Below are 57,671 nucleotides of genomic sequence, written 5' to 3' on the forward strand. Positions count from 1 at the left end.
AGTTAACATTATAGATAAGTTAATAAACGTGACGGAGAAAAAGAAGAGATCCACATTTTATTGTTTCTATATTGTTATATAGAGGCATGTAGGCTGTGGGTCTTTTCTTTTTGAAAAAACGAATGGTCATTCATTTTCTCTCCTTCACATTGTAAACGTTTAATTTGATTGTGGAGGGATTTTATGTCAGCATTTTTAGGAGAGTTAATAGGGACAGCGTTATTAATCGTTCTTGGTGGCGGTGTTTGTGCTGGGGTAAGTTTAAAGAAGTCGTTTGCTAAGGATTCTGGCTGGATTGTCATTACAATGGGTTGGGGCTTAGCGGTTGCAGTAGCAGCATATGCTGTTGGATCTATTAGTGGGGCGCATTTGAACCCTGCATTAACAATAGGACTGGCATTTAAGGGAACGTTCCCATGGAGTGATGTTCCAGGATATATCGTAGCACAAATGATTGGGGCAATAATCGGTGCTGTTATCGTATATTTACATTACTTACCGCATTGGAAAGAAACGGAAGATCCAGGAGCAAAGTTAGGTGTATTTGCAACAGGACCAGCAATTCCAAACACATTTGCAAACCTTCTGAGTGAAATGATTGGTACATTCGTTTTAGTATTTGGTATATTAGCAATTGGTGCAAATAAATTTGCAGATGGTTTAAACCCATTTATCGTAGGGTTCTTAATTGTGAGTATTGGTTTATCATTAGGTGGAACAACGGGATATGCGATTAACCCAGCACGTGATTTGGGACCTCGTATTGCACACTTCTTCCTTCCGATTGCAGGAAAGGGCGGATCAAATTGGAAGTATGCATGGATTCCGGTTGTAGGACCGATTTTAGGCGGATCGCTTGCAGGTGTATTTCATCAAGTTGTATTTGACGGAAAACAAAATACAGCACTTATATATGTGGTGATTGCAACGGTTATTATACTAGCAATCTCTTATATAGCAGGTAAAAAGAACGGAAACGATACAAATAGTAGAAAAGTAGCATAATAGGGAGGAAACAAGGATGGAAACATATATTCTTTCATTAGATCAAGGCACAACAAGTTCACGTGCCATTCTGTTTAATAAAAAAGGAGAAATCGTTCATTCTGCTCAAAAAGAATTTACGCAATATTTTCCAAAGCCAGGTTGGGTAGAGCATAATGCACAAGAAATTTGGGGATCCATTCTAGCGGTTATCGCAACTTGCTTAAGTGAAGCGGATGTGAAACCAGAACAAATCGCTGGTATTGGGATTACAAACCAACGTGAAACAGCAGTTGTTTGGGAGAAGGCAACTGGGAAACCGGTTTATAACGCAATTGTATGGCAATCTCGTCAAACAGCTGAAATTTGTGAAGAGTTAAAAGAAAAAGGATATAGCGATATGGTTCGCGAAAAAACAGGTCTTTTAATTGATGCATATTTCTCAGGTACGAAAGTAAAATGGATTTTAGATAACGTTGAAGGTGCAAGAGAACAAGCAGAGCGCGGTGAATTATTATTCGGTACAATTGATACATGGCTTGTATGGAAATTGTCTGGTGGTAAAGCACATGTAACAGATTATTCAAATGCATCACGCACATTAATGTTCAATATTCATGATTTACAATGGGATGATGAATTATTAGAAATGTTAACGGTGCCAAAGAGCATGTTACCAGAAGTACGTCCGTCATCTGAAGTATACGGTCATACAGTTGATTATCACTTCTTCTCTCAAAGTGTACCGATTGCTGGTGTGGCAGGTGACCAACAAGCAGCGTTATTTGGGCAAGCGTGCTTCGGTGAAGGTATGGCGAAAAACACATACGGAACAGGTTGCTTCATGTTAATGAATACGGGTGAAAAAGCAGTTAACTCTAATCATGGCCTATTAACAACAATTGCATGGGGTTTAGATGGTAAAGTAAATTATGCGTTAGAAGGAAGTATTTTCGTAGCAGGTTCAGCAATTCAGTGGTTACGTGATGGCATGCGCATGGTTCATGATGCAAGTGAGAGTGAAGAGTATGCATCACGCGTTGAATCAACGGACGGTGTATATGTTGTACCAGCATTCGTAGGACTTGGAACACCATACTGGGATAGTGAAGTACGCGGAGCTGTATTTGGTGTAACACGCGGTACAACGAAAGAGCACTTCATTCGTGCAACGTTAGAATCATTAGCATATCAAACAAGAGATGTATTATGCGCAATGGAAGCAGATTCTGGCATTAAGCTGAAAACGTTACGCGTTGATGGCGGCGCAGTGAAAAATAACTTTTTAATGCAATTCCAAAGCGATGTGTTACAAGTTCCAGTAGAGCGTCCAATGATTAGTGAAACGACAGCGCTAGGTGCTGCATATTTAGCAGGGCTTGCAGTTGGATATTGGGAAAGTCAAGAAGAAATTAAAGCACAATGGGATATGGATCGAAGCTTTACACCAGAAATGGAGATGGAAAGAAGCGAAGAACTATATGCTGGATGGAAAAAAGCAATTGAAGCAACAAAAGCTTTTAAATAATCATAAACAGTGTTATAATGATGGTAAGTTAATAATTCGGTAGGAGATATGGAGAGACCATAACGCGCTATAGAGAGATTTCTATAGTGTTGTTTGTGGTCTCTTTTTTTCGTATCAAAGGGAGGAAATACCATGAAATTTTCAAGTAAACAACGTAAAGACGTATTAAAAGGTGTTCATAAACAAGAGTTAGATTTAATTGTAATTGGTGGCGGTATTACTGGTTCTGGTATCGCATTAGATGCTGTAACGCGCGGATTATCAACAGTTGTGTTCGAAATGCAAGACTTTGCAGCAGGAACATCAAGCCGCTCAACAAAACTTGTACATGGCGGTTTACGTTATTTAAAACAATTTGAAGTGAAGATGGTAGCAGAAGTAGGGAAAGAGCGTGCGATTGTATATGAGAACGGTCCCCATGTAACAACACCTGAGTGGATGTTACTTCCATTCCATAAGGGCGGTACATTTGGTGCATTTACAACATCAATCGGTCTTCGCGTATATGACTTCTTAGCAGGTGTAAAACGAAGCGAACGCAGAAAAATGTTTAGCCGTGAGGAAACAATGAAGAAAGAACCACTTGTAAAACAAGAAGGGTTAAAAGGCGGCGGTTACTACGTAGAGTATCGTACAGATGATGCTCGTTTAACAATCGAAGTTATGAAAGAAGCAATCGAGCACGGCGCAAAAGCTGTTAACTATGCAAAAGTAGACGGTTTCTTATATAAAGATGGAAAAGTATGCGGTGTACGTGTCATCGATTTATTAGATGGAAGCGTATATGAAGTTTACGGTAAGAAAATTGTAAACGCAGCAGGTCCTTGGGTAGATACACTTCGTGAAAAAGATAATTCGAAAAAAGGAAAAGTACTACAATTATCAAAAGGTGTTCACTTAGTTATCGACCAAAAACGTTTCCCACTTGGCCAAGCGATTTATTTCGATACACCAGATGGACGTATGGTCTTCGCGATTCCACGTGGTAACAAAACATACGTTGGTACAACTGATACATTCTATGATAAAGATGCAGCGGTACCAAAAATGACAACAGAAGATCGCGCATATATTATTAAAGCGATTAACTATATGTTCCCAACTGTGAAAATTACAGAAAAAGATATTGAATCAAGCTGGGCTGGTGTTCGTCCGTTAATTTATGAAGAAGGTAAGAGCGCATCTGAAATTTCTCGTAAAGATGAAATTTGGACTTCTGATTCAGGCCTAATTACAATCGCTGGTGGTAAGCTAACTGGATATCGTAAAATGGCAGAAATGGTTGTTGACTACGTTGCATCTTTAATGCAAAAAGAGGGTCACAGTGCATTACCAAAAACAAAAACGAAACATATGCCAATCTCTGGTGGACATGTAGGTGGTTCTGAAGGATTACCAGCATTCGTTTCGAAAAAAGCAGGAGAAGGTACGAAATACGGCTTAACAACTGAGCAAGCAGAAGCATTTGCGAAATTCTACGGCTCTAACGTTGATGTTCTCTTTAACTTAGCAAAAGATTTAAAAGAGGATGCAAAAGAATACAACATGCCATTAGACGTCCTTGTACCGCTTGTATACGCAATGGACTATGAAATGACAGCAAAACCTGTCGACTTCTTTGTACGCCGCAGAGGAGCTGTATTCTTCAACATTCAATGGGTATACGACTGGAAAGAGCCTGTGATTGCATACATGGCTGCAAAACTAGGCTGGACGAATGAAGAAACAGCAAAATATACAGCGGAATTAGAACAAGCATTAAAAGACGCTGCTGTGCCTGTAGACGAACAAAAATAAGCAGCATTATCTAAATAGCAAATTGTGATAAAAAGCGCTTAGAGGGAGGAAATAACTCCTTTAGGCGCTTTTTTTCTTGTTTATGCTGTTTTATGGAATTTTACATGTTAATCTCATTTTTTTAAAGAAGGAGCAATCATATAAACGATAGCAGGATGATGAGAGAAGGAAGTATATGAAAAGGAAGGCGAAAGTTGATGAAAGATAAAGTAATGTTATCTTGATCATTTCTTCCGCAGCGTCTCCGCACAAATGAAACATTTAGAGTGAGGATAAACGACAAAATCTATTATATTTCAAAAGAAATTAAAATTTTTTATACTTTTTTATCGTTTTTTTGTTATAATAGCATACGGGTTAGGGGAAGAGTTTGCATCTTCCCGTGTGTTTTTTATCTGCATCTAGCTTTTTGCTGGATGCTTTTTTTATAAGTGGATAAAGCGACTGTAGTATGAAAAAAACTGCCAGGCACACCTGGCAGTTTTTTTGTTATTTTTTCTCTTTATCAGCTTTTGGAGTTTCGAAGATATCTTTTAAGTCTTTATCTTCAATCTTCACATCCGCTTTTTTCACTTCTTTATTTTGGAATTCGTTTAAGAATTGTGGATCTTGTAATTTCTGCTGAGCGATTTCTTTCTTGAGTGATGCTTTTTCTTCTTTGAATGGTTTTGCATCTTTAATGTCTGTTACTTTAATAATGTGGTAACCGAAGCTAGATTTTACAGGCTCGCTTACTTCATCTTTTTTCAGTTTGAAAGCAGCATCTTCAAATTCTTTTACAAGAGTACCTGGTTTTAATTCACCTAGGTCGCCGCCTTTCTCTTTTGATCCTGGATCTTCAGAGTATTGTTTCGCTAAATCTTCAAAAGATTTACCTTGTCCAAGCTCTTCTTTCACTTTTTTCGCAGTTTCTTCATCTTTTACAAGAATATGTTTTGCGAATACACGTTTATCACGGTATTTCTTCTTTGCTTCCTCATCAGTGATAGATTTTTCAACCGCTTTTTCTTGAGCTAATTGAGCACGTACGCTTGTTTTTAATGTTTCTTCTTTAATACCTTGTTGTTTTAACAATGTATCAAATTGATCGCCGTATTGCTTTTTAAATTCGTCGTATTTTTTATCAACGTCTTTGTCATCAACTTTGTAGTTTTTAATAAATACCTTTTCAACAATCATGTTGCGTAAAACTTGTTTCCCACCTTGTTGCTTTAGTGATGCGTAAAGTTCATCTTTCGTTACGTCACCAGCTTTAGAGGTTGCGATTTTATCAGATGACCCACATGCTGATAAGGCAATTACACTTGTTGCTGCTAAGGCAAGCATAGCTTTCTTCATTCAATAAACACTCCTACTGTTATGTATTTTTCATTTATCCTGCACAAATGAACAACATGATGTTTGTTCAAAAGAGCCAAGGTTAAGCTTTGCTGATTTCCCGCCTTCTTTACGATGTAAAAAAGCATACTGAACAGCGCTTACTGAGGCTGAGGATAAAGATTGTCCGCAGGTAATCTTTTTATAGTATAGGCAATATGTACAAAATTTAATATATCATATTTTGAGGTCTTTTCCTATTGATAAAGAAAAATTGCTTATTTGTTTAAGGAAATTGTCAGATTCGCAAGCGGGTACCACTTTTGGGCACATGTGCATATAAAGAAAGGAGGAGGCGGATGAGGAATGAATTCTATGCTTATTTTATTGCTTGTACTGTTTATTTTATTAGTTATAGTAGGTATAATTTGTTTATAGAGGAAAAAAGTGAGGAAGGGGCTTTCCTTCCTCACTTTCAATGAAATATAATTTCTATATAACTAGAAATTAATAGAATCGTAATACATACATTCATAATCCGAAACACACCTGGTTGGCGGCTCTCGGATATTTGTTTTTGAACACAAAGTGTATGTGTCATGAAATTTGTATAGAATAGAACAATAAGTGCAAATGTGACAAAAACGATTTCTATAAGAGTCACGAGGAGATACCTCCTTTTGGCCAAAATACATATACTTTTATATATTGTATCATACGATATTTTGTTCGTGTTATAAAATTCAGAAATAGAAGACTTTGGTTGGAAAGTGAGGGAGAAAATGGACGTTGTAAAAAGACTAGAACAAGCTGAATATTATGTAGAACTTCTCTTTCGAATGATTGATGAAGATAAGTGTCCATTTTATTCTTTAATTATAAAGAAAAAAGCACGTAAAAAGGATGTTGAACGTATACTTAATCTTTGTGAAGGATTGAACAATCAATATGTAGAAGAGAAAAAAGAAGGTTTACTTTTGTTTGATGCTCTCTTAGATCAATTCGAAAAAGCGCTTCCACATCAGCTCGAAGTAACCGAAACTGCGGAAGCGCTTTTAAAACAAGGATTATTTCAGCCGCTTATGGAAGAATTTTTACGCATCATAGCGAAAAGATAATCCGGCTTATTTTTTCATTAATTTTTGTTCCTGCTCTGTAAAGTTTTCTTCAATATTTTCTAATGATTTCTCAAAAATATCAATAAAGTCTTGTCCGTAAATATTTCTTAAAATCGCAATTAATTCGATATTTTCCGGGAATTTCCCGTAAAAATTGCGAAGGGCGAGTGCGCCGTTAAAGACAGAATTATTTTCAGGGTTATACTCCTCCATTAACTTCAGTAGTAATTCTTCCCCTTTTTCTGTAATTTCAATATACGTATTTCGTTTATCATCTTCTTTTTTAGAAAATACGAGATAGCCGCGTTCTTCGAGCTTTTTAGAAAAGTTAAATGCGGTTGATACGTGCATAACTCCAAACTTAGCAATCTCTGAAATAGAAGCTCCTTTTAAATGATAAGCGATAGATAAAATATGATGCTCATTGATGTTTAAATCATAAGGTTTAATCCACTGTTGCCAATCTTTTTCTACAGATTTCCATAACGCCTTCGATAACTGAGCAATGCGCTGACTAAAGATCATTGCCTCTTTTATCGAATAGTCTTTTTCTCCACTTTTCATTTACTCACCCACTTTAACATTCTTCATTAGTATCTATTATGCCAGTAAAATAAAAATTAATAAAGTACTTTTGTGAGAATTATTAAAATTTTTCGGAAAAGTATGTGTATGTGCAAATCATGCATAAATGTAGAAGGGGTTTCAAGGGGAGAATTGCGGTATCATCTTATGTGGTACAGGCTAACAGATATTGTAAATGCATAAAAACACGACATATCTATTTGATATGTCGTGTGAGATTCAAACGATATACAAAATATTTGTTATATGCAAAAAACTACACATGTCATATGTTTTACGCTTTTTCTGGAACGGCTTGTTGTAATTTTTCAATCGATCTTTGAATATCTAAAATTTCTTGCTCGATATGACGTTTGTTATGTGAAATATCTTGTTTCCAAGAAGAAAGCGTATCTTGCATATCCTCTTTTAATTCTTGAAAGACTTCTTTTCCTTCTGAAGCTGTTTCAACAATTTGGCGTTTTAATAGCTTTGTATCAGCAGTAATATCAGCTAGCGTCTTTTTCATATCGCCGCCTTTTTCTTTTAGTTTGCTGCGCATATCTTTACCAGAAGAAGGAGTGGAAAAGAGAACAGCTAGTCCAGCGACAGCTCCGCCACAAATAACACCTGTTAGAAAGGATTTAGCTTTTGACATAAAAGGAGACCTCCTTATTTTTTGTTCTTATTCATGATGTACAAAAGTATGCATATGCTTAAGACAAGGGGGGAGAAAAGTGAAAATCATGACGACTCTTTGTTTTATCATAAGTCTTTTCTTTCTTGTGCGTGCTATGCATTTACTTTTATTTGTAAAGCAAAAAAGATCATATCCTCCAGCATTTTGGGTGAAAAAACAAGCCATGCAATATATGTCGTTTGGAGGAATTGGCTTGCTATGTACTTTTATGTTTTATGTCTTTTTCTAGCCTTAATTATTTTACACGATTTGCAATGGTACTTGCGATATTTTGTAATGTTTCCATTGTATATTCATTTTGATGTGATTTCCAAACAGCACCGAAACCATCGTTGTCACCGTAGCGTGGAATTAAATGAAGATGGAAGTGGAATACAGTTTGTCCAGCTTTTTCACCATTATTATTTAATAAATTGAAACCAACTGGATTAAATTCTTCCTTAATCGCATTTGCAATTTTAGGTACAGCAGCAAAAATGTGCGATGCGATTTCTGGTGTTAACGCAAAGATATCCTGCTTGTGTACTTTCGGAATAACAAGTGTATGTCCTTTTGTTACTTGGCTAATATCTAAAAATGCAAGTACATGTTCATCTTCATATACTTTTGAGCACGGAATTTGTCCGTCAATGATTTTGCAAAAAATGCAATGATCCGCTGTATGATTCATTTGTTTCATCCTTTCAAGTGGTCTTAGCCGTATTTTACCATAATTACATACGAGAACAAACACGAAAAACAGGAAGCTGACTCAGCTTCCTGTTTTCTGAAGAGGGATTGAAAAAGCATTGTTTATCATTTACCTTTCGCAGACACCTCATTTATTTAAGAAATGCACGGTAATTCGGCTAAAGTTTCTGCCGTAGACACCCCATTTACGAAGAAATGAAATTGCAATCTTAGCTTAAATGAAATTGTTTATTTTATAAAACAGTATCGACTCTCCTCGAGACACCCCGTTTCTAAAATAAAACGTACAATCTGGATCGTGTAAATTTTCGTTGTCCATGATGGACACCCCATTTCATGATGATTTTTATCTTCATCAATTGGTGGTTGCTTTTTCAATGTATTCCTTCTTCACTCATTATCATGTCCCGTTTTACAGAAGATATGTAAAGAAAAGAAAAATTTTTTTTGAAGAAATCGAAACTATGTAGGATGTTGTGATTTTTGGTAAGATGAATATAGAACAATTCTTAGGAAAGAGAATAACTATAACGAAGAAAGTGGTGTCGTATGAGCGAGTTATTACGTGTAGAAAATGTTACAGGAGGGTACACGAAACGACCTGTTTTAAAAGATGTTTCGTTCTCTGTTCAGAAAGGTGAATTAGTTGGTTTAATTGGTTTAAATGGGGCAGGGAAAAGTACGACGATTAAACATATTATCGGTTTAATGGAACCGAAAAAAGGAGCGGTTACCATTCATGGGAAAACGATTCAGGAAGATATGACGGCATATCGCTCTAGTTTTTCGTTTATTCCAGAAACACCTGTATTATATGATGAGTTAACGTTAGAGGAGCATTTAAAGTTAACGGCGATGGCGTATGGTGTAGAGGAAAAACAATATGAAGAGCGCATTAGAAAACTTTTAAAAGAATTTCGCATGAATAACCGTTTAAAATGGTTCCCATCTCACTTTTCAAAAGGGATGAAACAAAAGGTTATGATTATGAGCGCATTTCTTGTTGAGCCGTCACTGTATATTGTTGATGAACCATTTGTTGGACTCGATCCTTTAGCGATTCAATCGCTGCTTCAAATGATGGACAAGATGAAAAAGAGCGGTGCGGGTATTTTAATGAGTACGCATATTTTAGCGACAGCTGAGCGTTATTGTGATTCTTTTATTATTTTGCATCAAGGGGAAGTAAGAGCAAAAGGAACGTTATCAGAGCTTCAAACGCAATTCAATATGCCAGGGGCAACGCTAGATGATATTTATATTGCGCTAACAAAGGAAGAAGACTATGAATAGTACGGCATTATGGAAAGAGCGATTTAGACATTTTTTAAAGGAAGTTCGTACATATAGTAAGTATGTTTTTAATGATCATCTTAAGTTTATTTTTGTATTTATAATTGGGGCAGGTGCATTTTACTACCAGAAATGGCTAGAAACATTAACGCCGTCATTTGAGACAGCCATTGTGATGGGAATTGTGCTTGGATTTGTGCTAACAGTAGGATCGATTCAAACGCTGTTAAAAGAAGCGGATCTTGTGTATTTACTTCCGGTGGAGGAAAAACTAAAACCGTACTTTACGAAAGCCTTCTTCTTTACATTTATGATGCATCTTTATGTCATTGCAATTGTAGCAGCCGCTCTTGCACCGTTATATTTTCAACAAATGAAACAAACGGGCGGGACTTACATATGGATTGTAGTCATACTTCTGTTCGTGAAAGCATGGAATTTATTTGTCACATGGGAAAAGTCCTTTTTAACAGATCAAAATATGCAGCGCGCGGATTGGTTCATTCGTTTTCTATGTAACGGCTTGTTCGTGTATTTTCTTATTGAGCATACTTCACTCATTTCTGTCGGGATCGTTTTAGCTGTTATGGTGATTTACTTACTTATAATTCATCAAATGGTAAAGAGAAAACCGATGAATTGGGAATATTTAATTGCTGAAGAAGGAAAGAAAATGATGCTTCTGTATCGCATTGCGAATATGTTTGTCGATGTTCCGGCGCTGAAAGAACGAGTAGCGCGCCGCAAATGGCTTGATTTTGTTCTTTCTATTATCGGTGAAAAACGTACATATCTTTATTTATATACGCGTACCTTTTTAAGATCAGGCAACTATTTTGGCTTGTATATTCGTTTACTGGCAATTGGCGGAATTCTTCTTTACTTTATTCCGTTTTTATACGGACGTTTCATCGTAAGTATTGTGTTTTTATATTTAATCGGTTATCAGCTACTCAGTCTTTGGAAACATCATCGCTTAAAAATTTGGCTGGACTTATATCCGGTAGGGATAGAAGAGAAGAAAAAAGATTTTCTGAGCCTACTGCGCATGATTTTATGTAGCGGCAGCGTTCTATTTACGATTCTATTCGCCTTTGCCACAAAAGATATAATCATGACTTGCATTTTATTTGTCGTTAGCATCGCTTTTAGTATTGTGTTTGTCAATCAATACAGTGCAAAGCGCATTGAACGATTAAGCTGAAAGGAAGAAACGTATGACTGCATATGAAGATCAGGTCATAAAAGAATTGCAACAATGGAAACAGGCAATGTTGAAGGATTCGTCTATGATGGCGCGTTTTTCCAAAAAAGTACAGACAAAAGTTCAGCAGTTCATTCCTGAAAAAGTGCAACGCATATTAACAGAAACAATTAAAAAGATGGTACAGGGAATTAGTGCTGGATCAAACTTCATCAAACCGAAGTTAAAAGAAACAGATTGGTCTTTGCAAAGAAGAGACGAAGAAGTTTTAAAGAAACTGGATGAGTATAAAAAAATTGCTGCGGCAGAAGGAGCGGGCACAGGAGCAGGTGGTTTTTTCTTAGGGCTTGCTGATTTTCCGCTTCTACTTAGCATTAAAATTAAATTTTTATTTGATGCGGCGACGATTTATGGTTTTGATACGAACAAAGAAGAAGAGCGTCTCTTTATTCTCCATGTATTTCAGCTTGCTTTTTCAAGTGATGAGCATCGAAAAGATATATGGAAAGCAATTGAAACGTGGGATACGAAAAAAGAAAATCAGATGAACTGGGAGAAGTTTCAAACAGAATATCGCGATTATATCGACCTAGCAAAAATGCTTCAGCTTGTCCCAGTCATCGGCGCCCCAGTAGGAGCATACGCAAACTATCAACTGCTTGGGCGGCTCGGAGAAGTGACGATGAATTGTTATCGTTTCCGTCTTTTGCAGGAGATTTGAGGAACCCCCTTTGTGAAAAGGGGGTTTTCGTAGTACTGAGGTGGCGAAATTTGTCGACTGGTCGATAACTTGTGTCGAATCGCCGATAAAATGGAAGTAGCGCCGATAATTGAATGAGAATCGCCGATAACTTCGGAATAGCGTCGATAAATGAAGCGGAACCGCCGATACATTTTGTAAGGATAGAAAAAATCTCGAATTCGAGATTTTTTTCTTGCATTTCATTCACTTGAGGTGTAAAGTGATAGTAACGAAAGGAAGTGAGCCATATTGAGAAAGAGTACACTCAGTTCACTAATCTGGTTTCGTATTGCTCGATTTACACATCAAAGTAATTTATTATCGAATGAGTTTTTAAAACAGTTTCATATTACTGCTGCTCAGTTCGATGTATTGAATCAGGTTTCTATTTATCAGCCGCTCATGCAAAGTCAATTGGCTACGAAAGTAACGGTGTCAGAAGGCGGAATTTCACGTATGCTCACTCGACTTGAGCAAGAGGGATATATACAGCGTAAGCAGGATTGGAAGACGAAATGGATTACGCTTACTCCAAAAGGAGAAGAAAAAATACATGAAGTATTTGAACACCAACTTAACTTCCAAACGTCTATGCTCAATGAATGCTTAACAGAAGATGAACAAAAAACATTATATAAGATCATGACGAAGCTACAAAAACATACTGAACATAAATTAGAAAATTAAGGGATTACTTTTGATACACGTTATTTTTTCGTTATCACTTGATTAGTAAACCAAGAATGGAGGAACTATCGATGTATAAAATTAAAGGTCATCATCACATTTCCATGATTACAAAAAACGCAAGTGAAAATAATTATTTTTATAAACATGTGCTTGGTTTACGCCGCGTGAAAATGACGGTAAACCAAGATGATCCGTCAATGTATCATTTATTTTACGGAGATAAAACAGGGAGTCCAGGTACGGAGCTAACATTTTTTGAAATTCCACTAGTAGGGAAAACATACCGCGGTACAAACGCAATTACTCGAATCGGATTACTTGTCCCTTCAGAAGACAGTTTAAATTACTGGAAAGCACGATTTGAGGAATATGGTGTGCCTCATGAGGAAATCACAACATATGCGAATCGTTCTGCCTTGAAATTCGAGGATCCTGAAGGACTTCGTTTCGTGTTACTCGTTTCAAACGGGGAAAAAGTAGAACATTGGGAAACATGGGAAAAATCCGAAGTTCCGGCCCAGCACCAAATTCAAGGAATGGGTTCTGTGGAAATGACGGTGCGTCGACTTGATAAAATGGCGAGTACATTGACAAATATGTTTGGTTATACAGAGGTGAGCCGAAATGAGGAAGAAGCGATTTTTCAGTCTATCAAAGGAGAAGTCTTTGGAGAAATCGTTGTGAAATATTTGGATGGACCTTCTGAAAAACCGGGCCGAGGTAGTATTCACCATTTAGCAATTCGTGTGAAAAATGATGCAGAGCTCCTTTATTGGGAAGAACAAGTAAAACAAAGAGGTTTCCATTCTTCAGGAATTGTCGACCGTTTTTATTTTAAAAGTTTATATTTCCGTGAATCAAACGGGATTCTTTTTGAAATTGCGACAGATGGACCAGGATTTACAGTTGATGGAGATGTGGAACATTTAGGAGAAAAACTAGATTTACCGCCATTTTTAGAGGAACAAAGAGCGGAAATTGAAGCGAACTTATCTCCTATTGAAGAAAAATAATAAACTATTGGAGGAATATAAAATGAACCACTTAAAAGGAATACACCACGTTACAGCAATTACAAGTAGTGCAGAAAAGAACTATGAATTTTTCACTTATGTTTTAGGAATGCGTTTAGTGAAAAAAACAGTAAACCAAGATGACATTCAAACGTATCATTTATTTTTCGCAGATGATAAAGGTAGTGCAGGAACGGACATGACGTTCTTTGATTTCCCAGGCATTCCAAAAGGGGTACACGGTACAAATGAGATTTCAAAGACATCATTCCGAGTACCAAGTGATGTAGCATTGGAATATTGGGTAAAACGTTTTGATCGCTTAGAAGTGAAACATACTGGAATTAAAGAGCAATTTGGCAAGAAAACTCTTTCTTTCTCTGATTTTGATGATCAACAATATCAACTTATATCAGATGAGTTTGATAAAGGGGTGGAATCTGGTACACCTTGGCAAAAAGGGCCAATTCCATTAGAATATGCAATTACTGGTTTAGGACCTGTTTTCGTTCGGATTGCGAACTTTAGTTACTTCAAAGAAATGTTAGAAAAAGTTCTATTATTTAAAGAGATTGCTCAAGACGGAGCGTTCCATTTATTCGAAGTAGGAGAAGGAGGAAATGGTGCTTCTGTCATTGTAGAACATAATGTGATTCTTCCTGAAGCACGACAAGGTTATGGTACAGTGCACCATGCAGCATTCCGCGTAGAGGATCGCTCCGTATTAGAGGAATGGATTGAGCGAATGAGTGGTTTTGGATTCCCTACATCTGGCTATGTAAACCGTCATTTCTTTGAGTCATTATACGCAAGAGTTGCACCACAAATTTTATTTGAGTTTGCAACAGACGGCCCTGGTTTTATGGGAGACGAACCTTATGAAACGCTTGGAGAAAAATTATCATTACCTCCATTCTTAGAGCCAAAACGTGCAGAAATAGAAAAATTAGTTCGCCCAATTGATACAGTGAGAAGTACGAAGGAATTTATGAAAGAGTAATTTTAAGTTCTTTAGAAGATAGAAAGCCCCCTTTGGCTAAAGGGGGCTTTCTATTCGCGTTTTCTATTTCTTAAAATTTCTCACTCTTTTTTATTATACAGTATTTTATGTAATTATATAGTTTGTTTGGTTTTATATGTAATTTTTAAGGGAGTGTGGAAAGATGCGATGTTGTGAGAGATATTAGATAAAATAATATATTTACAAAAAATACTTGTTTTACCTTGTTTTGTTCGATTAGAACATATTACAATAATAAAATAATATATGTTTTATAGATTTCTAGAGTTGGAGTGATAAAATGCAGCCATTGGAAAATGAAATTCATCCTGATATGGTGAAAGTTTGGAAAATTCATGCTTTAATTGGAGCAGGTGTACTGACAGCAATTGTTCTTGCTTATCTCTTTTTTATGATTCAATTTCATTGGTGGGGCTGGCTTCTTGGTGTGCTATTTATTGGATCGTTAATCTATGCACCACTCGATTATTTTGTGTTCCCACAGCTACGTCAGCGGTATCATAGTTATCAATTAAATGAAGAAGAGATTGAAATTCAGCACGGTATGTTTATTGTAAAGCGTGTTTTAGTTCCAATGATACGCGTTCAGCATGTAACGATTGAACAAGGACCGATTATGAGAAAACATGGTTTGGCAGAACTGCAAATTTCAACTGCTGCTACGGCTCATAAAATACCTGGGTTAACGATGCGGGAAGCGGAGCGCTTAAAACGTCAAATTTCAGAACTGGTAAAGGTGAGTGATGAGGATGTATAAGAGGCAGCATCCGATCACGATTTTATTAGAATTAAAAATCTCACATCTACTGCCAGGAATCATTCCTTTAATCAGTTTGAGAGGAAAATTTGCCTTTTGGTATATGATCCCGATTGCCATTTTTGTTGGGACAATTATTTTTTCAGTTATACATTGGTATTACAAAGTGTACTGGGTGAAAGATAACGTACTACATATTAAACACGGAATGTTTGTTAAAAAAGAGAGTTATTTAAATAAAGATCGTGTACAAACCATTCATACAAGTTCACATGTTTTATATCAATTGTTCGGTTTAACAAAACTGAAAATTGAAGCAGCAGGCGGAGGGGATGAACCGGAAGTAAGTTTAGCTGGTATTACGATGCAGGAAGCAAAAGAACTCATTTCCCTTTTAAATGCGGAAGCATCCACAAAAAGAATGGATGTAGTCGTACAAGAAGAAAATTCATCTGAGTATAAGCTCACATGGAAGGAAATTATTTTCGCTTCTATCACTTCTGGTGAATTTGGCCTCGTATTTTCGATCCTATTGTTTATTTTTTCAAAGATACATGATTATGCTCCGGAATGGATGGTTGAAAAGGTAAAAAAATATGTGATGGGTTTTGATTTCTCCATTTCGATTTGGATATACGGTGCGCTAGTGCTATTTGTTTTATCGTGGATTTTATCAACAATTCGTTATGCCCTGAAGCATGCGAATTTTACAATTGTTCGAAATAGAAATGAAATACGAGTTTCACAAGGACTTCTTGAAAAAAAGGAAGTTGTTTTAAAGACGCATCGTATTCAAGGCATTACAGTAAAAGAAACATTGCTGCGCGAATTGTTAGGATATTGTTCCATTCATGCAGAAGTCATTCAAAATGTTGAAAAAGGGGAGACAAGTGTAACGCTTCATCCTCTTATGAAAAAGGCACATGTATCAGGTTTACTAGAACATTTAGAACTTCCTTATCGATTAGAAACAAATGTCATAAAGCTTCCAAAGGCTGCATTAAGAAGGTACTTGATTGGTTGGTGGATTGTTTTTCTCGCTATTACAATTCCGATTGCAGGTGCATCAATATATTTTGAGAAATATTTCGCCCTTCTCACATTAATTCCGTTATTTGCTCTTTTCACATGGCTAGGCTATAAATCGTTCACAGCTGGTGGATATGCATTGGATGATGAACAGTTGACGATTGTATCGAGAACGATTGGAAAACATACAGGATTAATACGCAGAAGACATATACAATCATTTTCTAAGACGCAAACGGTCTTTCAGCGAAAGGATCAATTATGCTCGATGACATTTGCGATTGCTTCATCAGTAGCTGGACATCATTATAAATTAGAACATACGACGATGAAAGATGCGGAAGCGATGCAAGATTGGTTTAAGAAAGCGAAAAAGATCACCCTCTCGTAAGGAAGGCACTGAAAAAGTGATTGCTTTGAAAAAATAACGTGCATTTTATCGATATATAGAAAACACAAAGGAGACCATCACCTGTATATAGTAGGTGGTGGTCTCCTTTTTCTTATTAGGTGGATTTTTTCAGTGGCCTCCTCGTAAGGAGGATGATCTTTTTTTCGTCTTTTTTTGTCGAAGAGTCGTTAACTCATGTCGAATCGCCGATATAATTTCATGTACTGCGCATCTCTTTGTCATATTGCAAGTGAACTAGATTGTTACCCTTGTACTTGAAATGTTGTTACAAAAGATGGTCTGGAAAAGATACTTTTTTGCGGCTCTGCATTTGTTTGTGCCGGACGTTTTTTATGCGCGTGTTCAAAAGATCTAGATTCTGTCCAGTCTTTAAAGTTTTGCTCGGTTTCCCACATTGTCATAATGACATATGTATCGTTACTTAATGGGCGAAGAACGCGAATCGCTTGGAAACCAGGTTCGTTTTCAATCAGCCCGGCGCGGTTTTTGAAACGATTTTCAAAAACAGGGCGCCCTTCATCTGTAACAGAAATATTGTTGCAAACAATAAAACCAGCTTGTCCTTTTAATTCCCCGACTGCATCGAGCACATCATATTGGAGTGCTCCTTCTACCGTTTTTTCTATATTTTCTTTATAAAACATATCTTTTTCATTATTTTTAGCGATAACATGTGGTTTTTCTAGAGGTGTTTCGTGTGAAATGATAGCTTTCATTTTTGGTGCCTCCTTCATAAGTTTGTTTTTATTATAGCAACTCTTACCAAAAACTTCGAAGAATATATACATAAAGAAGAGTCTTTTTCAAATAATAAATGTACCATCATTTGGAAAGAAGGACGAAGTATGAAGAAAATAAAGTGGACTGTAATAAGCGGCGTAGCAGTGTTTATAGTTGCAATCGTAATCTATAAACTAATCGTGTTAGCTGGTGGTTATATGATGGATGAAAAGCAGTTGGTTTTCCACTCTTCATCACGTATCGTTGATCAGAAAGGAAAAGAAATTACAAAATTATATATAGAAAATCGAGAACTTGTGCCAATTGAGCAAATTCCAAAACATGTGCAGCAAGCATTTCTTGCAGTAGAAGATGCGCGCTTTTATGAACATCATGGCATTGACTATCCTTCCATTTTCAGGGCGGTGTACCGGGATCTTCTAGCGAGAGAGAAAGTGCAAGGAGGCAGTACGATTACACAGCAACTCGTCAAAAATGTATTTTTAACGCATGAAAAAACATTTGTACGCAAGTTGAAAGAAGTTGCAATAGCGCTGCAAATCGAGCAAAAATATACAAAACAGCAAATTCTTGACATGTATATGAACCATATTTACTTTGGTCATGGTGCATATGGAATTCAATCCGCAGCTAAAATGTATTTTAATAAAAATGTAGAGGACTTAACTGTTGAAGAGGGAGCGATGTTAGCTGGGCTTCCGAAAGCACCAAGCGGATATTCTCCGTTTTTACATCCGAAAAAGAGTAAGGAGCGCCGTGATTTAGTCTTGTCTCTCATGCATAACCAAGGATATATAACAGCGGAGGAAAGCGTTCGTTATCAAGGGAAAACCATTGCGCTCTATAAAAATCTAGATAAACAGGAGCTTGCCTATATGCCCTATGTAGATATGGTCGTGGATGAAGCGGCACGTCTATATGGCTTGTCACATCAAGAAGTTCTCCGCGGCGGTTATACGTTTGTTGTTTCCATGGATGAAAATATGCAAAAGGTTGCTTATGATCAGTTTCAAGATGAAAAAAACTTCCCAGGGGGAGACCAAAGTGTGCAAGGCGCCTTTTTATTAATGGATAATCAGACGGGAGGAATTAAGGCGGCGATTGGCGGAAGAGAATATGTTCCAAGAAGCTTTAATCGAGTATTTGCAAAGCGTCAACCAGGCTCTGTGTTAAAGCCGCTTCTTGTATATGCGCCAGCCCTGGAAACAAAGAGGTACAATCCGTATTCTTTATTAACGAATGAAAAAACTGCGTTTCAAGGATACGTACCGCGAAATTATAATCATCAATATGCAAAAGAAGTAACGATGTATGATGCGCTCTTACAGTCAGCGAATGTTCCGGCGGTTTCTTTACTGCATGAACTTGGAGTAGAAGAAGGGAAGCAATATTTAGAAAAGGGAAACATTCACATTGCTGATTCAGGCTTAAGCGCCGCACTTGGAGGGTTAAAAGAAGGAGTTTCTCCGTTTGAAATTGTGAAGATGTATCGTGCATTTTTAGCAAATGGAAAAATTATTGAGCCGCATGTCATTGAAAAAGTATTCGATCGACATGGGAAAATGATTGGCGAGTCCCCAAAAGAGGAAACGAAAATTTTCTCAAAACAGACTGCGTGGTATATGACAAAAATGTTAGAGGGGGTTGTAGAGGAAGGAACAGCAAGAGCAGGAGTGTATAAAGGAGCACTAGCTGGAAAGACAGGGACGACTTCGCTTTCCAACCAACGTGAGGGCGTAAGGGATATTTGGTTTGTCGGATATACGCCAAGTTTAGTAGGGGCGGTCTGGATGGGATATGATCGTACAGATAAAAAACATACGTTATATGGTGAAAGTGAGTCTGCTACTGAGCTATTTAAAAAGATTTTAACGAAAGCTCATGTGCAGGACAAAGAAAAATTTAAGCGACCAAAAGGAGTTGCGACGATTAGTAAGCCCATTCATTTAAGGAAAATTGAACATTTAGAAGCGAAACTATCTTTTCATCCATTTGGTTTATTCACTGCAAAATTAAGCTGGAAACCTCTTCCTGATAAAAGGATTATGTACAGAATTTATCAAATAGAGAATGGAGTTCATACGTATATCGGAACGGTGAAAGGAACTGGTGAATATGATGTGAAATTTATTAATATATTTGCAAGACCAAGCTTTTACGTTGTTCCATATAACTCGCAAACAAATCGGGAAGGGGAAAAAACAAAAGTAGCTAAACCGTAGTTTTTGCTTGTGATATAATAAGAATGTTCCGAAAATAACGAGCGTTTTTATGAACGTTTGTGTCAATTTCATGAACAACATACATAATGTTATGCATTTTGTTTTTACAAGCTGTATAGTAAAAAAAGATAATTATCGAATAGGATTCGTTTGAAGTGTTCGTGAGGAAGGGAGCAAGGGCTTTGGTAAGAAATATAAATGAGACGTTTTTACAAGCATGTAAAGGGGAACGAACGGATTATGTACCAGTGTGGTATATGAGACAAGCAGGGCGTTCTCAGCCAGAATATAGAAAGATTAAAGAAAAGTATTCTTTATTTGAAATTACACACAACCCGGAGCTTTGTGCATATGTAACAAAACTTCCAGTTGATCAATACAATGTCGATGCGGCGATTCTATATAAAGATATTATGTCACCGCTTCCAGCAATTGGGGTTGATGTAGAAATAAAATCTGGAATTGGACCAGTAATCGAGAATCCAATTCGTTCTTTACAAGATGTAGAGAAGCTTGGCGAAATCCATCCAGAAGAAGATGTACCATATATATTAGATACTATTCGGTTGTTAACATCAGACATGTTGGATGTTCCGCTTATCGGTTTTTCAGGTGCGCCATTTACGTTAGCGAGCTATATGATTGAAGGCGGACCGTCGCGTAACTATCATAAAACAAAAGCGTTTATGTATGCAGAACCGAAAGCTTGGTTCGCATTAATGGATAAGCTTTCAGATATGGTCATTGCGTATTTGAAAGCGCAAATTCAAGCTGGAGCAAAGGCGGTGCAAGTGTTTGATTCTTGGGTTGGTACAGTGAATGTAGCAGATTATCGCATATTTATTAAACCAGCAATGGAGCGCATTTTTACACAGGTTCGTGAAATGAACGTACCGATGATTATGCACGGCGTTGGCGCAGGTCACTTAGCAAACGAATGGAATGACTTGCCGCTTGATGTAGTAGGATTAGATTGGCGCTTGCCAATTGAAGAGGCGCGCATGCGCGGTATTCATAAAGCAGTACAAGGCAACATGGACCCTTCGCTATTGCTTGCACCATGGAATGTCATTGAAGAGCATGTAAAAGGCATTTTAGACCAAGGAATAAAACAACCTGGCTATGTCTTTAATTTAGGTCACGGTGTATTTCCAGAGGTGAATCCTGATACGTTAAAACGTTTAACAGCGTTTATTCATGAATATTCGAAAGAGCAGTTAGCGAAGTAAAGGAGAATTAGGGGTATGAAAAAGAAAATTGGGTTGCTTGTTATGGCATACGGAACACCATATAAAGAAGAGGACATTGAACGTTACTATACGCATATTCGTAGAGGACGAAAGCCGAGTCCTGAAATGTTACAGGATTTAACAGAGCGCTATCGTGCAATTGGTGGTATTTCTCCTTTAGCCGCTATTACATTAAAACAAGCGAAACGACTAGAACAGCGTTTAAATGAAATGCAAGATGATGTGGAATTCCATATGTATCTTGGGTTAAAGCATATTGAGCCTTTTATTGAAGATGCTGTACAAGCTATGCATCATGATGGAATAAAAGAGGCGATTGCTCTTGTTCTTGCCCCCCATTATTCTACTTTTAGTGTGAAATCTTATATTGGACGAGCACAAGAAGAAGCAGCAAAGCTTGAAGATTTAACAATTCACGGCATTGAAAGCTGGTATAAAGAGCCGAAATTTATTCAGTATTGGGTAGATGCGGTGAAAGGCATCTATGACGGCATGCTAGAAGACGAACGTGAAAAAGCAGTTTTAATTGTATCTGCGCATAGTTTACCGGAAAAAATTATCGCATTAGGCGACCCATATCCAGAGCAATTAAATGAAACAGCAGAATATATTGCTCGTGGTGCAGAAGTTCCAAATTACGCGGTCGGTTGGCAAAGTGCCGGCAACACACCCGATCCATGGATTGGACCAGATGTGCAAGATTTAACGAGGGAGCTGTATGAAAAGTTCGGTTACACTTCATTTGTATATGCACCAGTTGGCTTTGTAGCAGAGCATTTGGAAGTATTATATGACAATGATATTGAATGTAAAATCGTGACGGATGAAATTGGAGCGAAATATTATCGCCCTGAGATGCCAAATGCATCGGAAGCATTTATCGATTGTTTAGCAGACGTCGTGTTCAAGAAACAAGCAGAAGTATTGTAATACTGCGCGCGGGAAAGGAGGGACTGTTTTGAAAAAAAGAGTGGTGATCGTCGGTGGTGGAATTGCTGGATTGACAGCAGCGTATTACTTACAAAAAGAAATTCGTGAACAAGGGTTGCAGATGGATACGTTATTAATAGAAGCATCAGGTAAGCTTGGCGGGAAAATTCAAACCGTTCGAAAAGAAGGATTTACAATTGAGCGTGGCCCAGATTCTTTCCTCGAAAGAAAAGAAAGTGCAGCTCGGTTGGTGAGAGAAATCGGTTTGGGAGACGAACTTGTAAATAATAAAGCAGGTCAGTCATTTGTTCTTGTGAATAATCGATTGCACAAGATGCCGAGCGGATCTATGATGGGAATTCCGACACAAATTACGCCATTTCTATTTTCAGGACTGTTTTCTCCGGTTGGTAAATTAAGGGCTAGTTTTGATTTTGTACTGCCACGCTCAAAACCAGTTTCTGATCAATCACTCGGTCAATTTTTCCGTCGTCGTTTCGGAAATGAAGTGGTTGAAAATTTAATTGAACCATTGCTCGCTGGTATTTATGCAGGGGATATTGATCAAATGAGTTTGATGGCGACATTCCCAAACATGTATCAAATAGAGCAGAAGTACCGTAGTATTTCACTTGGTATGCGTGCGTTCGCACCAAAACGAATAAAAGATGTGAAACCAAAAGGAATCTTTTTAACAGTAAAACCAGGATTAGAATCATTAGTTGAGGTAATAGAAGAAAAACTTGATACGAATACAGTGATGAAGGGAACGCGCGTTGAAAAAGTGAAAAAGCTAGGCGATGGTTATGAAATCACTCTGAGCAACGGAAAAGAAATAGAGGCAGATGCAGTTGTCATTGCAGCTTCGCATAAAGGATTGCCATCTATGTTTGCGCAGTATAAAGAGTTCCGCTTCTTCCGCAATATTCCGGCGACATCTGTAGCGAATGTCGCACTCGCTTTCCCGAAAGAAGCCATTAAGCGCGATATTGATGGAACGGGATTTGTCGTATCAAGAAATAGTGATTTTTCTATTACAGCTTGCACGTGGACGCATAAAAAGTGGCCGCATACAACGCCGGAAGGGAAAGTATTGTTGCGCTGCTATGTAGGGCGTCCTGGCGATGAAGCCATTGTAGAACAAACAGATGAAGAAATCGTTCAATTTGTATTAGAAGATTTACAAAAAACAATGGACATAGTAGCGGCGCCAGACTTTACTGTTGTAAGCCGCTGGAAAGATGCTATGCCGCAATATACAGTTGGACATAACAAAAGAATGGAAAAACTAACAGCATTCCTAAAACAAGAACTACCAGGCGTATATTTAGCTGGTAGCTCCTACGCTGGCACTGGCCTTCCGGATTGTATCGATCAAGGTGAGGCGGCTGTCAAATATGTATTATCTTATTTAGAAGAACGCAATAAAACAAAATTAATCGCGCAATAATGAAAACAGGAGATTGGTATCTCCTGTTTTTTTGGCGTTCAACATATATACATTCAATTCGGACTGTACTTTTATTTTTTTAAAATAAAAAAGGAGTTTTTTCGTAGTAGAGCGAATAAAATTAATTTTAAAATATTAGGAGGTATAAAAGATGCGAAATGTAGTGATTGATACAGAATGGAACCGAGAGGATCCCTCTTACATTCGGAAAAGGCTAGGAGAATACAATATAAAGCATCTGTCAGAAAAAGATAGAAACTTCGTTGGCGAAGATTTTTGTTTTAAAATTAAGGATGAAGAAGGGAATATCCTTGGCGGCATTTCAGGAAATACTAAAATGCAAAGTCTTGTCATTCAATTTCTTTGGATTGATGAAAGCCTTCAAGGGAAAGGGTTTGGCAAAAAGCTTATTAAAAAGGCTGAAAAATTCGCTATGGAGAAGAAATGCCGAATGATCAAGGTAGATACGTTTAGCTTTCAAGCTCCTGATTTTTATAAAAACTTAGGTTTCGAGGTTTATGGCACAGTAGAAGATTTCCCCGAAGGACATAACCATTATTTTTTATTTAAAAAATTATAATAGTAATATTGGACTGTTCAATTCGGACAGTCTTTTTTTATCACTATCATCGTAGTTTTGAAGAAGTGCAAGAAAGAAAATCAAAAGAACGGAACATATTGTACATGACTACTATGTTCCGTTCTTTATTGGAAAAGTTTCACCTTATTTTCATAAGTGACGCTCTCATTTCAAGAGGGAGAGAAGGGAAATGTTAATAAAATCTTTATCCATACCGATTACCATAAAGATAAGTTCATCAAAAGGAGTGGATTGTTAATGGGTATATTGGCAGTGGTAAGTTTAATAATTTCTATGATTAGTTTCATTCTCTCGGTATCGTTGCTTATTAATGAAGTAGTTTTTAAGGGAGTAAGGAAACTGAAAGAAATGAAGGTAAGGTCAATCCTTATACTTTTTATGACGTATTTTCTATTTTTTGTATTGTTTCTTGTGTTTCAAAACATGTAAACATCGAAAGAAAATTCGAAATATAACTATAACTAATGATGGGCAATGAAGTAGCATATGATATACTTTAGTTGGAAAATGGTTAATTTTGGGTGAGGTTTAAAGAGGTGATTTGCTGATGAATGGATATACCATTTTAATTATCGAGGATGATCATGCCATTGGTTCTATGTTACAAGAGGTATTAAAAGGAGAAGGATATCAAGCGCTTTGGATAACCGATGGTCAAAGAGCGCTAAAAGAAGTGAAAAATTCTGATATGATCATAATTGACATTATGTTGCCTGGTGAAAATGGATATGAAATATCAGAGAAACTGAAGGAGAATGGATACTCACTTCCTATTTTATTTCTTACAGCTAGAAGTGATATAGATAGTAAATTAAAAGGGTTATCTCTTGGAGAAGACTACTTAGTAAAGCCGTTTGACCCCCGTGAACTATTAGCAAGGATACAGTTGATACTAAAAAACAAATATGGTTTATTTACTCAAATTCAAAATATATATGTTGATGCAGTTAGTTATAGAGTATTTAAACAAAGCATACATTCTGAAATAAAATTGACGGCAACAGAAAGGAAGTTGTTTTTTTACCTATATGAAAATAGAGATAGAATTTTAACGAGGGAACAGATATTCAATTATTTATGGCCATTAGAGTATTCTAAAAATAGTGTATTAAATGTGCATATAAAAAAAATTAGAGAGAAAATTTCGGATAAAAACAATGATATTATTGAAACCGTTCATGGAGAAGGGTATAGATTAAATACCCTTAATTACGTATGAGTCTTAAGAAAAAGTATTATTTGTTATTAGCAACTATAGTCTTTTTGGTCCCAATTCTATACTTACTAACTAATCTCATTTTATTTTTACTTTATTTGGTTATGTCAACAGTTTTTCATTTAGAACAGCCGTATAATCAAACATTCATTTATTCAAGTATATTTGGAGTTTTCTTTGGATTATTGATTTTACTAATTGTAATTTCCTCTAAATCAATTCATTATATTTTGCACCGCATTGAAGAAATAAATAAAACAATAAAAAAAATATCTCAAGATAAAAAATTACCTCAAAAGTTACTCGTAAGAAAAAATGATGAAATTGGTTGGCTAGCCGAATCAATCAATGTATTAATTGACCGTTTGGCACATAAAGAACTCATGTTAAACGCAGAGCTATCTTTTAAAAAGGAGTATTTAAATAGATTATCTCATGATATTAATACCCCGTTAACAGCGATGAGGCTAGAGTTATTTTTACTACAAAGGGATGGAATACTGGGAGAAAAATCTGTTTTATCGCTCTCTGAACAAATTGATTATATTTCAAAATTAGTAAACCAGTTGAATCAAGAAGATTTAGAGTCTGTTAAAAAATCTTATATAATTTATGAAAATGTTGATATAGCAAACTTAACAGATAAAATGATAAAAAAATGGACGTATATATTTAGTAATAATAATATAAAAATTAAATATACGGTTAAGGATGAAAAACTTGTTTGGCGCAGTAACGAATTATGGATAGAAAGGATACTCGATAATGTGTTTCAGAATGCACAACGTCATTCAAAGGCAAGCTCTATTGATGTAATGATAAAAAATGGTGCTATTGTTATACAAGATAATGGAATAGGGTTCAATGTGGAGAAATCTCATCAAGGGTTAGGAATGTTAATAATTAAAGAAACGTGCGAGATATTAAAGATTAAATGTGAGTTGTCTTCAACTGATAGGGGGACTACATATACATTTCAAAGGTAACTATTTTAATAGAAAATGTAAAAAGCTTTTCCTGTAAACGTCAGGATAAATTTTACAGTTTTTGCTAATATGGACTTTTGTCTCTCACTTTATTTGAAGAAGCAGGTATGATCAACAGCCAAGGTTCTTTTCTACCTGTAGAGGCTCCATGTCAAGTGGGCGCTGTGTAATCTAAAGTGTAAAATTCACCTTGATGGTTATAATTGTTTTATTTACGAGTCGAAACGATAACATGCTTACTCTCGAACTCATGTTAGTATAATTCGGGAATATGCATGTTATTTTGTGATGTCTTAAGTACGAAAAGGATTCATTTTGTTTAGGTGTTTGTAGGAGTTTAAAGGACTCATAAATGGTTATGATATAATAAAATTCAAGTATACTAAGGGGGATGAATAAAATGATTTTTCAAAGCATGATAACAGCTATTATAGAAAAATTACAAGAGACGGTGAATCCCTATTGGATAATTGTATTTGGATCAACGGCTGAGAATAGAGAACGAGAAGATAGCGATATTGATATAGCGTATTTAAGTGATACAACTTTAGGGAACTATGAACGTTTTTTATTAGCGCAGGAATTAGCCAATATTGTTCATAGAGATGTTGATTTAGTTGATTTATCCGAAGCTTCTACAGTTTTTCAAGCTCAGATTATACATACAGGAAAGACAATATTTTGTTCGGATGAAGAACGGAAAATCATTTTTGAAATGAAGACTTTAAAAATGTATACAAAATTGAATGAGGAACGCCAAATCGTATTCGATGCTATAAAGAAAAGAGGGACTATATATGAAGAATGAGGTTATTTTAAATAAAATTTTGTAACTACTCAGCCCATAGTTAAAAACACAAGACAAATAGAGGTAACTGCTACGAAGCGCTACCCCTAGGTTTTAGATGAAAAGAGATTTAGATGTCTAAATCGAGGTTTTGTTTTTTATCTAGGTAATTTGAGATTATTCCCATGATATTTCCTCTAATAAAATTGTGTGATAGACTGTATGTAACTGGATATTGTGAGGGCGGGAGGTTGCTATCCTTTCTCTTATTTTAGAGAGAAAGGAGGTGACCGAATGGATTCTTTATTTAATTTATTGTATGACGCTGCTAAGGTATTCCTTACAGTATTTGCAACAGCTTATGCGAATGAGCTGGCGAAGAAGATTAACAGTAAACGAAATAAAAGAACCGCCCCCAAAGCCGGCAAGCGAAAGGGCGGTTCTAAAAAGAATAACTAGATTTTAGCAACCGACCGCCTTGCGGTAGCAGTTACCTGAAGAGATGTTAGCGCATCTCTTCTTTTTATTATATACACAAGGTATTACCATAATACTATTACAGTAATTATATCAAACATATATAAAAAATCAATGAGTACGTAATGGATATAATGTACAAAAGAAAGACATCCTAAGGTGCTGAACTGTACCCCGAATCGTGGATACTTAAAAAAAGTCCATGATTCGGGTTGTTTGTGTATTTTTATAAGCAAACATCGTTATAATGGATACAACGATAGAAGTGAGGTACGGAATAGGAGTAAAATGATTTTTCATGAACTACAAAGGAAACAACTAAAAAAGAATGGAAATGTAGTAACAGTATCAGAATGTTCGATTCGCTATTGCCCAGATTTTAAAGTAAGAGCTGTGAAAGAAAATCAACAAGGAAAAGGGCCAAATCAAATTTTTTTAGAGAATGGATTCTCTTTAGATATCATCGGTAAGGAGAAACCAAATCAATGTTTAAAACGTTGGAGAAAAACATATGAACAATTTGGTGAGGAAGGATTTTATACAGAGCGTCGCGGAAAAGGAAGTACGGGCTCTTCCAAATCACTCTCTTCTGACGACAAGTTAAAGAAAGCGGAAGCGCGTATTGCGTTTCTGGAGGCAGAACTAGAATTCTTAAAAAAGTTAGACGAACTCGAACATCAACAGTAAATCTCATTAGCAGGCATCAAATTATATATTCTTGTTCTCCTTTGCTAATAAACACTTTATATAATTTCTAAAGAATTTAAGTTCATTTTCACCTGGAGATGCCAATTTTCTCGTTTTGGGGTATTTGCTTTTCTTAGCTTGATCGCGTTGTGGTGCTACCTCTATAAACATATTACTGAAAATTGGGATGGTGTAAATTCACAGTGGGAAAATATAACCAGAAGATTATTAATTCCTAGTGTTCAAGGTGAAGCATTCAAGGAGGTTGCTAGTACCATAGAAGATTTCTTTGAGGAACAGGAATGACTTAATAGTCATTGTTGACTTAAAATAAAGTCCGATTAAAAGGTTGCTGAGAACATTCATTTTATCATACAAGAATCCCTTATATTTTGAACAAAGATTGATCGAAATATAAGGGATTTATAGCTTTACTCTCAAAAAGTTTTATAAAAAAGATTGATCATTTTGGCGGGCAAATAAGGTATAATAATTACCACTTCTTTATAAACTTAGAAATTCTTTTTCTATACTATTTTGTTCGAAACGAATGGTAGTAGGTTGCCATTAATGTCATTAACATTGGGATGGTAATGACAAGGGAAAATAAGAAAACTATCGAAAATATTGTACTTAATACCCCTGAACTTACTGAATGAACTAAATAACTTACAATCAGCATAGTCATACTAATTACAACTGCTGACATAACTGGTTGTCTAAGTATTTTTATTTTCTCCTGTTTTGTTTCTTTATCTGTATAAATTGGTTTTGTACCAGGTTTGGCCTTAAATAGGTGCGCTCCATAATAACTTGAACAAACATATTCCCAACCTGCCGATTCAAACATTTCAATATATTCTTCTAATTCGTTTTCTGCTAATGGTCTTATATCAAGACTAAAAATAGTATCTTCAGCAACGCCCTTTTCTAATTCATATCCCATTCGTTTAAAACGTTTCACAATCCATCCTTTTGCAGCATATTTTCTTAGCTTTTTTAAATCTTTTTCTTCTGAAAAAGCAATCCCATTTGACATTATGTATTTTGTTTTCCCCATTTTAGTTCTCCCCTTTTAATCCATTTTCAGCAAAATCAAGCATCGTTTTACGTCTCAAAATATCTTGTTCCAACACTTCTCTACCTTTATCTGTCAAAACATATACCTTCCTACGCGAATCTGAACCATCAAATAACTCAATGTAGGATTCGGCTATTAACTTTTTAATAATTGTGTATAGTGATGCAGGGCCAATGACTACTTTCCCATTTGTTAACTCCTCAATCAAACTCATCACTACATATCCATGTCTAGGCTTTGTAAATCCTGCCATAATATAAAATACAGAATCAGTTAATTGTTCTAATGATTTCATTTTCTTCCTACCTTCTTATATCACTTTATGATATATCTAAAAATAATATATCATAAAGTGATATAATGAACAATAAAATATTTAGATGAAGATACATTTTTGAGAAAGAAATGGAAGGATTGTGGAGAAAAGTGTGAATTAATACAAAAACGCGTGAGAAATAGGATCGCCTCATATCCTAGAGTAAAAGATAAAAGTTATGATATTGATGATTTACATGCCACACACGAATCATTAGAAGTATTAGAGGGTATTGATGAAAATTATGGAGTCCTATTATATTTAATAAAGGAAGAAGAGGAAAGGAAGGTAGCGAAGTTAAAGTATATAAGTTATATAGATGTCATTAGTATGTCAACACGAAACTAGACAATTTTTTTAAGGTATTCCTGTCTGTACTGAACAGGGCTCAAATAGCCTAGCGTTCTATGGATTCTACCATGATTAAGCCAGTTTACGTAGTCGTTCAATTCTTCCAAATTTGCGAAATGACGTCCGCGAATGAACTCTGTTTTAAAGATTTTGTAGGTTGCTTCCGCTACGGCATTATCGTATGGGCAACCTTTTGTACTTAATGAACGCTTGATTTTGAAAGTCTCTAACGTGTCATGAATCAGCTTGTTTTTAAACTCATTTCCTTAATTTGTATGAAATAAGGTAATCCGATTTAAGTTTGTTTGCTGTTCAGCCGTCTTAATATCTTTCTCTTTAAATGAGCCAGACGTATGATTTTGATTGATCCACCAATCCAATGATGATGGTGTTAGTTCGTATTCCTTCATGATGTCTTTCCTTGGTTTACCATTTTGATACAGTTGAACCATCTGGTGTTTCAATTCTGCTGTAAAGGTTCTTCTGTCTCTTTTATCCCGCATTAACGGGCAGTAAGACTCCCACCTCAAGATGCAGAGAAAAGCAAGGAAAATAGGTGGGAGTAGGGCTGCCCGTAACAGCCCGATTGGTGAGGGCTCATAATCAGTGGGGGATGAAGAAAACCCCCACTGATTAAAGTTTCACTTTATTTTTCGTCATAGTAGATTTTCCGCAAATATATTAGTGGTAGTCTACTTGACCTTAATTTTTTTGTCTAGTTCAGTGTAGCCTATCCACGTTTTTTAAAATGAATATACTTGCGCAAAAGGACTCCCTTTCAAAACATCTATAACTCATTGTAATAGCCGGGTGGTTGGTAGCGCCTTGCATTTGTTTTTTATTTACTTAAGTTAATTTTTTGTAAAGTTTGCCGCATAAATGTTCTTTATAAAGAACGATTTGTTATGATAGTACATGCCGATAGGACAAAAGAAGTAAGGAGAGGAAGATGGCGGTGAAGAAAGTAATCGGTATCGTTTTATCATTTATACTGTTTATTTCATTTACGGGAACGATAGTGAAAGCGGAAGAAACGAATTCGTTATCAGTGCTTGATGCGATTCAACAGTTTCAGCAGCATGGCAAAAGTAAAGGGGGAGTAGAAGGGTATATTGTTGGATATACACAAAGTCCATCAAAGTATACGAAAGATCCGGCGAAGTTTGGAGATACGAATGTAGCAATTGCAGATTCTCCAGATGAGACCAATCCGGAGAAGATTATGCCTGTTCAGTTGCCAAAAGGTGATGTAAGAGCAGCTGTGAATGTGAAAGATCACCCTGAAAATATGGGGAAGAAAGTTCAATTGACAGGTACACTAGAGATGTATTTTGGGAGTCCTGGTTTAAAAGCAGTATCAGCATACAAGTTTTCAGGAGAAGTAGAAAATTGTGTAAGCAAAGTCATTGCGTCACCAAATGGGGGAGAAGTGGAAAAGGGAACGCTTGTTACATTAACGACGAAGACGGATGGGGCAACAATTTATTATACGCTAGATGGATCAGAGCCTACGAATCAAAGTATTCGTTATCATGAACCGATTGTTTTACAAGAAAATACGGTGATTCAGGCAATTGGGATAAAGGAAGGGATTGAGTCTTCACCGGTTGCTACGTTTTCGTTTACAGTGGTAAAAGGTGAGAAAGTACATATTCATGATATTCAAGGGAACGCGCATATTTCTCCTTATAAAGGGAAAAAAGTGCGCAATGTAGAAGGGGTAGTCACTGCGTTAGATAAATACGGTTTTTATATGCAAGATGCACAGCCTGATGAGGATCCAGCTACTTCAGAAGGCATTTACGTGTATAAGAAAGATGCGGATGTGAAAGTGGGAGACGTTGTCCAAGTAGATGGACAAGTGGAGGAGCATGTTGGAGCTGGATATGCGGAACGATTTGCAACAGATTTAACTACGACAGAAATTAAGGCAACACGCGCAATTACAAAGGCAAGCAATGAGCCGCTTCCGGAAGCTCTTGTGCTAGGAGAACATGGCGTGAAGATTCCAGATGAAATGGTTGATAATGATGCATTCGGTGTTTTTGATCCGCAGGAAGATGCGATTGATTTTTATGAAAGCTTAGAAGGTATGCGAGTTACACTTCCGACACCAAAAGTGATTGCACCGCAGAAACATGGGAATTTATATGTAACGATTGCAAATGGAAGCAATAAAATGGTAACGAAATATGGAACGCCGCTTTTAAGTGAGACGCAACTCAATCCAGAACGCTTATCTGTAAAAGTACCTCGTAACTATGTAGCAAAAGTTGGGGACACTTTTAATGATGATATAACAGGGGTAGTAGGTTACGATTATAGCGCATACCGCATTTCGCCAGTGACGGAATTACCATCTGTTACAGACGGAGGATTTAAACAAGTGGGAGCAACGATTCAGCCTCGTCTTGGGAAAGTAACAGTAGCCACATATAACATTGAAAATTTTTCAGCAAATCAAAAGGAAACACCTGATGAAAAAGTAAAAGCGCTTGCGTATTCGATTAAATATAATTTGAAAATGCCGGATATTATTGGTGTGCAAGAGATGCAAGATAATAATGGGACAATTAACGATGGCACAACAGATGCTTCATTAAGTGCAAAACGTATAATTGATGCAGTGCAAGCAATCCACGGTCCAAAGTATGAATATGTAGAAGTAGCACCTTTAAACAATCAAGATGGAGGAGCGCCGGGAGCGAATATTCGCGTCGGTTTTTTCTATAATTCATCGCGCGTAAAACTAGCAGATACACCAAAATTGTTAGAGACAAATCCGACACGCATTGGGCAGGACAATCCGTTATTTGAAAGTACTCGTAAACCATTAGCGGCTGAATTTACATTCCAAGGTCAACCTCTCGTTGTTGTTTCTAATCATTTAAATTCAAAAATAGGTGATGCACCGCCATTTGGAAGCGTACAACCACTTGTATGGAAAAGTGAAGAAAAACGAGTACAGCTGGCACAAGAAGTGAATCGTTTTGTGAAAGGCATTCAAAAACGAGATGCGAACGCACCTGTTGTTGTAGTAGGGGATATGAATGACTTTGAATTCTCTAAACCACTGCAAGCGCTAAAAGGCGACACATTACAAAATGTGTTAGAAACCGTTTCAAAAGAAAATCGGTACACATATATTCATGAAGGAAATGCACAAGTACTAGATCACATCTTAGTAACAAATAATATTGCAAATCATACAATTGTAGATCCAGTACACTTAAATACAAATATGATGAAGGAGCACGGCCGTGTCAGTGATCATGACCCGGTGCTTGCGCAAATTGATTTGAAGAAAGCCCGTTCAGCTTAGACGGGCTTTTTTATGTAGCAGCGGTGACGAAATTTGTCGGTTGGTCGATATCTTATGTCGAAACGCCGATAAAATTGATTATGCGCCGATAACTAGGTAAGAATCGCCGATATATTGTAATTTTGTGCTTATATTGTAATTTTTAACGTTTGTTTGCAGCGCATTCTTTTTTGCAGTTTACGTGTATATTTCTTTTTGTCTTTTCGTGTTCCTTTTATATACATAAATAAACTAACGATTCCAAACAATGTATATTGCAGAGTAAGGATATACGAAGACATTCCTTGCAGTGGTTGTTTCGGATCATATAGATGAATAGGTGCTCCTCCAATGGTAGGAGAAATAATATTTAAAATAACATAGGGAAGCGAGCTTACAGTGAATGGAAATAAAATCGCCATGTAATCTTTTTGCGACCATATAGAGGCAGCTAGACCTAATACAGCCATGAAACCAGCAAATAAAAAATTAATCCCAATGTATACAGAAATATAAGTGATTGGAGAATCATAATACAGTGATGCAAACATGCCATTTGTATTGATCAGACTATTCGTTACGGATGGTACACCATCTGGTATTGTGAGCTTACAAAGTAATAAAGAAAGTAAGAACGGAAAAATATAAAGGAATCCACCACAAAAAAAGGTAACGATATATTTTGTGTATAAATAGGAAAGAAAGGAAACTTCTTTACTGATAAACGATTTAAATTCTTCTGATTGATCAGCGTTATAACTTGTGCTAAATGGTAAAGTAGCGATAATGGGCATTAACAATAAATAAACATCCATTTCATTATCACGAAATCCAATCCACTTATAGGATGTTGTTAATAATTCGTCTGGTACAGAATTAATATATTGCAAAACATAGTAATAGTGATATATAAAAAGAAGAACGAACATACTACATAAAAAACACATCGAGAGCGGATTTGAAAAGGCTTGTTTCATTTGTAAACGAAGTGCACGCATCATGATTGAGAAACCCCCACGGATTAAAGTTCCACTTTATACTTCATTTTTTGATAAGAGTAATACTTGATTGTAAAAAATATACTTCGTTTCTATGTTACCATTAATTGTAAAGGTTTTCTTGTTTTTTTATGAATAATTGTAATTTTATTTATAAAATAGAGTTGACAATCTAGGATTACATTTGTAATCTGTAATAAAGATTACAAATGTAATCCCGAAAGGGGAAATAGAATATGAAAAAAGTATTACCTAAAATATCTGAAGCTGAGTTAGAAATTATGAAAGTACTTTGGTCGAATTCTCCGCAAACAGCAAATGAAATTATTGAGAAGCTAGAGTCAAAAATGGATTGGAAACCAAAGACAATTCGAACACTTATTAATCGGCTCGTTCAAAAAGAAGCAGTTTCATATCATCAAGATAAAGGGCGTATGTATGCATACTATCCATTAGTATCACAAGATAGCTATTTGCAAGTCGAAACAAAATCGTTACTGAAACGATTTTGTGGTGCAGCATTCAAACCGTTACTTGTAAATTTTTTAAAAGAAGAGAAACTTTCTTCAGAAGATATTCATGAATTGAAACGCATTTTGGATGAAAAGACAGAAGAAAATGAGCGGGAAGGTAGATCATAATGCTAGATACATTCACACATATTTACCTTTCGCGCTTCTTTGACTGGGTAATTGAAACATCACTTATGGCGAGTATATTAGTCGGTATCATCTTATGTGTCAAAATTGTACTCAAGGATAAGCTAACGCCTAGATGGCAATATGTATTATGGATGATTTTAGTAGTGAGACTGCTTTTACCATGGTCACCAGATAGCTCTTATAACATTTATTCTCTATTCTATCAATCAGAGGTTTCTGAAGTATTTCCAAAACAGTCATCTTCTACAACTTTACAAAAATCAGTGCAGGAGAATGAAGAATTCAAAGGGGCACTTGAGATACCCGATGCAGCACATACGATGAACCAAAAGGAAGAGCAAAAAGAGGCTACATTTTCGATGTATAACCTTGCATTATATATTTGGTTATTTGGAGTCAGTTTATTAGCAATTGTAACGTTTGTTATGAACGGACGACTATATTTTTACATAAAGAAGCAGCCCTATATTACAAAGGAAAATATTATGATGATATTTGAAAATTGTCGAAAGTCGGTAGGAATCAGGAGAAATATCCCGATATGCGTAGCTGGAAAAATTTCTAGTCCGACTGTTTTTGGTTTCTTTAGGCCAAGGGTATTATTATCAAATCAACATATAGAACGGTTGAATGAGAAACAGCTCGAATATATTTTCTATCATGAATTAGCGCATATAAAGAGGCGAGATGTTGCAGTGAACTGGTTAATGTATAGTTTACTTATTTTAAACTGGTTTAATCCTATTCTTTGGTATGCATATTCATGTATGCGAGAAGATCAAGAATTAGCATGTGATGCACTTGCACTTACTTTTGTAGATTCAGAGGAACAAATTGCATATGGGCATACAATCATTACGCTATTAGAACATTATTCTGGCTACTACCAAGCACCGAGTTTAGCTAATTTAAGTAGAAATAAACATACATTAAAAAGGAGAATTTTCATGATAAAAAAATTCAAAAAAACATCTTATCGCTTGTCAGCACTTGGTGTAATCGTCGTTGTTGCTGTTGCATTTGTTTCTTTACTGAATCTGAATGTACGTGCAACTGAAGTAGATCAAAGCCAGAAGGAAAAAGTGCTAGAAAAAAAGAAGCAATCGAAAGCAGCTTTTGAAGAGGCGATCGATAGAATATTAGGTACACCAGAAAACGCGAGCAGAGAATGGGGAATGGCGATAAAGACATATAAATATCATACGGATTTTTTGTATTTGGCTGAAAAATGTTTAACAAAAGAAGAATTTAACCAGTACGTACAATTGTATAAGGAAACTTTCCAAATTTATAAAAAAGCAATGGTCGAGAAAAAGGTAGGAGAGAATTATGAAGGGGATACGAAAGAATTTAAACGAGAACGTTTAAGTAAAGCCGATAATGAACGATTAACTGCAATTGAAAAGAAATCGAAACCATTTGAAGATAGAGTAGGAGACTCTTTAACGTTCACTGTAGAAGAGGCACAAAAGCATGTTAAGTTTCCAATTAAGCAACCGTCTTATACAAGTGATGGGTATGAACTGAAGAAAGAGTCGGCGAATTCATATTTTGGGAGAGATTTAGAATTAGTTGTTACATCCGAATATAGGAAAGGAAAATATGGATATACAATTTATCAATCGGGACAGTATGTAAATAATAAGGATCCGCTTCGTTATATGTTCCCATGGGACGAAAACATGGAAAATTATGAATTAGAAGGGAATCAAATTGTCTTTGTGAAACCACCTTCTTATAGTAATAGTAAATTAAAAGGTATGAAGGTGTTTGTCCATGAAAGCGGAAAAAATATTGCACATCAAATTGTGATTGTGAATGATATTTTTACTAGAGGTGAAGCGGATTATGAAGAAATAATTGATGAAGATTTAACGAAGAAGGAAATGGAGAAAATATTGCTGTCTATGTTGAAATAAAAGTCTCACTTTATCCCGCTATTTTAGGGCAGTAAGACTCCCACCTCAAGATTCAGAGAGAAGCAAGGAAGATAGGTGGGAGATTAACTGCCCGTAACAGCCCGATTGGTGAGGGCTCATAATCCGTGGGGGATGAAGAAAACCCCCACGGATTAAAGTTTCACTTTATAACATAGTTCTACCTTTTCACTTCCGTCCATTTTTTGATACACTATGACTATTATAAGCAAGTCTCCATTCATAGACTGGAATTTTTGATACAGGGAATAACTAAAAAAGAGAACTTGTATATACTGGAAGACTGTGATAATATCAAATGTGTACAAATTGACTATATTATCCATTTGGTCATTTTTGGAGGTGGAGATGTGGCAATAGATCGAAAACGTTCTATTATTGAAGCTGCAACAAAATCTTTTTCAGCGTTTGGTTATAAGGCAACGACAATGGATCAAGTTGCTAAATTGGCGAATGTTGGAAAAGGGACAATTTATACTTTTTTCAAAAATAAAGAAGAATTATTTGGTGAAATTATTTCGAACTTAATCGCAGAAATGAAGGAAGTTGCAAAAGAATCCATTCGTCCAGATATTTCATTTTTTGAAAATGTACATAGAGCATTATACAGAATCTTAGAATTTAGAAAAGAGCATCAGCTTATGATTAAGCTAATCCAAGAAGAGCGAGATATGGGAACGAAAGAAGTACAAGAAGTGATGCAACAAGTAGATACAGAAATTGTATCCTTTATTCAATCCTATTTGGAAATTGCAATCGAGAAAGGTGAAATTGGTAAATGCGATCCAGAAATTACAGCGTTTATTATGCTTAGACTATATGTATCGCTTATTTTCGATTGGGAAAAAAATCATGAGCCACTAGAAAAAGAAAGAATTGCAGAGTTATTTGAACTATATTTATTAAAAGGATTGTCAAACTAAGATAATCCTTTTTTTGTGTCAGTAGAAATGATTCAAGTGTTAGTCGCATGATGGTTAAGTGAAGCGTGTTCTATACTCATATATATTGCATAAGATGTTCAAGAGAAAGAAAGCAGGGAGGGAAGTTTTATCATATATTTGCAATATGAAATTGGAGAGATAGAAGGGCTTTGTAATCAGCTCATGGCTATTTTTAGAACAATAGGGGAAGCTTTATATTATGCGAAGCAACATGATTCAGTTTGTATCCTTTTAAAAGATGTGCAAACTCGAAATTCCGTTGACTTTCATAAGAGCCCGTATTTTTCAAAAATCAATATTGACTCTTATTTGGATGTAGAGGAATGTAGGGCGTTATTTTACAAGAAAAATATTGTAGTGAAGCGGCACGAACCGGATGTGGACGAGACTTCTCAGCATATGATTACTTGTAGGCGATTTCTTCAACGGCATATAGTACGAGATGAAAGTAGGGAGACAGGACAATTTATCGCAAAATCTCTACCCTTTGCGAAACATATACAAAAACTAGCTAGCTGCATGATTGGTCTTATGTCTTTTTATCCGAGATGGAGAGCGATTCAGCTTAGAATTGAAGGAGATTTAGTTCATTTACCTGTAGAAGGGTTCGACTTAGTGGCTCATACAGAAAATCAACTTCAACAAATAATCAATACAATTGCAAGTACAGCGGATTTATCGGCTGTTTATATTGCTTCTGGTGTTCAAGAGGAAAAGTATCATCGCATTGTAGCCCGTATAAAAGAATATTTTCCTCATTTAGTCATAGTCAGAAAGCAAGATGTTTTACAAACGCACCCTGACTTGCAGAAGGAATTAGACGCATTGTGTTTAGAGGAACAAGCATTAGTCGACTGGTTAGTTTGTATCGGTGCGCCTCTTTTTGCTGGACCTCATGCCTCCTCATTTACTTATTTAGCAGGATATATGCGCCATTATCGAGGATTTGATAAAGAAGTGACATATTTATGGCCAGAGTATCAACCATATTGGGATCGATGGTTTCCTCGTCTGTAAAGAAGAGAAAAGATGAGTACATAAAAAATAGTGCCATATGTAATGGCACTATTTTTTATGGTCGTATGTGTAAGCAGTGAGTTATATGTTACTCCCTGCATATTTTCTTTGTAGTTCCTCTTTCTTATCGAATACATCTTGAAACTTGCTGTCATATCCTTTCGGAAATAGGACACCTAAACCATATGAATGGGAAAATTCAAGATAAGGATGCTGCTTTTTTAATGTATCCCATAACTTATATACGCCAAAGCCGCGATCCAACACGGCAATATCATGAAAGAAAATCGCGCCGTTTTTAGAGACTTTCGGTAACCATGTTTCAAAATCATGTGAAACAGCTTCAAATGTATGATAACCATCAATATGCAATACATCTATACTTTCATCTTCAAATAAATGTAAAGCATCATCAAATGTGGAGCGGATTAAGCGTCCGATTGTTGGATAACAATGATTTGTCACATAACTAACCATTTCAAACACATTCTCTCCGTATGGTCCGCTATGTAAATCACCTTTCCAAGTGTCAACAGCAAAACATTCGGCGGAAAGTTGTTCATCTTTTATTCCTTGGCAAAAGCTATAAAAAGAAGAACCATAATGTGTTCCTAATTCCACTACCTTTTTCGGTTTCATAAATCGAATGAAGTCATATGCAAAGTGGTTATGTCCCACCCAAGCAGAAGATAATCGAATAGACGGATGTACGTGATCAACATCAAATACTGGATTATGATATACCCATTGCATATACAGTTCCCCCCTGAAATTTGGCTCATAATGTAAATATATGTATGTCCTTTAGGGATAGAACGATTTTCGCAGTCGTTAACAATTTGAATCGGTCATGATGGTTTTCTCTAACCGTTCTTTTTGATGAAGATGATGGGCAAAGTGCATATACACAAGTTGAAACCATTCTGTTGCACATAAGTGACCAAGTCCAGGATGTACCACTGTATGATGGGACGGAATAGAAGAGAGCTTTAGCTGAGTCTTTTTCATCTTGTCGATAAGCTGTAATAATCCTTGTTTCAGTGTTTCTTTATTTGTTGGGTTTTCTGGTGTATATCCAGGGCGATTCGGTATTTTGATTTGAATAGGAGGGAAGGCTCCCATTTTATATACGTTTTCCCCCATTTCTGTTTTTTTACCATTGATTATAGCTGAACCAGTTGCACACTGTTCTATTGCATGTAATTGCATATTGGAAGCTGCAAGTAAGTGATAATACATTTGTCCAAGCGACCATTCTTCTTCAGAAGGCTTTCGTCTCAGTTGTTCCATTGAGTATTTGTCTAATTCATTGATGTAATACAGTGCTAATGTTTCAAACTTCTCTAAAACCATAGTATTGTTCATAGCGTGATCTCCTTTATATAAAAATATATTTCTTAAGATGACTATAAACGCTTCCTACTGACACCGTTATGTCAGTAGGAAAAGAAAAGTTAAGATTGTAACATTTTCTTTGCTTCTTCTCGCATTTTATAAGCAAGAATTGTTGGTTCTAATACTTTTACTTGACTGCCCCAGCTGAATATCCATTGAAATACCTCATCAATAGTTCTAGATTTTAAAATGACATGAAAACCATCATTTTTATGTTCATATGAATCAATAAAAAAGTAACGAGACTCAACAATTTTATGTGCAATCTGAGTAGAGAATACTAAATGAATTGTAACAGTTCGATTATCTGTTGGTTGATAATCTTGTAAATAAAAGTTTTTCGGTTTTTTGAAAAAGGTGTGTTCTTGTTGTAAGTCATCCATACGATCTAAACGGAAATGACGGATTTGTTTTCGCAACAAGCAATAGCTAACGATATACCAAATGCCTGAAATATTGACTAATCCATAAGGGTGAACAGTACGTTTTATTTTTTCGATTTGATTTGGTTTTCGGTAAGAAAAAGAAACGCATCGTGCCGTTTGAATGGCCTGTTGTAAAAGAATAAGCTGGTTTTCCAGTTGTTCTGGATTCGATTTTTGGTGAGGAAAGGTTCCAGATAAGAAGCGGAAAGTTCCTTTTAAATTTTCGATTTGTGTTTGTTGTTCAGAAGGGAGAATAGATTCCAATTTTTCCTTAGCAGATTTGGCGTGTATAGAAAAATGAGAATCGAAGTTTTTCTCCACATAATCGCTTCCAAGTAAAAGAGATACAGCTTCCTCAGGTTTGAATTGGATAGGTGGCAAGAAATAACCATCCATTAAAGAATACCCTTGCCCTGGAATAGAAAAGATGGGAATCCCCGATTCACTAAGGGCTTGCATATCCCGGTAAATGGTTCTTTTACATGTTTCAAATTTCTCTGCTAACATGTGAGCTGTCACAACTTGCTTCCTCTGTAATTCAATTAATATAGCAAGTAAACGATCCGTTCGGTTCATGATAATCATCCTATTTCTATTTATTCTGTTTATAGCAAGTGTTCGAAAAGTCCACTCATTTCTCCTGCAAATACATACTTTTCCCTATGAATAATATTAATATAGTAAAATCATAAGAACGTATATTGCAGTTTCCAATAATATACTATATAATTTACTTAAGAAAACGTTTTCATACAAAGGGGGAGAATTTCGTGTCAACGATCGAGGACGTGGCGAAATTAGCGGGATTATCAAGAACAACGGTTTCTCGGGTGATTAACAACCATCCGTACGTATCAGATGAGAAGAAAAAGAGAGTTCAATTAGCGATGAAACATTTAGGTTTCGTACCTAATTCGGCAGCAAGAAGACTTCGAAAACAAAAAACGGAGACAATTGCAGTCCTTGTTCCAAGGATTACAAATCCTTTTTTTAGTAGATTTATTGAAGCAATTGAGATTGCTGCTTCTGAACATAAATATAAACTGATTATTTGTCAAACAAGATACTTACCAGAAAAAGAGATGGAATACTTACAACTGTTATCAACAAAACAAGTAGATGGCATTATTTTATGTTCCCTTGAGAATTCATGGGAAGATGTGGAGCCATATTTACAACACGGTCCAATCGTGTTATGTAATGAATATATTGAAGAAGCAAATATTCCAACGGTTAAATTTGATCATGCTCAAGGGGCATATATTGCGGCAAAACATGTATTAGAGCAAGGGTATCGCAATCTTATTTTCTGCCGTGGAAATGAAACAAAGGTAATTAGTCAACAACGAAAAATGGGATTTTTACGTGCAGTTACTGAGCAAGGGAAACAAGTAGAGGGAATTGATTTTATTGAAAACGTTTTCTCGTGGAGCGATGGGAAAAGACTCTTCCATGATGTATTAAAGGACAAAAAAAATCCTACCGCTATTTTGGCAGGAGGCGATGAGGTTGCAGCTGGAATTATTTCAGAGGCGAAACGCCATAACTGGAGTATTCCAGATCACCTAGCTGTAATCGGTTTTGATAATCAAATTTTATCTAAAATTACAGAGCCTGGTATTACGACAATGGAACAACCAATCGATGACATGGCTCACAAAGTTGTTGATTTAATGATAGATAAAATTCATACAAAAAATTATCGCAAAAAAGAACTATATGAATTTGAACTAGAGCTTTTAGTGAAAGGTTCAACGATGAAAAATGCGATGTTACTAGCCTAGTAGACAATGTCTGCTAGGTTTTTTATGTGTATACACGATTATTCTTCGTGAACACAGTCATCGCATTTATTATGGTATGCTTCGTGTTGCTCATCAATTTCCTTTCCGCAATGTGCACAAGTTTTTGTTGGCAAATTTCTGAAAAATTCCATTGGTTGATCAATCATGAAAATCCCTCCATTTCTTAGTACTATTGTATTAGTACAAAAAATAAAAGTCAATAACTGTTTTATAACAAAATGAAAAATAATGAAAAAGTTTAGGAAATGGATTATAGTTAACAATGTAGAATGTAAGTGAAATCTTTCTCAATATAGAAAGAAAACATGCATTTCTATCGGTTTTTGAAAGGATGGATACATATGAAGATGACTGTTGTTGGCTTTTGGGGCGGCTTTCCAGAAGCGGGAGAAGCGACGTCGGGGTATTTGTTTGAACACGATGGTTTTCGTTTACTTGTTGACTGTGGCAGTGGTGTACTAGCACAGCTTCAAAAATATATAACACCATCTGATATAGATGCAGTTTTACTGTCGCATTATCATCATGATCATGTTGCAGATATTGGGGTATTACAATATGCAAGGTTAATTACAAATGCGACAAAAGGACAATTACCACAATTGCCGATCTATGGGCATGGCTTTGATGTACAAGGATTTGCGTCCTTAACACATGCACCGCATACGAAAGGAATTGTCTATAATCCAGATGAAACATTGCAAATTGGACCATTCTCTATTTCATTCTTAAAAACAGTACATCCTGTTACGTGCTATGCAATGCGCATTGCGGTGGGAGATAAAGTGGTTGTATATAGTGCGGATTCCAGTTATATTCCAGAATTTATTCCATTTACAAAGGATGCGGATTTATTTATTTGCGAGTGTAATATGTATGCGCATCAAGAGGCTGCAAAAGCAGGGCATATGAACAGTACAGAAGTAGCAAACATAGCAAAGCATGCAAATGTAAAAGAACTATTATTAACGCATTTGCCGCATACAGGAAATCCAGATGATTTAGTGGAAGAAGCAAAACAAATTTTTAGTGGCTCTATTGCATTAGCACATAGTGGCTATACTTGGAATTCATGAGGTGAGGACATGTTATTTATTGATAATAAAGGGATTACAGATCCTACGATTAATTTAGCAATTGAAGAATATTGCGTGAAAAATTTAGATATTAATGAAACATATTTGTTGTTTTACATTAATGAACCTTCCATCATTATTGGAAAAAACCAAAATACAGTTGAAGAAATTAATGCAGATTATGTGAAAGAGAAAGGAATCCATGTTGTGCGCCGTTTATCAGGTGGCGGAGCTGTGTATCATGATTTAGGGAACTTAAACTTTAGCTTTATTACAAAAGATGATGGAGATAGTTTTCATAACTTTAAAAAATTCACAGAACCTGTTACGAAAGCACTTGGTAAATTAGGTGTAAATGCAGAGCTTAGTGGGCGTAACGATATTTTAGCAGAGGGACGAAAAATTTCAGGTAACGCTCAATTTTCAACGAGAGGTCGTATGTTCAGTCACGGTACATTATTATTTGATTCTGAAATCGATCACGTTGTATCTGCACTAAAAGTGAAAATGGACAAAATTCAATCAAAAGGAATTAAATCGATTCGCAGCCGTGTCGCTAATATTACGGAATTTTTAAATGAAAAGATGACAACAGAAGAATTTAAACAGCTTCTTCTTGAGACAATCTTTGAAGGAGAAAATGAAATTCCAACATATGAGTTAACAGAAGAAGATTGGAAAGAAATTCATAAGATTTCTGAAGAACGTTACCGCAATTGGGACTGGAACTACGGAAAGTCACCGAAGTTTAACTTACAACATTCACATCGTTTTCCAGTTGGACAAGTTGATGTTCGCTTAGAAGTGAAAAAAGGAACAGTAACAGAGTGTAAAATATATGGTGACTTCTTCGGCGTAGAAGATGTTCATGATATTGAAGAGCGTTTAATAGGTGTTCAGTTTGATAAGGAAGCTTTTGCTGCATCGTTAGAAGACGTAGATGTAAAACGCTACTTTGGGAATATAACAAAAGAAGATTTCTTAGCATTGTTCTTTTAATAGTGAACTGCTCTCCTAAATTGGGAGAGCAATTTTCATTTGCGCCGATATATGCTGAGAAACGGTCGATATATTTCAAAAATCGCTCATAAAGTGAAATTTTAATCAGTGGGGGTTTTCTTCATCCTCCACTGATTATGAGCCCTCACCAATCGGGCTGTTACGGGCAGCCCTACTCCCGCCGATCTTCCTTGCTTCTCTCTGAATCTTGAGGTGGGAGTCTTACTGCCCTCAAATAGCGGGATAAAATTTCATGCACTATTATTATTTCACTTCAATTTATTACGAAGTACGCTGTACCTGAAATGGGTAAGATTCTTTTATGTTTTTGTAAAAAAGCGGTAGATGCACTGATTCGCATGGATTGTACAAATGAATGAACCTTCATTTCGCTCGTATCTACTGGCAGTAGTGATTTACGGCGCTACTTTATATACGAGTATTTGAATGTTACTTGATACCTGAATTTTCTTTTCATATAATATATTTAGAATGTTTAAATTTTCAAAATTTTATAAAGGTGGGGTTTATGTGAATCTCGTTCAATCTTTAGCTGAGACAGCCGCAAAGAAAGGGGAGAAACCAGCTTATATATTTATGGATCAGTCGGTCTCGTATGACCAATTAAATAAAATGGTCACAAAGTTTTCTAGTAATTTAGCAAAAATGGGCATTACAAAAGGGGACAATGTTGCATTAGTTGTTGGAAATTCACCACATTTTTTAATCGGGCTATATGGGGTCATGAAAACAGGAGCAACCGTTGTTCCGGTTAATCCAATATATACCGCAGACGAAATGCATTACATTTTACAAAATGGAGACGTAAAAACAATCATCATACTCGACATCCTTCTACCCATTATACAATCTCTTACAACAAGACTTCCTTCTCTCGAACATATCATCATATGTGAAACCTCATCAGATTTTCAACTTACAGACAACGAAAAAATGAAAACGTTTACTGATTTAGTGGGAACTGGAGATCTATCCTATGAAAGTCCGCTATTACATGAAGAAGACGTTGCGGTTATTTTATACACTTCAGGAACAACAGGGCAGCCTAAAGGTGCTATGTTAACGCACAAAAATTTATATAGTAATGCGAGAGACGTTGCGACATATTTACAATATACAGAAGATGACCGTGTTGTGGCGGCGTTGCCAATGTTCCATGTGTTTTGTTTAACCGTTGCGATTAATGCACCGATTATAAATGGGGCAATCATTTTAATGTTACCAAAATTTAGTCCAAAAGAAGTATTTCGCATTTGTCGCACATATGGACCAACAATATTTTCTGGTGTACCAACGATGTACAATTATTTATATTTATATGAAGGAGCAAGTGCAGAAGATATGAAATCACTCAGACTTTGCATATCTGGTGGTGCTTCTATGCCTGTTGCTCTGCTTGAGAATTTTGAAAAACGCTTTCAAGTTATTGTTTCAGAAGGATACGGACTATCAGAAGCATCGCCAGTGACGTGTTTTAATCCATTGGATCGTCCGCGAAAACCAGGATCTATTGGAACAAATATTTGGCACGTTGAAAATAAAGTAGTAAATGAACTTGGTGAGGAAGTGCCTGTTGGAGAAGTCGGAGAACTAATTGTTCGCGGCCCGAACGTTATGAAAGGGTATTATAAGGCTCCAGAAGATACAGCAGCAGTACTTCGGGAAGGGTGGCTATATACAGGTGATCTAGCAAAAATGGATGAAGAAGGTTACTTCTATATTGTGGACCGTAAAAAAGATATCGTTCTTGTCGGTGGCTATAATGTATATCCTCGGGAAGTAGAAGAAGTATTGTATAAACACGAGGAAGTGGCCGAAGTAATCGTAATAGGTGTTCCGGATGAAAGTTTAGGAGAAGCTGTATGCGCTTATGTTGTTCCAAAACATGAAAGGGTACGAGAAGAAGAACTCATTCATTATTGTTCGTTACACCTTGCGAAATATAAGGTTCCAAAAAAGATAGAATTTTTGAAGGAATTACCGAAGAACACAACAGGAAAACTACTAAGAAGAGCTTTACGAGAAAAGGCGATGCAAGTATAAAGTAAAAAACAACACTGAGTTTGTCAGTGTTGTTTTTTACTTTACTTCTTTTCTACTAGTTTTTTATTTTTCCAATCTAATACAAATGATTTATGAAATGTTTTTTGATCTACATCTTTTATATTATTTCCAACCCAGTTACCAGTTGCGAATGTAAAGCCAGGGCGAAGTGTATAATCGTCAGCATGCTTTGTATAAGCAACTTGGATAGAAGACTGTTCTGTCTCCTTTTCTGAAATGACAACAGCAATCATACCTGGAGAGAAACCGCTATTTGTTAGAGCTGGAAGGTCATTCATTGGGACTAGATTGCCTCGCGCATCTGTTTCGTGAGGGTATGTACGAGAATACATAAATAATTGGTTTCCATATAAAGCATGGTAGGAATCACGTGTGTAAATGCCCCAGTTTTGATTATTATATCCATTAAAGAATACGTTCCATTTTACATGTTTATTTGTTTGATCAATTAAGTTTGTTTTATAGCTTGTTTGTTTATAACTTACAGAATCAGACCAAGTTACTTGACCTGTTGCCCCAGATTCGCCACTAGGACCACTCGGTGTTACAGAGGCTTTAATAGAACCACCAAGTTGATAAGAAACGCTTGATGTAACAGTCGTTTCTTCCACTGCATTTGTTGGTGCTACATGAAAGAATCGAGACGTATGATCTTGTAAGTTCATTGAAATATCATATTGTGATGGATAGCGCAATGTGACACTTGCTCCTGGAATTGGATATCCATCAACAGGAGCGTCACTAAGAGTTGGGTTTGCCTTCATAAAGCTACCTGTTGTATTAATAACCGCAATTTGCTTATCAGCACTTGGATCATCAATGAAAGTTACTTTTAATGACATTGTCATATTGTCTGCTTGTTCATTATTAAATGTATTATAGCTTGTATGTGTTTTTGCATTTTGACCGATATCTGTTACAACTTGAGAAGTTGTTTGTGCAGCGACAACCGGTGTGTGCATTGCTAGGGCACTACTTGCCAACACAGCAGATAACGCGAGACATTTTACATATGTTTTAGAACGTTTCATAGAATCACTTCCTATTTTGTCGATATATGTCGTATTTCGTATATATCGTAGCATGAAAGTGGAAAGAAAATGAGGGGATATGCAAAATTGCATATTGAAAATGAACGAAGGAAATGAAAGAGGAGATGTGCACTCTTTCATTTCTATTAATCCTCTTTTAAAATAGAGACATTCCATTTTAAATATTTGACTAAAAGCGAGTATAAATGTTTTAGTGCTTGATAAGATACGCCAGCGATGACTAAGCCAATAAAAAACCCTATCAATACACTATAAACATCTGAAAAATGGATTTGATGAAATCCTTTTATAAATCCTACTATTACTAATAGTAGAGGTGATAGTAATAGTAAAGGAGTAGCAATGATGAGTGCGAGAAGAATTGGCGATAGCAAGAGTAACAAGAAGAAAGCTATCATGATACATATAAAGTTTGCCAAACTTAAGGTCATAACAGACAAGATTGCTATTATCATATTTTTGAGGCTGCGTTTCTGATTCGCGTTGTTTATAGCATATGTCACATTCATTTCTTTCGCGATTGTTTTAGGGTTTCCAAGGTTTTTACAAATCTCTTCTTCAGATTTCCCATCCTGCTTACCGCTTATAAAATGAGTTTCATATTCTGATAAAATATCGTTTTTTTCTGAATTCGGTATGTTTCCTAGGGAAGAGCTCAGATTGCTTAAAAATTCCTTTCTGTTCACTACAATCACCTTCTTTTATGAAATGATTCATCATATTTCAGAATTCAATCCGTTTCTTCGTAAGAATAAATAAGTGGAGAGGACATGCCGTTACGAAAGCGAGTCGTCCCTCTCTCTTTTTTAAAATGATCTGTTCCTGGAATCGTTTATCTAATTACTTCCAAATATACCATTAACTACTATATATTTCAAGGTACTGTATTATTATCGGTACTATAAATTGATGAGTACTATATGTATGGATTTTATGTCATCATTTAGGCATAAGAATAAATTTAACACTTCTTCGTAGCGACAATATAGCAAGTCGGTTTTCCATCTTGTTTCTTTACGAGATGAATCATGGAATTGTTTTGTGAAATAAAGTAAAAAACGTCAAGAAAAAAATAGAGCTTTTCTTTATCATAATACATAGAAGGCGGGTGAACAGAGATGGAAAGCTATGAAACACAAATTCAAAAGGCTATTGATTATATTGAAAAAGATGTTATGGAAAAACAAACATTATGCAATTTAGCTCGTATTGCTGGTTTTTCTGATTCGCATTTTCATCGTGTATTTCAGGCGTTAGTTGGTGATCCAGTGATGGAGTATGTTCGGAAGAGAAGGCTTGCCCGGGCAGCTTATCAGCTTTCTCATACGAATGAAAGAATTCTTGATATTGCATTAGAACATGGCTTTCAATCTCATGAAACGTTCACAAGAGCCTTTAAAAAATTGTTTCAAATGACACCAAGTCAATATCGAAAACAAAACATTCAAACACCGATGTACAACAAAGTGAATGTGAGACAGAGAAAATTAAATCCGTATTTAGGAGGAATACAAATGGAATATCGTATTGTGAATAAGCCGGCTTTTTCAGTTGTTGGATATGAATGTAAGACAACGAATAAAGAGGGAAAGAATCATCAAGATATCCCAGCGTTTTGGCAAACTTATATTAAGAAGAATCTTGGAGCAAATATTCCAAACCGCAAGGATACAAGTCAGTGTGTAGAGCTTGGCATGTGTACCGATTTCAATTTAGAAACAGGGGATTTTACTTATATAATCGGGATGGAAGTAACAAGTTTTGAAGGTGTACCAAACGAACTTCTAAAACGAACATTCCCAGAAGCAACGTATGCTGTATTTACAACGCCGAAAGTACCGCATGAAGAGATGGTGCCATCTATTCATCAAACGTGGAACGCAGTTTTCACAGAATGGTTCCCGCATTCTGGATATGAACATTGTGGGAGTGTAGAGTTTGAATTATATGATGAGCGCTGTCATGCAGATAAAAATGAACTCGCTCAAATTGAGATTTGGATACCAGTGAAAAAGAAATAGGAAGAAAAAGAGCGAATCAATGATGATGATGATTCGCTCTTTTTATATAGAACACGCAACTACACTTTTGGTTAAGACGTTCTCTTTTGATTCGGAAATGGAAATAGGATCGTAATAGATGTTCCTTTCCTAAGTTCACTTTCAATTGAAATCGTACCGTTATGAGCGAGGACAAGTTGCTTTGTAATAGCGAGACCAAGTCCTGTTCCTGCATTATTTTCTTCTGTATTTGTTCCGCGGTAATACCGTTCAAATAATAGTTCTTTTGTTTTTTCATCCATTCCCTTTCCGTTATCTGTAATAGAAAGAGTGAAAGAATCTTTGTTTTTTGCCAGTTTGACGAGGATTTTAGTCGTTTCATTGTTATGTTTTACGGCATTTGCTAATAAGTTTTCAATGATGCGCTGGAACCATTTTTCCTCAATCGAATAATAGATTTTATGGGAACTTGGAACAAATTCAATATTTTGATTTTGAAGCGTCGGGTTATTAATAAATTGTAATAAAATCTTTTGAACAAATTGATTAATTTCAACATGTGAATGTTGAGAAGGAAGCGCATTGTTTTTTAATTGATAGGTTAAGCTTAAATCATCGATTAATGTCGTCATATATTGTGATTTTTCTTTTATGACATGACCGAACTCTTGAATATCTTTATCAGTCCATTGATATTGGTTAGATTCTAATAAAAGAGAGTAACCGTAAATCGAACTAAGGGGTGTTTTTAAATCATGAGTGAGTCCGGTAATCCATTCTTCGCGTGTTTGTTGAAGTACTTGTCGCATCGCTTCGTTTTTTTTGAGTGTAATTGAAAGATGTTCTAACGCCTTTGTTACATCTTTAAATAAACGGAATGACCATTTTTCTTTACCAGAGCGCCGAAAGCGAATCGGTTTTCCTTTTTTACTAACAGGTTCTTCATAGATTCCGCTCGCTATATTTTTGAGCCAACGCATTGTATGTAACAGCGGTTTTCCAAATTTTCTACCGTACCAAATAGAAATAATGACTAAATAGACAAATGTTACAAGAAAAACAACACAGAAGAAGGTAAGGAATTTTTTCGCGATTACATCTTCATCCATTTCAGATGGATTATAATGAGTATTTTTAGTTGTGATTGTAAATAAAGTTTTGTCTTCCGGATTATAAAGAGTTGAAATATTTTCTTGATGATTCCAAGGTTCTTTTTCAGAAAGTACGGTTTGAATGGCAGAAAGAGGTTTGCCTTGGTTTTCTGGATAAGAAAAAATTTCTTCTCCATCTGCATTGAAAATTTGTAATACAGCATTTGCATCAGAAAGTTGTTCTTTTTCAGAATCAGTTAAAGAAAAATTTGCTGTGAATGGTGCATTGTGCTCTTTTTGTAGTTTCTGCAACAATTTATTGCTTTGAAGTTGCTCACCATAAATTACAATTGCTTTCTTTTCTCCTAATTCAATATCCCAATAAGCGAATTTATACGGGCTATGTATTTGTTGTCTTAAATATGCAACTAACGATGTTTTTGTGTAAGAATCAGGAACCTCTTTAGGTGTATTATAGTGATATAGTACCTTTCCGTTTTCATCCACAATTTGAAGCCAATCATCCTTTTTTTGAAGCGTTTCTTTTATTTTAGCATTCAATGTAATATGACCGTTTTCGAAAGAAACGTAACTGGAAATTGTTGAATTATCAAATTCTGATACATTTGTTTCTGATAAGGACGAGTTAATCAAAATAGCGAAATATCCGAAGGCAATTACGACAGCAATGAGTAAAGTAAATAAGACAAAAATATGTTGTAGAATAAATTGGATAATTAATCTTTTACTTAAATTCATCGTGATTACCTTCCTGGAATGAATTTATAACCAAGTCCACGAACTGTTTTTATATACTGTGGATTGCTTGGGTTTAATTCGATTTTTTCCCGCAGCTTGCGAATATGGACCATCACGGTATTATCATCTCCGTTATAGGCTGGGGCGCCCCAAACTTTTTCGTATATTTCTTCTTTAGAAAAGACGTAATTCGGATGTTCACAAAAGAAGAGTAAGAGCTGAAATAGCTGAGCGGAGCATTCTACAATACTGCCATCAACTTTTAATTCAGCAGCATGTTTATCGACCTGAAATCTTCCAAATGAATAGAAATCGGAAGTTTGTATTGTTTTTGGAGTATGTTTCAAATGTCTGCGCAGCTGTGCTTTAATCCGAGCAACAACTTCAAGCGGATTGAATGGTTTTGTAATATAATCATCTGCTCCATATAAAAATCCAGATACTTTATCGAGATCAGATGTTTTTGCTGTTAGAAAAAAGATGGGACAATCTGTTTTTTGACGGATAATGGGACAAATATCAAAGCCGGATTGTCCAGGGAGCATCACATCGAGAATCATTAAATCATATGAATGATCTTCAACGAGTAATAAAGCTTCCTCAGCAGAAGTTGCGGTTGTAATATGAGAAAACCCTTCTTTTTGTAGAATTGTAGTTAATAGTTGTAAGATTGCTGATTCATCATCAACAAGTAAAATATTTGCATTGTACAAAGTAAAATCCCTCCTAGTTTTCAAAAAATATCATAACATTTTCTTGAAAGTTATGGGATTTTTAAGGAAATTTTAAGGTTTTCTTAGTTAAGAAATAAGATTTAGATGATATGATAAAAGTAAACATAGGGGAGGAGATGAGTGTGAATCCGTTTTATTCGATGCGAGCAAGATATTTTTTGATTGTATTTACACTACTAATTTGGCTCGAGCGCAGCAGTAAACAATTGCTCGAACATACACTTCATATACAAAATTCTTCTATTATAAATCTACTAATATTTTATATACTCCCAGTGATTTGGCTCATGTATGAATATAGGAGAAAAGATATTCCTTTAAGAGCATTTATTAATAGGCAAGAGACATTTCATGTATTGCAAGTTGTATGGATTACCGTTATGCTTTGCCTCTTTAGCTATGGATATTTGATTTTGTATATGTATAGTTTCACATGGATTACGCCGGATTTTATTATGACTGCATTACATCAGCCAATTATAGAAGAGACCGGTGGATATGTATATCAATTTATAACGGTTGTATTTATTGCGCCTATTATAGGTGAATTTGTATTTAGAGGATTTCTTTTTCAGCGTTTTGCAGCAAAGTGGGGAACGGGAAAAGGCATGATTGCAGTTGCCATTCTGTTTGGTTGCGTGCATATTGATTTTCTCGGTGCTACCGTATTTAGCATCGTCCTATCTATTGTATATATTCGCTCGAAAAGCCTACTCATGCCGATTAGTATTCATATGCTAAATAATGCAGTTGTACTGATTGGTTCTAAATTTATGAGTAAAGAAGAGGCGATAAGTTTTGTCGATCTTTCCAACTATACGAACTTTTTCACAGGATTTATGATCTTTATCATTGGGTTAAATTTCGTTTTATTCTTTTTGTTTATGAACCGTCGTTATATGAATGAAGAACTACCAATTGTAACTTTAAATAAGATGTAAAGACTCTAGCGCTTTATGTTTAGGAGAGTTATAGGGATGAAAAAATTCATAGGAAAGATTCTGAAAGAAATGACAAATTCGACATCTATAACAGACATATGTAGTAGAGAAGTTTGTCAGTTTATTAGTCCAGTTATGGATCCGATTGTGTTTCCAGAATTTTATTTGTTTTCAAGTACGAGTCATAAAGAAAGCGCTATATTTCTGCTTATTCTTGTAGGAATCATAATTGTAGTTGGGCTTGTTTTAGAAGAAATCGTAAAACGAATTCTGCTAAAGTATGATAGTAGGGATAGTGGAAATCGAGTAATTTTAAAAAAAATGTTTGAATATATAGTGACCGCTTTCATATTCTTTTATTTTTTTAAAGCAGTGATTTATTTTGTCATGCTGAACCGCGGATAGTGCGATTATGAAGGAACGATACTATATAGAAAGGAATGTATATATTTATATGAATGAAACAATGCAATCAAATAAATTTTTCTATGTCATTATGATAAGTTTGATTGTAATTACGACCATAAATGTGAGTTTTCATTGGAACGAAACGTATTTTTTTGTTTATTTGGCACTTCATTTATTAGGGTTATTATGTATTTGTGGAGGAATGGTAGCGGAAAAAAAGAGTGCAGATTGTGTCAATTATATGTGTATAACGGGTCTTATTCTGTTGTTAACTGTGCAAGGAATTATGAAATATAGTTCTATGAACCTTCATAATTTTAGTTTATTGGTAGATATGATTCCGTAGTGGGAAGAGCCTATGTTAAAAGGATACCTTTTGGCGTAGGCTCTTTGTTTCTATTTTTGAGTAGCGATGAGATGGCGAAATTTGTTGATCGATCGATATCTTGTGTTGAATCGCCGATATAGAGGAGGAATTCAAAATTAGCTTGTTCTATTTTGAGAGAAGCGAACTTACAATAATAATAGACAGGCAGCATAGAGGAGGGAATACGGTGAGAAAAGTTATTGGATGGTCGCTTTTTTTGTACGTTGGTTTTGCCTTATTTATATACTGGTATTTATTTGGTTGGAACCATGAAATGATTCCAGACATGTATAAAGGAACGAGCGCTGATCCAGCAACCTTTATGAATGCGAAAGAACTTACATTAAGCCAAGATTTTTCGAGAGTTAAAAATTTGCTGTTTTTTTTATCTGTGCCTCTTGAATGGATGATTTTATTGTTTGTTCTTGTTTTAGGGGTATCAAATAAATTTGAGAAATGGTCAAAAGAAACGACGAAGGTAAAAGTTATACAAATTGCGATTTACTTATTTTATTTATCATTACTTACAACGGCGCTTTCATTACCACTGCAATGGTTCGGGCATCAAGTATCTATTGCTTACGGTATTTCAACACAAACAACAGCGAGCTGGATACGAGATCATGTTCTTGATTTTTGGATCAATTATGTAATGATGTTTCTGATTGTTTCCGTTTTATTATGGCTAATGAATAAATTTCCGAAGCGCTGGTGGCTAGCAGGTTGGGCATTATCTGTACCATTTACAATCTTTTTAACATTTGTACAGCCTGTTTTAATTGATCCGCTTTATCATGAGTTTTCAACTTTAAAAAATAAAGAGTTAGAAACAAAAATTTTAGCAATTGCAGATCAAGCACAGATCCCTGCGGAACATGTATATGAAGTGAATATGTCGGAAAAAACAAATGCATTAAATGCGTACGTGACAGGGATTGGAAAGAATTCTCGTATTGTATTATGGGATACGACGCTTCAGCAGTTAAAAGATAAAGAGATTTTGTTTATTATGGCGCATGAAATAGGACATTATGTCATGAAACATATATATTGGGGCGTAGCCAGTTATATTGTTTTAACATTTATCGGCATGTACTTGATTAGCCGCATTTTAAATCTTTGCTTGCGAAAATGGGGAGATACATTGCGAATTTCAAAGCTTGTCTGCTTGTCCATTCTCCCTTTATTTTTCTTAATTTCCTCTATATTATCTTTTGCCGCAAGTCCGGCGACAAATTATGTATCTCGCATTGAAGAACGTGCGGCTGATCAATATGCATTACATATGACGAAAGATGGTAAGGCAGGAGTAAAAACATTCCAATATTTATCCAAAACAAGCCTTAGTCAAGTAAATCCACCTGCTTTAGTAAAATTTTTCTTATATACACATCCACCTATTTTTGAAAGAATTCACACATTTGAAGAATATGAGAGGCAGAAAAAATAAAGAAGTAGCGGTTATGCTACTTCTTTATTTTTAGTAAATAATTTTTGGTAAAATTTTTCATTGATTTTTCCGCTGATTTTTTCAATAATAAGCTATAAAATTTTAAAAATCTATATATAGAGGAGTAAAGTTGTATTTATGCGTTTTTTACGAAATTTGAAAGTGAAATATAAGTTATTTTTACTCATTTCATTAGCTGTTCTCGGTTTCATTGTGATGAGTTGCGTAGCAATAAACTCGATGAAACAGATGAAGCAGAGTACAAAGATTGTTGTAGATGATTATCAATATTCTAATGTCTTGTTAGAAAGTATGCTTCGCACACAAAATTCATTAGAATATAATTTGTTAACATTAATGACGATTTCACAAAGTCAAAGTGAAGAGAGGAAAGAGATTGTCAAAAATATTGAAGATGATCTTAAGAAATATGATTCTTTATTGAAAGAATATGATGATGGCTTTAATTTAAGTAAACAAGAAGATGAACTGTTTCAAAAGATGAAAAAAGTTGTACCAGATTATAAGAATACATATGAAAGTTTGTTTGAAAAAGAAAAGCTGATGCATGATCCACAACATATAAATGAGTTTCGAGAAGAACTAAAATCAAAAGGTGCTGAGCTGGCTCGTTATACAGGTGATTTAGAAAAATATGTTGCAGATTTAGCAGATAAAGTATTCGATGATTCTCAAAATATGGTGGAACAATCTATTACAAGTTTTATAGTGACTGTAACTGTTAGTACAATTTTAATCTGTATATTAAGCTATATCATTAGTAGGTTAATCGTCACGCCTTTACAAACTGTAAGTACTATGATGGGAAGAGTAAAAAAAGGCGATTTAACGGTATATGGAGATTATAAAGCGAAAGATGAATTAGGTATATTAGTTGATGATTTTAATGGGATGATTGATGGTTTACGAGAGAATATGAAGGAAGTTGAAAAGAACATTCAACTATTATCGCAGCACTCTCATGCAGTCGTTTCTGCATCAGAAACGTCGCATCAAGCCGCTAAACAAATTATAGTAGATATTGAAGAAGTGGCAAGTGGTGCGGATAGTCAAAAGAAAGCGACAGAACAAACTGCGTGTGCAATGGAAGAATTGACACAAGAGATACAAGGAATCGTGGATATCTCTTCATCTGTAAATGAATTATCTTCTCAATCTGCATTAGAAGCGGATAGAGGAAATCAATTTATGAAGCAGATGATTCAACAAATGGATACAATATACGGTTCTGTCCAGCAAGGTGTGAAACAAGTAGGACATATGAAAGTCCAATCGGAAGAAATTGTGAAAATTATTGATGTGATGCAAGAGATTGCCTCACAGATTAATTTATTGGCCTTAAATGCGGCGATTGAGGCTGCACGTGCTGGAGAAAGTGGTAGAGGTTTTGCGGTTGTTGCTGATGAAGTAAGACAGTTAGCGGAGCAGTCTAGTGAATCGGCAAAACAAATTGAACAACTTGTTGTCCAAGTAATGGAAGTAACGAATCATACAGTTGAGATGATGGGGAAAGTAGAAGAGGATGTTCAGCAAGGTACAGAAGTAGTGATGCGTACAGAAGAAGTATTTGGAAAGATTACAGAAAAGGTTCAACAAGCATCGCTTCAAATTGAAAGTTCCGCTAGATCTACGGATGAAATGGCTGCAAGTAGTGAAGAGATTTCTGCCTCAGCAGAAGAAATGGCTCACATTGCCCAAAGATCATCTGATCGTACCGATGCGGTAAAACAATCTATCCTAAAGCAGGAAGAATCAGTCCAAACTATTTCTACTGCAATTGAGCAACTCCATATGATAGCAGGTGGATTAGAAAAAATTGTTTCTCAATTTACCTTACAAAAATAAGGTAAAACGCTCGTTAGTAGAATACTATTTATAAAGACATGTTAAGTATTTCAATCTTAATATGTCTTTTATTCTATATTTTTACAAATGATAATTTATAAGGTATAATTTTAAAAATATTTCGTTTATTTTCTCGGAAGAAGGTATGGTTGGGGGGATATCTTTTGTTTTCAAAGTATAAAGTAAAAATGCAATCATCGATGCCAGCACTAAAAATGATCGTATCCATGTCTATTTTTGGATCGATTGGATTTTTTTCAGTTCAAACGAACTTACCATCTTTTGAATTAGTATTTATACGTTGTATTTGTGCGACAGTGTTTTTAACTTTATGTTGGATTGTCACAGGGCAATATAAAGAGGAGAAATGGAATCGGAAAGAAATGCTGCAAATAGTAGCATGTG

General features: G+C 35.7%; 58 protein-coding genes and 3 pseudogenes (1 of these 61 running past the window's edge). 41 read left to right on the forward strand and 20 right to left on the reverse strand.

The features are described 5' to 3' along the window. The first annotated feature begins 183 nt into the window (after window positions 1-183). From glpF to MR058_RS01215, 3 genes are all read left to right on the forward strand, one after another. Entirely contained in the window at window positions 184-1,005 is an 822-nt protein-coding gene (gene glpF, locus MR058_RS01205; RefSeq protein ID WP_242142096.1) for a glycerol uptake facilitator protein GlpF, read from the forward strand. Window positions 1,006-1,021: 16 nt separating this feature from the next. Then, complete coding sequence (gene glpK, locus MR058_RS01210; RefSeq protein ID WP_242142098.1) at window positions 1,022-2,512, forward strand: glycerol kinase GlpK; 1,491 nt, start codon at window positions 1,022-1,024, stop codon at window positions 2,510-2,512. A 132-nt stretch (window positions 2,513-2,644) separates the two neighbouring features. After that, window positions 2,645-4,309: a glycerol-3-phosphate dehydrogenase/oxidase gene (locus MR058_RS01215; RefSeq protein WP_242142100.1), complete on the forward strand. Its 1,665-nt coding sequence runs from the start codon at window positions 2,645-2,647 to the stop codon at window positions 4,307-4,309. Window positions 4,310-4,798: 489 nt separating this feature from the next. On the opposite strand, the gene prsA is transcribed toward MR058_RS01215, so the two are convergent. Next, entirely contained in the window at window positions 4,799-5,647 is an 849-nt protein-coding gene (prsA, locus tag MR058_RS01220) for a peptidylprolyl isomerase PrsA (protein WP_242142101.1), read from the reverse strand. A 281-nt stretch (window positions 5,648-5,928) separates the two neighbouring features. Here prsA and MR058_RS01225 point away from each other — a divergent pair. Further along, window positions 5,929-6,064 (forward strand): annotated as a pseudogene (locus MR058_RS01225) (YjcZ family sporulation protein). Between the two features lie 37 nt (window positions 6,065-6,101). On the opposite strand, the gene MR058_RS01230 reads toward MR058_RS01225, so the two are convergent. Further along, window positions 6,102-6,290 (reverse strand): hypothetical protein, encoded by a 189-nt coding sequence (locus MR058_RS01230; RefSeq protein WP_041809508.1) that lies wholly within the window; start codon window positions 6,288-6,290, stop codon window positions 6,102-6,104. Window positions 6,291-6,408: 118 nt separating this feature from the next. Here MR058_RS01230 and MR058_RS01235 point away from each other — a divergent pair, with 118 nt between their 5' ends. Further along, entirely contained in the window at window positions 6,409-6,744 is a 336-nt protein-coding gene (locus MR058_RS01235) for a DUF1878 family protein (RefSeq protein ID WP_011983902.1), read from the forward strand. A 6-nt stretch (window positions 6,745-6,750) separates the two neighbouring features. Here the strand turns inward: MR058_RS01235 and MR058_RS01240 are convergent, their stop codons facing one another. Both MR058_RS01240 and MR058_RS01245 read right to left on the reverse strand, forming a co-directional pair. Then, window positions 6,751-7,308, reverse strand: a complete 558-nt coding sequence (locus tag MR058_RS01240) for an HTH-type transcriptional regulator Hpr (protein WP_242142103.1) — start codon at window positions 7,306-7,308, stop codon at window positions 6,751-6,753. A 295-nt stretch (window positions 7,309-7,603) separates the two neighbouring features. Further along, window positions 7,604-7,966, reverse strand: a complete 363-nt coding sequence (locus MR058_RS01245) for a YtxH domain-containing protein (protein WP_242142106.1) — start codon at window positions 7,964-7,966, stop codon at window positions 7,604-7,606. Between the two features lie 136 nt (window positions 7,967-8,102). Here MR058_RS01245 and MR058_RS23825 point away from each other — a divergent pair, with 136 nt between their 5' ends. Then, window positions 8,103-8,237 (forward strand): membrane protein YhzF, encoded by a 135-nt coding sequence (locus MR058_RS23825; protein WP_465038432.1) that lies wholly within the window; start codon window positions 8,103-8,105, stop codon window positions 8,235-8,237. Window positions 8,238-8,243: 6 nt separating this feature from the next. Here MR058_RS23825 and MR058_RS01250 read toward each other — a convergent pair whose 3' ends face one another. Together MR058_RS01250 and MR058_RS01255 are read right to left on the reverse strand one after the other, a co-directional pair. After that, complete coding sequence (locus MR058_RS01250) at window positions 8,244-8,678, reverse strand: HIT family protein (RefSeq protein WP_242142108.1); 435 nt, start codon at window positions 8,676-8,678, stop codon at window positions 8,244-8,246. 248 nt (window positions 8,679-8,926) lie between these two features. Continuing rightward, complete coding sequence (locus tag MR058_RS01255; RefSeq protein ID WP_242142111.1) at window positions 8,927-9,076, reverse strand: hypothetical protein; 150 nt, start codon at window positions 9,074-9,076, stop codon at window positions 8,927-8,929. Between the two features lie 171 nt (window positions 9,077-9,247). On the opposite strand from MR058_RS01255, the gene ecsA reads away from it, so the two are divergent. From ecsA to MR058_RS01295, 8 genes are all read left to right on the forward strand, one after another. Continuing rightward, on the forward strand, window positions 9,248-9,991 hold the full coding sequence (gene ecsA / locus MR058_RS01260) for an ABC transporter ATP-binding protein EcsA (protein WP_242142113.1): 744 nt from the start codon (window positions 9,248-9,250) through the stop codon (window positions 9,989-9,991). Then, window positions 9,984-11,195 (forward strand): ABC transporter permease, encoded by a 1,212-nt coding sequence (locus tag MR058_RS01265; RefSeq protein WP_242142114.1) that lies wholly within the window; start codon window positions 9,984-9,986, stop codon window positions 11,193-11,195. Before ecsA ends, MR058_RS01265 begins: the two co-directional genes overlap by 8 nt. Before the next feature lie 13 nt (window positions 11,196-11,208). Beyond that, window positions 11,209-11,916: an EcsC family protein gene (locus MR058_RS01270; protein ID WP_242142116.1), complete on the forward strand. Its 708-nt coding sequence runs from the start codon at window positions 11,209-11,211 to the stop codon at window positions 11,914-11,916. A 270-nt stretch (window positions 11,917-12,186) separates the two neighbouring features. Continuing rightward, entirely contained in the window at window positions 12,187-12,624 is a 438-nt protein-coding gene (locus tag MR058_RS01275) for a MarR family winged helix-turn-helix transcriptional regulator (protein ID WP_242142118.1), read from the forward strand. Window positions 12,625-12,695: 71 nt separating this feature from the next. Continuing rightward, window positions 12,696-13,640, forward strand: coding sequence for a ring-cleaving dioxygenase (locus MR058_RS01280; RefSeq protein ID WP_242142121.1), 945 nt, complete (start codon window positions 12,696-12,698; stop codon window positions 13,638-13,640). A 22-nt stretch (window positions 13,641-13,662) separates the two neighbouring features. After that, window positions 13,663-14,640 carry a ring-cleaving dioxygenase gene (locus MR058_RS01285; protein WP_242142123.1) on the forward strand — a complete coding sequence of 326 codons (978 nt, stop codon included), beginning with the start codon at window positions 13,663-13,665 and terminating at the stop codon, window positions 14,638-14,640. 301 nt (window positions 14,641-14,941) lie between these two features. Further along, window positions 14,942-15,418, forward strand: coding sequence for a PH domain-containing protein (locus MR058_RS01290; protein ID WP_242142125.1), 477 nt, complete (start codon window positions 14,942-14,944; stop codon window positions 15,416-15,418). Beyond that, window positions 15,411-16,838: a PH domain-containing protein gene (locus tag MR058_RS01295; RefSeq protein WP_242142127.1), complete on the forward strand. Its 1,428-nt coding sequence runs from the start codon at window positions 15,411-15,413 to the stop codon at window positions 16,836-16,838. Before MR058_RS01290 ends, MR058_RS01295 begins: the two co-directional genes overlap by 8 nt. 263 nt (window positions 16,839-17,101) lie before the next feature. Here the strand turns inward: MR058_RS01295 and MR058_RS01300 are convergent, their stop codons facing one another. Further along, window positions 17,102-17,575 (reverse strand): antibiotic biosynthesis monooxygenase family protein, encoded by a 474-nt coding sequence (locus tag MR058_RS01300; RefSeq protein ID WP_242142128.1) that lies wholly within the window; start codon window positions 17,573-17,575, stop codon window positions 17,102-17,104. Window positions 17,576-17,704: 129 nt separating this feature from the next. Here MR058_RS01300 and MR058_RS01305 point away from each other — a divergent pair, with 129 nt between their 5' ends. The 10 genes from MR058_RS01305 (at window position 17,705) to MR058_RS01350 (ending at window position 28,206) form a co-directional block, all read left to right on the forward strand. Continuing rightward, the gene (locus tag MR058_RS01305) at window positions 17,705-19,822 is read left to right on the forward strand and encodes a transglycosylase domain-containing protein (RefSeq protein WP_242142130.1); all 2,118 of its coding nucleotides are present in this window, start codon (window positions 17,705-17,707) and stop codon (window positions 19,820-19,822) included. Between the two features lie 182 nt (window positions 19,823-20,004). Further along, window positions 20,005-21,051 carry a uroporphyrinogen decarboxylase gene (hemE, locus tag MR058_RS01310; protein WP_242142133.1) on the forward strand — a complete coding sequence of 349 codons (1,047 nt, stop codon included), beginning with the start codon at window positions 20,005-20,007 and terminating at the stop codon, window positions 21,049-21,051. A 15-nt stretch (window positions 21,052-21,066) separates the two neighbouring features. Next, window positions 21,067-22,002, forward strand: a complete 936-nt coding sequence (gene hemH, locus MR058_RS01315; RefSeq protein ID WP_242142135.1) for a ferrochelatase — start codon at window positions 21,067-21,069, stop codon at window positions 22,000-22,002. A 28-nt stretch (window positions 22,003-22,030) separates the two neighbouring features. Then, entirely contained in the window at window positions 22,031-23,452 is a 1,422-nt protein-coding gene (gene hemY / locus MR058_RS01320; protein WP_242142137.1) for a protoporphyrinogen oxidase, read from the forward strand. A 163-nt stretch (window positions 23,453-23,615) separates the two neighbouring features. Further along, window positions 23,616-24,032, forward strand: a complete 417-nt coding sequence (locus tag MR058_RS01325; RefSeq protein WP_242142138.1) for a GNAT family N-acetyltransferase — start codon at window positions 23,616-23,618, stop codon at window positions 24,030-24,032. 568 nt (window positions 24,033-24,600) lie between these two features. After that, on the forward strand, window positions 24,601-25,272 hold the full coding sequence (locus MR058_RS01330; RefSeq protein WP_242142140.1) for a response regulator transcription factor: 672 nt from the start codon (window positions 24,601-24,603) through the stop codon (window positions 25,270-25,272). A gap of 101 nt (window positions 25,273-25,373) precedes the next feature. Further along, window positions 25,374-26,255, forward strand: a complete 882-nt coding sequence (locus tag MR058_RS01335) for a HAMP domain-containing sensor histidine kinase (protein ID WP_242142142.1) — start codon at window positions 25,374-25,376, stop codon at window positions 26,253-26,255. 400 nt (window positions 26,256-26,655) lie between these two features. Then, the gene (mntA, locus tag MR058_RS01340; protein ID WP_242142144.1) at window positions 26,656-27,063 is read left to right on the forward strand and encodes a type VII toxin-antitoxin system MntA family adenylyltransferase antitoxin; all 408 of its coding nucleotides are present in this window, start codon (window positions 26,656-26,658) and stop codon (window positions 27,061-27,063) included. Window positions 27,064-27,336: 273 nt separating this feature from the next. Then, window positions 27,337-27,501, forward strand: a complete 165-nt coding sequence (locus MR058_RS01345; protein WP_242142146.1) for a hypothetical protein — start codon at window positions 27,337-27,339, stop codon at window positions 27,499-27,501. A 306-nt stretch (window positions 27,502-27,807) separates the two neighbouring features. Then, a complete protein-coding gene (locus MR058_RS01350) occupies window positions 27,808-28,206 on the forward strand; it encodes an HTH domain-containing protein (protein WP_242142148.1) in 399 nt (132 codons plus the stop codon). 532 nt (window positions 28,207-28,738) lie between these two features. Here the strand turns inward: MR058_RS01350 and MR058_RS01355 are convergent. Further along, window positions 28,739-29,266, reverse strand: coding sequence for a DUF2812 domain-containing protein (locus MR058_RS01355; protein ID WP_242142150.1), 528 nt, complete (start codon window positions 29,264-29,266; stop codon window positions 28,739-28,741). A gap of 1 nt (window position 29,267) precedes the next feature. Then, on the reverse strand, window positions 29,268-29,582 hold the full coding sequence (locus tag MR058_RS01360; RefSeq protein WP_242142152.1) for a PadR family transcriptional regulator: 315 nt from the start codon (window positions 29,580-29,582) through the stop codon (window positions 29,268-29,270). Window positions 29,583-29,681: 99 nt separating this feature from the next. Between MR058_RS01360 and MR058_RS01365 the strand changes: the two genes are divergently transcribed. After that, complete coding sequence (locus MR058_RS01365) at window positions 29,682-29,951, forward strand: hypothetical protein (protein ID WP_242142153.1); 270 nt, start codon at window positions 29,682-29,684, stop codon at window positions 29,949-29,951. Here MR058_RS01365 and MR058_RS23560 read toward each other — a convergent pair. Together MR058_RS23560 and MR058_RS23565 are read right to left on the reverse strand one after the other, a co-directional pair. Next, window positions 29,948-30,253: pseudogene (locus MR058_RS23560) on the reverse strand (IS3 family transposase); the annotation flags it as partial. The gene MR058_RS01365 and the pseudogene MR058_RS23560 overlap by 4 nt on opposite strands. A gap of 72 nt (window positions 30,254-30,325) precedes the next feature. Further along, window positions 30,326-30,457, reverse strand: a pseudogene (locus tag MR058_RS23565) (transposase); the annotation flags it as partial. Window positions 30,458-30,903: 446 nt separating this feature from the next. Here MR058_RS23565 and MR058_RS01375 point away from each other — a divergent pair. Next, on the forward strand, window positions 30,904-33,276 hold the full coding sequence (locus tag MR058_RS01375) for a DUF6359 domain-containing protein (protein ID WP_242142155.1): 2,373 nt from the start codon (window positions 30,904-30,906) through the stop codon (window positions 33,274-33,276). 128 nt (window positions 33,277-33,404) lie between these two features. Here the strand turns inward: MR058_RS01375 and MR058_RS01380 are convergent, their stop codons facing one another. Beyond that, entirely contained in the window at window positions 33,405-34,256 is an 852-nt protein-coding gene (locus MR058_RS01380) for a hypothetical protein (RefSeq protein WP_242142157.1), read from the reverse strand. Window positions 34,257-34,489: 233 nt separating this feature from the next. On the opposite strand from MR058_RS01380, the gene MR058_RS01385 reads away from it, so the two are divergent. From MR058_RS01385 to MR058_RS01400, 4 genes are all read left to right on the forward strand, one after another. Then, the gene (locus tag MR058_RS01385; RefSeq protein WP_242142159.1) at window positions 34,490-34,894 is read left to right on the forward strand and encodes a BlaI/MecI/CopY family transcriptional regulator; all 405 of its coding nucleotides are present in this window, start codon (window positions 34,490-34,492) and stop codon (window positions 34,892-34,894) included. Further along, the gene (locus MR058_RS01390) at window positions 34,894-36,834 is read left to right on the forward strand and encodes a M56 family metallopeptidase (protein WP_242142161.1); all 1,941 of its coding nucleotides are present in this window, start codon (window positions 34,894-34,896) and stop codon (window positions 36,832-36,834) included. The genes MR058_RS01385 and MR058_RS01390 overlap by 1 nt, the downstream gene beginning before the upstream one ends. 368 nt (window positions 36,835-37,202) lie before the next feature. Beyond that, window positions 37,203-37,775: a TetR/AcrR family transcriptional regulator gene (locus MR058_RS01395; RefSeq protein WP_242142163.1), complete on the forward strand. Its 573-nt coding sequence runs from the start codon at window positions 37,203-37,205 to the stop codon at window positions 37,773-37,775. A gap of 183 nt (window positions 37,776-37,958) precedes the next feature. Next, entirely contained in the window at window positions 37,959-38,813 is an 855-nt protein-coding gene (locus MR058_RS01400; protein WP_242142165.1) for an O-fucosyltransferase family protein, read from the forward strand. A gap of 81 nt (window positions 38,814-38,894) precedes the next feature. On the opposite strand, the gene MR058_RS01405 is transcribed toward MR058_RS01400, so the two are convergent. From MR058_RS01405 to MR058_RS01415, 3 genes are all read right to left on the reverse strand, one after another. Further along, window positions 38,895-39,566 carry a class I SAM-dependent methyltransferase gene (locus tag MR058_RS01405; RefSeq protein WP_242142167.1) on the reverse strand — a complete coding sequence of 224 codons (672 nt, stop codon included), beginning with the start codon at window positions 39,564-39,566 and terminating at the stop codon, window positions 38,895-38,897. A 78-nt stretch (window positions 39,567-39,644) separates the two neighbouring features. After that, entirely contained in the window at window positions 39,645-40,178 is a 534-nt protein-coding gene (locus MR058_RS01410; RefSeq protein ID WP_242142169.1) for a DinB family protein, read from the reverse strand. 89 nt (window positions 40,179-40,267) lie between these two features. Continuing rightward, on the reverse strand, window positions 40,268-41,209 hold the full coding sequence (locus tag MR058_RS01415) for a helix-turn-helix transcriptional regulator (protein WP_242142171.1): 942 nt from the start codon (window positions 41,207-41,209) through the stop codon (window positions 40,268-40,270). 194 nt (window positions 41,210-41,403) lie between these two features. Between MR058_RS01415 and MR058_RS01420 the strand changes: the two genes are divergently transcribed. Then, on the forward strand, window positions 41,404-42,417 hold the full coding sequence (locus MR058_RS01420; RefSeq protein WP_242142173.1) for a LacI family DNA-binding transcriptional regulator: 1,014 nt from the start codon (window positions 41,404-41,406) through the stop codon (window positions 42,415-42,417). 38 nt (window positions 42,418-42,455) lie between these two features. On the opposite strand, the gene yhfH is transcribed toward MR058_RS01420, so the two are convergent. Continuing rightward, on the reverse strand, window positions 42,456-42,584 hold the full coding sequence (yhfH, locus tag MR058_RS01425; RefSeq protein ID WP_000567010.1) for a protein YhfH: 129 nt from the start codon (window positions 42,582-42,584) through the stop codon (window positions 42,456-42,458). 195 nt (window positions 42,585-42,779) lie between these two features. Between yhfH and MR058_RS01430 the strand changes: the two genes are divergently transcribed. The 3 genes from MR058_RS01430 to MR058_RS01440 all read left to right on the forward strand — a co-directional run bounded on the left by MR058_RS01430 (window position 42,780) and on the right by MR058_RS01440 (window position 46,577). Beyond that, entirely contained in the window at window positions 42,780-43,514 is a 735-nt protein-coding gene (locus tag MR058_RS01430; protein ID WP_242142174.1) for an MBL fold metallo-hydrolase, read from the forward strand. A gap of 9 nt (window positions 43,515-43,523) precedes the next feature. Beyond that, complete coding sequence (locus MR058_RS01435) at window positions 43,524-44,513, forward strand: lipoate--protein ligase (RefSeq protein WP_242142176.1); 990 nt, start codon at window positions 43,524-43,526, stop codon at window positions 44,511-44,513. A 531-nt stretch (window positions 44,514-45,044) separates the two neighbouring features. Further along, a complete protein-coding gene (locus MR058_RS01440) occupies window positions 45,045-46,577 on the forward strand; it encodes a fatty acid--CoA ligase family protein (protein WP_242142179.1) in 1,533 nt (510 codons plus the stop codon). A 41-nt stretch (window positions 46,578-46,618) separates the two neighbouring features. Here MR058_RS01440 and cytK1 read toward each other — a convergent pair whose 3' ends face one another. After that, window positions 46,619-47,629, reverse strand: a complete 1,011-nt coding sequence (gene cytK1, locus MR058_RS01445) for a beta-channel forming cytolysin CytK1 (RefSeq protein ID WP_242142181.1) — start codon at window positions 47,627-47,629, stop codon at window positions 46,619-46,621. A 146-nt stretch (window positions 47,630-47,775) separates the two neighbouring features. Next, on the reverse strand, window positions 47,776-48,336 hold the full coding sequence (locus MR058_RS01450; RefSeq protein ID WP_242142183.1) for an HAAS signaling domain-containing protein: 561 nt from the start codon (window positions 48,334-48,336) through the stop codon (window positions 47,776-47,778). A 432-nt stretch (window positions 48,337-48,768) separates the two neighbouring features. On the opposite strand from MR058_RS01450, the gene MR058_RS01455 reads away from it, so the two are divergent. Further along, window positions 48,769-49,671 (forward strand): AraC family transcriptional regulator, encoded by a 903-nt coding sequence (locus tag MR058_RS01455; protein WP_242142184.1) that lies wholly within the window; start codon window positions 48,769-48,771, stop codon window positions 49,669-49,671. A gap of 71 nt (window positions 49,672-49,742) precedes the next feature. Here MR058_RS01455 and MR058_RS01460 read toward each other — a convergent pair whose 3' ends face one another. After that, complete coding sequence (locus MR058_RS01460; protein WP_242142186.1) at window positions 49,743-51,500, reverse strand: sensor histidine kinase; 1,758 nt, start codon at window positions 51,498-51,500, stop codon at window positions 49,743-49,745. A gap of 5 nt (window positions 51,501-51,505) precedes the next feature. Beyond that, a complete protein-coding gene (locus tag MR058_RS01465; protein ID WP_242142188.1) occupies window positions 51,506-52,213 on the reverse strand; it encodes a response regulator transcription factor in 708 nt (235 codons plus the stop codon). Window positions 52,214-52,350: 137 nt separating this feature from the next. Between MR058_RS01465 and MR058_RS01470 the strand changes: the two genes are divergently transcribed. From MR058_RS01470 to MR058_RS01495, 6 genes are all read left to right on the forward strand, one after another. Beyond that, a complete protein-coding gene (locus MR058_RS01470) occupies window positions 52,351-53,175 on the forward strand; it encodes a CPBP family intramembrane glutamic endopeptidase (protein ID WP_242142190.1) in 825 nt (274 codons plus the stop codon). Window positions 53,176-53,211: 36 nt separating this feature from the next. Beyond that, on the forward strand, window positions 53,212-53,580 hold the full coding sequence (locus MR058_RS01475) for a hypothetical protein (protein WP_242142192.1): 369 nt from the start codon (window positions 53,212-53,214) through the stop codon (window positions 53,578-53,580). A gap of 49 nt (window positions 53,581-53,629) precedes the next feature. Beyond that, the gene (locus MR058_RS01480; RefSeq protein WP_242142194.1) at window positions 53,630-53,929 is read left to right on the forward strand and encodes a hypothetical protein; all 300 of its coding nucleotides are present in this window, start codon (window positions 53,630-53,632) and stop codon (window positions 53,927-53,929) included. A 208-nt stretch (window positions 53,930-54,137) separates the two neighbouring features. After that, the gene (locus tag MR058_RS01485; RefSeq protein ID WP_242142196.1) at window positions 54,138-55,400 is read left to right on the forward strand and encodes a M48 family metallopeptidase; all 1,263 of its coding nucleotides are present in this window, start codon (window positions 54,138-54,140) and stop codon (window positions 55,398-55,400) included. A 138-nt stretch (window positions 55,401-55,538) separates the two neighbouring features. Next, entirely contained in the window at window positions 55,539-57,266 is a 1,728-nt protein-coding gene (locus tag MR058_RS01490) for a methyl-accepting chemotaxis protein (protein ID WP_242142197.1), read from the forward strand. 188 nt (window positions 57,267-57,454) lie between these two features. Next, a protein-coding gene (locus MR058_RS01495; protein ID WP_242142812.1) for a DMT family transporter crosses the window boundary here: on the forward strand, window positions 57,455-57,671 show its beginning. The gene runs 683 nt beyond the window's last position; 217 of the gene's 900 nt are visible here — the first part of the coding sequence; it begins with the start codon at window positions 57,455-57,457; its stop codon lies beyond the right edge, outside the window.

The organism is Bacillus cereus group sp. BfR-BA-01430 (genome assembly GCF_022663115.1).
Lineage (GTDB): Bacteria > Bacillota > Bacilli > Bacillales > Bacillaceae_G > Bacillus_A > Bacillus_A cereus_BD.

Coding starts and splice junctions, on each gene's coding strand:
- glpF (WP_242142096.1), top strand. CDS start 184: ATGTCAGCATTTTTAGGAGAGTTAATAGGGACAGCGTTATTAATCGTT.
- glpK (WP_242142098.1), top strand. CDS start 1,022: ATGGAAACATATATTCTTTCATTAGATCAAGGCACAACAAGTTCACGT.
- MR058_RS01215 (WP_242142100.1), top strand. CDS start 2,645: ATGAAATTTTCAAGTAAACAACGTAAAGACGTATTAAAAGGTGTTCAT.
- prsA (WP_242142101.1), bottom strand. CDS start 5,647: ATGAAGAAAGCTATGCTTGCCTTAGCAGCAACAAGTGTAATTGCCTTA.
- MR058_RS01235 (WP_011983902.1), top strand. CDS start 6,409: ATGGACGTTGTAAAAAGACTAGAACAAGCTGAATATTATGTAGAACTT.
- MR058_RS01240 (WP_242142103.1), bottom strand. CDS start 7,308: ATGAAAAGTGGAGAAAAAGACTATTCGATAAAAGAGGCAATGATCTTT.
- MR058_RS01245 (WP_242142106.1), bottom strand. CDS start 7,966: ATGTCAAAAGCTAAATCCTTTCTAACAGGTGTTATTTGTGGCGGAGCT.
- MR058_RS23825 (WP_465038432.1), top strand. CDS start 8,103: ATGCATTTACTTTTATTTGTAAAGCAAAAAAGATCATATCCTCCAGCA.
- MR058_RS01250 (WP_242142108.1), bottom strand. CDS start 8,678: ATGAATCATACAGCGGATCATTGCATTTTTTGCAAAATCATTGACGGA.
- ecsA (WP_242142113.1), top strand. CDS start 9,248: ATGAGCGAGTTATTACGTGTAGAAAATGTTACAGGAGGGTACACGAAA.
- MR058_RS01265 (WP_242142114.1), top strand. CDS start 9,984: ATGAATAGTACGGCATTATGGAAAGAGCGATTTAGACATTTTTTAAAG.
- MR058_RS01270 (WP_242142116.1), top strand. CDS start 11,209: ATGACTGCATATGAAGATCAGGTCATAAAAGAATTGCAACAATGGAAA.
- MR058_RS01280 (WP_242142121.1), top strand. CDS start 12,696: ATGTATAAAATTAAAGGTCATCATCACATTTCCATGATTACAAAAAAC.
- MR058_RS01285 (WP_242142123.1), top strand. CDS start 13,663: ATGAACCACTTAAAAGGAATACACCACGTTACAGCAATTACAAGTAGT.
- MR058_RS01290 (WP_242142125.1), top strand. CDS start 14,942: ATGCAGCCATTGGAAAATGAAATTCATCCTGATATGGTGAAAGTTTGG.
- MR058_RS01295 (WP_242142127.1), top strand. CDS start 15,411: ATGTATAAGAGGCAGCATCCGATCACGATTTTATTAGAATTAAAAATC.
- MR058_RS01300 (WP_242142128.1), bottom strand. CDS start 17,575: ATGAAAGCTATCATTTCACACGAAACACCTCTAGAAAAACCACATGTT.
- MR058_RS01305 (WP_242142130.1), top strand. CDS start 17,705: ATGAAGAAAATAAAGTGGACTGTAATAAGCGGCGTAGCAGTGTTTATA.
- hemH (WP_242142135.1), top strand. CDS start 21,067: ATGAAAAAGAAAATTGGGTTGCTTGTTATGGCATACGGAACACCATAT.
- MR058_RS01330 (WP_242142140.1), top strand. CDS start 24,601: ATGAATGGATATACCATTTTAATTATCGAGGATGATCATGCCATTGGT.
- MR058_RS01335 (WP_242142142.1), top strand. CDS start 25,374: ATGTCAACAGTTTTTCATTTAGAACAGCCGTATAATCAAACATTCATT.
- mntA (WP_242142144.1), top strand. CDS start 26,656: ATGATTTTTCAAAGCATGATAACAGCTATTATAGAAAAATTACAAGAG.
- MR058_RS01345 (WP_242142146.1), top strand. CDS start 27,337: ATGGATTCTTTATTTAATTTATTGTATGACGCTGCTAAGGTATTCCTT.
- MR058_RS01350 (WP_242142148.1), top strand. CDS start 27,808: ATGATTTTTCATGAACTACAAAGGAAACAACTAAAAAAGAATGGAAAT.
- MR058_RS01355 (WP_242142150.1), bottom strand. CDS start 29,266: ATGGGGAAAACAAAATACATAATGTCAAATGGGATTGCTTTTTCAGAA.
- MR058_RS01360 (WP_242142152.1), bottom strand. CDS start 29,582: ATGAAATCATTAGAACAATTAACTGATTCTGTATTTTATATTATGGCA.
- MR058_RS01375 (WP_242142155.1), top strand. CDS start 30,904: ATGGCGGTGAAGAAAGTAATCGGTATCGTTTTATCATTTATACTGTTT.
- MR058_RS01380 (WP_242142157.1), bottom strand. CDS start 34,256: ATGATGCGTGCACTTCGTTTACAAATGAAACAAGCCTTTTCAAATCCG.
- MR058_RS01385 (WP_242142159.1), top strand. CDS start 34,490: ATGAAAAAAGTATTACCTAAAATATCTGAAGCTGAGTTAGAAATTATG.
- MR058_RS01390 (WP_242142161.1), top strand. CDS start 34,894: ATGCTAGATACATTCACACATATTTACCTTTCGCGCTTCTTTGACTGG.
- MR058_RS01400 (WP_242142165.1), top strand. CDS start 37,959: ATGGCTATTTTTAGAACAATAGGGGAAGCTTTATATTATGCGAAGCAA.
- MR058_RS01405 (WP_242142167.1), bottom strand. CDS start 39,566: ATGCAATGGGTATATCATAATCCAGTATTTGATGTTGATCACGTACAT.
- MR058_RS01410 (WP_242142169.1), bottom strand. CDS start 40,178: ATGAACAATACTATGGTTTTAGAGAAGTTTGAAACATTAGCACTGTAT.
- MR058_RS01415 (WP_242142171.1), bottom strand. CDS start 41,209: ATGAACCGAACGGATCGTTTACTTGCTATATTAATTGAATTACAGAGG.
- yhfH (WP_000567010.1), bottom strand. CDS start 42,584: ATGATTGATCAACCAATGGAATTTTTCAGAAATTTGCCAACAAAAACT.
- MR058_RS01430 (WP_242142174.1), top strand. CDS start 42,780: ATGAAGATGACTGTTGTTGGCTTTTGGGGCGGCTTTCCAGAAGCGGGA.
- MR058_RS01435 (WP_242142176.1), top strand. CDS start 43,524: ATGTTATTTATTGATAATAAAGGGATTACAGATCCTACGATTAATTTA.
- cytK1 (WP_242142181.1), bottom strand. CDS start 47,629: ATGAAACGTTCTAAAACATATGTAAAATGTCTCGCGTTATCTGCTGTG.
- MR058_RS01455 (WP_242142184.1), top strand. CDS start 48,769: ATGGAAAGCTATGAAACACAAATTCAAAAGGCTATTGATTATATTGAA.
- MR058_RS01460 (WP_242142186.1), bottom strand. CDS start 51,500: ATGAATTTAAGTAAAAGATTAATTATCCAATTTATTCTACAACATATT.
- MR058_RS01470 (WP_242142190.1), top strand. CDS start 52,351: ATGAGTGTGAATCCGTTTTATTCGATGCGAGCAAGATATTTTTTGATT.
- MR058_RS01475 (WP_242142192.1), top strand. CDS start 53,212: ATGAAAAAATTCATAGGAAAGATTCTGAAAGAAATGACAAATTCGACA.
- MR058_RS01480 (WP_242142194.1), top strand. CDS start 53,630: ATGAATGAAACAATGCAATCAAATAAATTTTTCTATGTCATTATGATA.
- MR058_RS01490 (WP_242142197.1), top strand. CDS start 55,539: ATGCGTTTTTTACGAAATTTGAAAGTGAAATATAAGTTATTTTTACTC.